The organism is Pontixanthobacter sp. (genome assembly GCF_049682855.1).
Taxonomy (GTDB): domain Bacteria; phylum Pseudomonadota; class Alphaproteobacteria; order Sphingomonadales; family Sphingomonadaceae; genus Pontixanthobacter.
Window position 1 is genome coordinate 57672 of sequence record NZ_JBAUIK010000008.1, and the last position, 57671, is coordinate 115342.

Consider the following 57671-nt stretch of genomic DNA (forward strand, 5'->3'; position numbering starts at 1 on the left):
AAAACCGCTGGCGGCATTATCATCCCTGACAGCGCGCAGGAAAAACCCAGCGAAGGGGAAATCGTTTCCGTTGGAAACGGTGCCAAAGCCGATGATGGCACGGTTACCCCGCTCGACGTTGCTGCGGGTGACCGCGTATTGTTCGGCAAATGGTCCGGCACCGAAGTGAAAGTCGACGGTGAAGATCTCATCATCATGAAAGAAAGCGACATTATGGGCGTGATCGGCTGATAGCCGCGCATCCCACATAGCCAGCACACTCTTTCACATTACCCAATTCAGGAGAAACAATTATGTCAGCTAAGGACGTAAAGTTCGGCCGTGACGCACGCGAAGGCATTCTTAAGGGCGTTGATACGCTTGCAAACGCAGTCAAAGTCACGCTCGGCCCCAAAGGCCGCAATGTCGTCATCGACAAAAGCTTTGGCGCACCGCGCATCACCAAGGATGGCGTGACTGTCGCCAAGGAAATCGAACTGTCAGACAAGTTCGAAAATATGGGCGCGCAAATGATCAAGGAAGTTGCGTCCAAGACCAACGACCTCGCCGGTGACGGCACCACCACTGCAACAGTTCTGGGCCAGGCGATCGTTCGCGAAGGCATGAAATCGGTTGCAGCGGGCATGAACCCGATGGACCTCAAGCGCGGCATCGATATGGCCGTTGCCAAGGTTGTCGAAAATCTCGTCAGCCGTTCCAAGGATGTCGATGGTACAGCCGAAATCGCTCAGGTCGGTGTAATTTCCGCTAATGGCGATAAGGAAGTCGGCGAAAAAATCGCAGAAGCGATGGAAAAAGTCGGCAAAGAAGGCGTCATCACGGTTGAAGAGGCCAAGGGCCTCGAATTTGAACTCGACGTGGTTGAAGGCATGCAGTTTGACCGTGGGTATCTCTCACCATACTTCATCACCAACCCGGACAAGATGACGGTCGAACTGGAAAACCCATATGTCTTGATCCACGAGAAGAAGCTTTCCAGCCTGAAAGACATGCTCCCCGTGCTCGAAGCGGCCATGCAATCGGGCCGTCCGCTGCTGATTATCGCAGAAGATATCGAAGGCGAAGCACTGGCGACGCTCGTGGTCAACAAGCTGCGCGGCGGCCTGAAAGTGGCTGCGGTCAAAGCGCCTGGATTCGGTGATCGCCGTAAAGCCATGCTGCAGGATATCGCGATCCTCACCAAAGGTGAAATGGTCAGCGAAGACCTCGGCATCAAGCTGGAGAACGTGACTTTGGGTATGCTGGGTGAAGCTAAGCGCGTCACCATCGACAAAGACAATACCGTGATCGTTGATGGCGCTGGTTCGGCTGACGATATCAAAGCCCGTGTCGGTGAAATCAAGGCGCAGATGGAAGCCACCACATCCGACTATGACAAGGAAAAACTGCAGGAACGCCTGGCGAAACTTGCTGGCGGTGTTGCGGTGATCAAAGTCGGCGGCGCTTCTGAAGTGGAAGTGAAGGAACGCAAGGACCGCGTTGATGACGCGCTCCACGCAACCCGGGCCGCTGTCGAAGAAGGCATCGTTCCTGGCGGCGGTACCGCGCTGCTTTACGCAACCAAGGCTCTTGACGGTTTCAAGGGTGATAATGATGACCAGACGCGCGGTATCGATATCGTGCGCCGCGCCATCGTTGCACCGGTTCGCCAGATTGCCACCAATGCCGGCCATGACGGCGCGGTGATTTCCGGCAATCTGCTGCGTGAAGATGATGAAACACAAGGCTTCAACGCGGCCACCGACACTTACGAAAATCTGGTCGCTGCTGGCGTTATCGACCCGACCAAAGTTGTCCGTGTCGCTCTGCAAGACGCGGCATCGGTCGCTGGTCTGCTGATCACAACCGAAGCGGCGATTACCGACGCTCCGGAAGACAAATCGGCTGCTCCTGCCATGCCCGATATGGGCGGCATGGGCGGAATGGGAGGAATGGGCGGCTTCTAAGCCTCACCCGCTTCTTACAAAGCCAGACAGAAAGGCCCGGTGGAGCGATCCGCCGGGCCCTTTTGTTTGCGCCCTTCACATTGCCCGCAAGCTGTCGCATGTAGCGGTAACGGAAATGTAACTTGAGGGACCATCCCATATGAAACGCTTCGCCGCTCTGCTTCTCGCCACCGTCGCTCTGTCTGCTTGCGGGCCAATGGCGCAGCCGGTTGTCGCCACTCTGGAATGTTCGGCCACCCAGACTGAATGTATCAATACATGGTTCGATGCGAAATTTGACGAGCTGCTTGCCTTCAGCCCGATGCAGCAAACCGCGCTGGGCATGAAAACCGATTATGACAAGATCGACGATATGAGCGTCGAGGCGGAGCAGAAACAGCTTTTATGGTGGCAGCAAACCACCGCTGAAATGGAAGCCAATTTTGACTATGACGCGCTGTCCGATGATGCCAAGCTGTCATGGGATATGTGGCAATTCCGCAAGGATACTGCCCAGGCCGCTGCGAAATTCCGCGACCAGCAATATATCCTGCATCAGATGGGGACGGCGCATTCGGGCCTGCCGACATTCCTGATGAACCAGCACACAGTCGATGATGAAAGCGATATGACCGCGTTTATCGCGCGGCTTGGCGGGATCGCCACTGCGCTCGATCAATTGCTGTCGCGCGCTCAGGCCAATGCAGAGGCTGGCACCCGCCCGCCCCAATTCGCCTATGATGCCGTGATTGCCGAATCGCAGAAAATCACCACGGGCGCGCCGTTTACAGGTGGCGCCCCTTCCGCATTGTGGACCGCCACGCAGGACCACCTGGCCGCTCTGGTCGAAAGCGGCGCGATCACTCAGGAACGCGCCGATGAATTGCGCGGCGAGGCGCGAACCGCGCTGACCCAGACACTCGCGCCGGCCTATGACCGTATTATCGCATGGTATGAAGAAGACCGCGCCAATGCCGATGCCGAAGCGCAAGGCGCGGGCACGCTGGCCGACGGTAGCGATTTTTACAATTACCGCCTGAACGCGATGACCACCACCGATCTGACGGCGGATGAAATCCACGACATTGGCCTGTCGGAAGTCGCGCGCATCCGCACCGAGATGGAAGCGATCAAGGATCAGGTCAATTTTGACGGCGATCTGCAGGCCTTCTTCACTTTCATGCGCGAGGACGACCAGTTCTATTTCAGCAATGATGATACAGGGGCACAGGATTATATCGATGCCGCCAAAGGCCATCTGGCGTTCATTGATACCAGACTGCCCGAATTTTTCGGCACTTTGCCCAAGGCCCCGCTGGAAGTGCGCCGCGTGGAACCATTCCGCGAACAGGATGGCGCGCCGCAGCATTACCAAACCGGCACGCCCGATGGATCACGCCCCGGCATTTATTATGCCCACCTGTCCGATATGCGCGCCATGTCGATCCCTTCGCTGGAAGTGATCGCCTATCATGAAGGCAATCCGGGCCATCACATGCAGCTGTCGATTGCGCAGGAACTGACGGGCATTCCCAAATTCCGCAGCCAAGGCTTCTATCTCCCCGCTTTCGGGGAAGGCTGGGCGCTTTATTCCGAATTGCTGGCGAAGGAAATGGGCGCGTATGACAATCCCTATTCAGATTTTGGCCGGCTGACGACAGAGATGTGGCGCGCGATCCGTCTGGTGGTTGATACCGGTATCCATGCAAAAGGGTGGAGCGAGCAGCAGGCGATTGATTATTTCCTCAACAACTCACCCATTCCCGAGGCCGCCGTCACCGCCGAAACGCGTCGCTATTTCGTGATGCCGGGGCAGGCCACCGCCTATAAAATCGGGATGATACGGATTCAGGAATTGCGCGCCAAGGCCGAGGATGCGCTGGGCGAGGATTTCGATATTCGCGGCTTTCATGATACGGTGCTGGGCGGCGGATCCGTGCCGCTTGATCTGCTGGAAAAACGCGTGGATCAATGGATCGCCGGGGTTCGCGCAGCAGCGGGTTAACCGGTCATGTCAGTGGCCGGTTGATCGATGAATGGAGCAGTCAGCGCGCGGCGCAGTTCCACATCCTGCTGCCGTGCATCATCCACACCGATGGTAATGCCGCCTTGCGAAACATCATCGCGGAATGTGCCATGCAGCCGGTCCCAGACACTCAGCCCGCTGGTGAAATTGCTATTCGCCTGATCGGGCACGCGGGAATGGTGGATGCCGTGCATTTTGGGGGTGGTGATGATAGCGGCGAGCAGATCATCCAGCCGCCCCGGCAGTTTCATGTTGGAATGGTGGAACAGGATCGAGAAATTGAAGAAGCTGCGCCACCAGCGCAGCCCCTGCGGCCCGGCACCGGAGACACGCACCTGGGCCAATCGCCAGGGCAGGGATACAAGCATATCGGCGGGATGAAACCGCACCGCAGTGCTCGCATCCATATCAGGGTCAATGTGATGGACACGGTGGAAACGCCATAGAAACGGCACACGGTGGGTGGCCACATGCCACCAGTAAAACCCGTAATCCATCGCGATAATACCAGCAATATCGCGCAGCGATTGGGGCAGTTTTTGTGCGATGCCGCGTCTATGCGCTGCGTTCTTCCGGGCAATCGCCTGCGTCAGCGGTTCTTCCACTGCGGCCACTATCACCGCACAGCCCGCGCCCAGGGCGGCATTGCGGATATTGCGCGGCATTGCCGGTTTTGTCTGGTCACGCAGCGGGCGTTTCCGCTCGGCCAGCATTATCCCGCCAACTACCGCGCCCGCCGCCAGCGCCAAAGCTATCTTACCAGGTTTCATGCCAGCACAATGCCTTATAGCGCGCGCCGCGTCGAGCGGTTAGAACGCAGCCCCATGACCCCTGCACTGATTTCCATTTTCTGCCGCTGGCCCGCACCCGGTGAAGCCAAGACGCGGTTGATCCCCGGTTTTGGCGCGGAAGGCGCAGCCGCAATCTATACCAAACTGCTTGCCCATACGGTGGACGTGGCACGGGCGTCAGGCATCGCATTTGAATTGCGCGTCAGCGGCGCACCGCCCGAACGCTTCCGCGAGGCGCTGGGCGCCGGATTGCAGGTCGTGGATCAGGGCGACGGCGACCTTACTGACAAGCTCTGCCGCGTACCGGCCCCTGCGATCGTCATCGGCAGCGATTGCCCCGGCCTTACCCCGGCGCTGCTGATCTCAGCGCGCGACAGGCTGCTGACCGAACGGGCGGTGATCGGCCCTGCCAGCGATGGCGGATATTATCTGCTCGGCTATAATGATCCCGCCCGCTTCGCCTTCACCGATATCGAATGGAGCACCGACAGCGTCTTTACCCAAACGCTGGAACGGTTCGCCGCGCGCGGCATCCGCCCCGCAATTCTGCCTGAGCTCAGCGATGTCGACACCGCTGCTGATCTGGAAGCGTGGCCGCAATTCCTGCCATGACCACCATTCCTGCCACGACCACCAGTCCTGCTACGACCACCAGTCCTGCTACGACCACCATTCCTGCCACGAAACGCGTCGGGATTGTCCTGCCGGTGCTGAATGAAGCCGCCGCGCTTCCGGCAATGTTCAGCCTATTGGCCGCGCTGGACCCGCAGCCTCACAGCATCCTGTTTGTCGATGGCGGCAGCGGCGATGGCACGTGCGATCTGATCCGTGCGGCGGGTTTTGACCTGCTGGAAACCGGCAAAGGCCGCGCGGTCCAGATCAATGCGGGGGTTGAACAGATTGCCGCTGACCATGTCTGCGTGCTGCATGCCGACACGGTTCCGCCCGGTGATATGGTGCAGGTCATTGGCGATACTCTGGTCGATCCCAACATCGCGCTGGCTAGCTTCACCCCGCTGATCAAGGGGCCGCAGAAAACCCGCTGGGTCACCACGTTCCATAATTGGATCAAAACTTGGTACGCGCCGATCATCACCCGCCCACACCTGTTTATCCGCGGCGTGCGGCTGTTATTCGGCGATCACGCGATGTTTTTCCGGCGTGCGCAGTTTCTTGAGATTGGCGGATGCACGCCGAGCGATGCCGTGATGGAGGAAGCCGATCTGTGTGTGAAATTCGCGCGGCTGGGGAAAACCAGAATGGTCCGCCGCTGGGTCGAGACATCCGACCGGCGGATTACCGCCTGGGGGCCGCTAAAAGCCAACTGGATCTATTTCAAAGTCGGCATTCTATGGGCGGTCGGCGCGCGCGGGCGGATGGCGAAGGATTATCCCGACGTGCGTTAGGGCGTCTCAGGTCTATTGGGCCGCCTTCAGAAACCCGACATCGATGCAATGGGTAATCAGCCGGTGCAGATAGTCAGCGCCGGTTGGCGGGCATACCAGCCCGGTCATTTCCTGCGCGCCGCGATCATCAAATTGCGGGTTCCGCTGGAAATAGCTGGCATAGAGCCCCGCGACCCGTTTGTAGAGGCGGCGTTCCAATGCGGGCAGCTCTGCCGGATCGAACGTATCGGGATCGACCAGCTTGGGCCGGTGGAATTGCGGAAATGCTGCGATTCCATCCGTAAATATTTGCACCGGGATCGGCCGGCCTGACACCAGATGATACGCCCCGCCCTGCGCCCGCCGCATATTCTGCGCCAAAGCCGCAATGCCTGCCGCAACATGATCAAGCGGGACAAAATCAAGCGTTGCATCGGCGCGCGCAGGCATATGGCCCACCCGCCCTTCAGCAATCAATTTGAACGCTGCATAGGTCGTGTCGAATTGCCGGATCAGGCCGGTTTCGCTCTCCCCCACGACGATGCTGGGGCGCGCAATGGCAAAGGGTACCCCGCTGGCCCGAACCAGTTTTTCAGCAGAGGCCTTGCTCGCCTCATACCCATTGGCAAACCCGCTTGCCGGTACCGGGTCAGCCTCCATAATCGGGCCATTATGCGTGCCGCAGACATAGGCGGTGCTGACATGCAGGATCGGCATATCGCCCGACCGCGCAAATTCCACCGCATTGGCCGCTCCGCCCGTATTGACCCGGCGATAGGTATCATCATCGAGATCAAAGCGCACCGTCGCCGCGCAATGGATCAGCAGATCGTGAGAACTGGTCAACCGGTCCCATTGCGCCATATCCCAACCGAATAAGGGTTCTGACACATCACCCGAAACAATCTCGGTCGGTTCGACTGCAACGCCATCATTCGCCAGTATCTCGCGATTATTATGGACGAGCGCAGTGACGCTGTGCCCGGCGGATAGCAGGCGCGCAGCAACCTCTCCGCCAATCAATCCGGCGGCTCCGGTGAGGAATATGTTCAACAGCAGGCAGCCGGTGCAGCGTCAGCCGAAGCGGCGGAATCACCGAACGGAATGGCGATCCCGCAATCGGGAAACACGCCATAATGCGTGCTGAAATCGCCAATAAATTCAAAATGTTCAGCAAAGCGGGTGTCGGCCAGCATTTTCCAGCTATTGCCGCAAATCGGGAACACTTTGCCCGCCTCGATATGGTGATGATCGTCGAGTTCGAACACGCGTTCCTGCCCCCGCACGGTGCCTTTATAGATCACCGCTTGGCCGTAATCTTCGCATTGCATTTCCAGATCGGGCAATTTGAACAGGCGGTATGTGGCGGAATGGAACGCGATCCCGTCCAGCTTGGCCGCAACGTCTGCATCGCCAATGCCCAGCGGGCGGCTGAACACCAGACGCGGATCAAGGAACCCCGCTTTCTTCGCATGATCGATGAAATCACCCCAATAGAGCGCGCCGGACAGGCATTCGCCATGCAGCACCGGATCATTCAGCAAATGCGCCGGAACGCGGCGGTCCGAATAGACATCGGAGAAATACAGCTCGCCGCCCGGTTTGAGCAGCCGGTATGCGGCGGAAAACACCGCCTGCTTGTCCGCCACCAGATTGATGACGCAGTTGGACACAATCACATCATAATGGTTTTCGGGCAGATCGAGCTGGTCAAGCTGTTCAATATCGCCCTCGACAAACATCACATTCGATTTGGCAAAGCCGAATTTTTCGCGGTGCCATTCCAGATGCTCATTGGCGACGGCGAGCTGTTCCGGCGTGGTATCCACGCCCGTCACACTGCCGCTTTCGCCGGTAATCTGCGCCAGAATATAGGCATCCTGGCCGCTGCCCGATCCCAGATCAAGAATATGCGCGCCGCCAATCGCCTGCGGACTGACCAGACCGCATCCGTAATAGCGCGCGCGGACTTCATCATGGACATTGCGCATCGCCTCCATAATCGCGGGCGGCGGCGCTTCGGTGGTGCAGCAGGCATCGGTTTTCAGATCATCCGATCCGCCCAGCACTTTGCCGTAATAATCGCGGCTATTTTCAATATTCATGTAACATATAATCCCATTGGGCCGAATGGCGAACGAAACGCCGTGCAATGCTTGGCACAAATCAGTTCGCCTTGCAGCATCAATTTGTTACAGGCGGGGCGAAACCGGGGAAGCCATGACATTTACACATGATGCAATCGTAATTGGCGGCGGCGCTGCGGGCCTCACTGCGGCGGGGGGATGCGCCCTGTTTGGCCTGAATGTCGCTTTGATCGAAAGCAACAAAATGGGCGGCGAGTGTCTCAATAATGGCTGCGTCCCCAGCAAAGCGATCATCACTGCGGCCAAGCGTGCACAGCAGGCGCGCGAGGAAAAACGCTACGGCGTGCAATTGGCCCCGCCGAAGGTGGAATGGGCGGGTGTCCACAAGCACATCCACGATGCCATCGCGCATATCGCCCCGCATGATTCCAGGGAAACCTTTGAGGAAATGGGCTGCGAGGTCATTATGGGCCGCGCCACCATTACCGGCAGGCAGACTGTGGATGTTGGTGGACGCACTCTGAAAGCGCCGCGCATCGTCATCGCGACCGGATCAGAACCATTCGTGCCGCCGATTGAGGGGCTCGGCAGTGTGCCGTACCTGACCAATGAAAACCTGTTCGATCTGACCGAGCAGCCAGAGCATCTGATGATCATTGGCGGCGGGGTTATCGGTATGGAAATGGCACAAAGTTTCTGCCGCCTGGGCAGCGAAGTGACTGTGATCGAGCCGGGCAAACCGATGGGCCGTGATGACCCGGAATCGGTGCAGATCGTGGTCGATACGATGAAGGGTGAAGGCGTCCGCTTTGTTGAGGGCAAAGCCGCCAAAGTTGGCGGCAAGGACGGCGCAATTACGGTGCACACCGATGGCGGCGAAGCCATCAGCGGATCGCATCTGCTGATCGCGGTGGGCCGTTCTGCCCGCGTATCGGGGTTTGGCCTCGAGGAACTAGGCATTGAACTTGGCCGCAACGGCATAAAAGTCGATGCCCGCCGCCGGACATCGGTCAAGAATATCTACGCCATCGGCGATTGCCGCGAGGGGCCGCGCCTGACTCACGTATCGGGTTATGAAGGCTCCAACGTCGCGCTCGAAATTACCACCGGCCTGCCTACCAAAGTCGATTGGAAAGCACTGCCCTGGTGCACCTATACCGAGCCGGAAGTCGCGCAGATCGGGCTGACCGAGCAGGACGCGCGCAAGCAATATGGCGACAAGGTGACGGTGATCAAAGAAGGCTTCGACCATAATGAGCGCGCCATCGCCGAAGACTCGACCAAGGGCCATTTGAAAGTCATTCTGAAAGGCAAGAAAGTGATCGGCGCCAGCATTTGCGGCAAAAACGCTGGCGAATTGCTGCTGCCGTTCACGCAGAGCATTACCGGCAAAAGCGACACGTTTTCGCTCGGGTCAGCCATTATCAGCTACCCCACACGCAGCGAGATTTCCAAAGCTGCCGCCTTCAGCGCATGGGAGCCGACCGTATTCGGATCGCTGCCCAAGAAATATGTGCGTCTCGTTGCCAAGTTGCGCCGTAGCTTTAACTAGGCCGCAACAGAAAGTTTTTCCGATTGACCCAAGCCATCCGCAAAAGCCGTGCCGCGCCCACCGGCGCATCTCCATTCCAGGTTCTGGCAGAGGCGCTGCCGCAGGAGAAATTCTCCGATCCTGTATGGACCGCCAAGGGGGAACGCCGCGCATCGGTGCCGATGACCAGTCTGGAAACGCTGTGGTTCAACACCGGCACATTGTGCAATCTGGCCTGCGTAAACTGCTATATCGAAAGCAGCCCGACCAACGATGCGCTGCTCTATATCAGCCGCGCGCATGTGACGCGTTTTCTGAACGAGATCGAGGCGGACCGGATTGGCACCACCGAAATCGGCTATACTGGCGGCGAGCCGTTCATGAATCCCGAATTCATCGCAATCCTGACCGATACACTGGAGCGCGGATTTGATGCGCTGGTACTGAGCAATGCGATGAAACCGCTGCGGCGGCATCAGGCGGCCTTGCTCGATCTGAAAGAGCGGTTTGGCGACAAGCTGACCATCCGCGTCAGCCTCGATCATTACACCCGCGAAGCCCACGAGGCCGAACGCGGACCGCGCAGCTGGGACCCGGGCACGAGCGGCCTGAAATGGCTGTCCGATAATGGTTTCTCCATCGCCGTCGCAGGCCGGATTTTGCCGAGCGAAACGATGGATGATGCGCGCCAAGGCTACGGCGCGTTATTTGCAGAAATGGGCATTCGCGTGGATGCGGCGGACCCGATGCAATTGGTCCTGTTCCCTGAAATGGATGACGCGAAAGATATAGCGGAAATCACCACCGAATGCTGGGGCATTCTGAACCAGAATCCCGCCGACATCATGTGCGCCACCAGCCGCATGGTCGTCCACCGCAAAGGCGAAGACGCCCCGCGCGTCGCAGCCTGCACGCTGATCCCCTATGATGACGGCTTCGATATGGGCGCGACCTTGGCCGAAGCATCACGCGACGTATCACTCAACCACCCGCATTGCGCACGGTTCTGTGTGCTGGGCGGAGCAAGTTGTTCGGGGTGAGTTTACGTTGATGTCTGGATTTGGGCTGGGGAGCGGAAGGTAGAGTTTTGGTCGGCCCGTTTGGAAAAACGGACTCCGCTCTCAATTTACCGCGTCTTTGCCTTCCCCTCATGGTGCTCAGCTGACTTTCGATACACTTCCACCACACGATCGCATGTCGGATCATTGGTTCGCCGATCGAAGTGCATGCCAAGCTTTACTATCACGTTTCGAGATGCCTCATTCTCGATCTGAAAGATACTGACGATATCAGGCAGGTCTAGATCCTTTAGACCAAATTCGAGCGCCTCCCGTGCTGCCTCCGTAGCGTACCCTTGCCCCCAGTGTTCGCGTGAAAGCCTCCAACCGATTTCTACGGCGGGCATAATCTCAGGCAGAAAGGAAGGTTCCGATAGGCCGGTAAACCCGATGAATGCGCTTTCGTCCAAAACTTCTATTGCGAATAGACCGAAGCCTTTCTCTTCCCATTGGCGCTCGAAGACCTCAATTGATTTCTCCGTCTGCTCAAGACTTCGCGTGGCCCCGGACCCAATGAATTGCATGACCTTGGGATCAGCGCACATCGCCGCGAATGGTTCAACATCCTCGGCACGCCACCTCCGTAGCAGCAAGCGTTCTGTTTTAAGCGAGATGCTGGTCATCGCCTCGACCTAAGCTCGAAGGAAGTTCGACTGCAACAGATTCTCATCAATTTACGGCTGATTTCGGGCGGTTCTGTGTGCTGGGCGGAGCAAGTTGTTCGGGGTGAGGCAGCACATATCCCACCCTGCATCGTCGCCCCGGACTTGATCCGGGGTCCCGCTTTAGGAACATCACACCAGCTTATCGAATAAGTCTGCCCATTCAGGATTGCCCCTTTCGATCAGGTCAAACTTCCAGCTCCGCCGCCACCGTTTGATGCGCTTTTCATGAACAATACAATCCTCAATCGTGCCGCCGCGTTCCGCACATACCAGTCGCGTCAGACCATATTGCTTGCAAAATTCCGAACCCTCTCCTTTGCGGTGCTGGAATATGCGCTGTGCAAGTGACGCCGTAACGCCGATATACATCGTACCGCGATAAGGTTCGCCATGATGTAGACCCATCCGCCTTTGCGTTCGCGGTCCATATTGTGACCGCCGCTGAGCGAGACCCCGGATCAAGTCCGGGGTGACGATAGTGTGGGAGGGGGCAAAGAATTCATAAAACCCGCCCTGCCACAGCATCCAATTTTGCCAGCATCGCCGGATCGCGCGCGTCGGGCGCGGTGATCATCGCGTAGTCGAGTACCGTATCGAGTGGACACGCCTCGCGCTGCGCCGGTAAGCCTGCGATAAATTCCTCGACCGTTTTTCGGGCGATTTCGCCATTGGCATTCATTTGCGCGATCACTTCGCTGACCTCCACGAAAGCGGCATCTTCGCGCCAGCAATCATAGTCTGTGACCATGCCGATCAGCGCATAAGGCAGCTCTGCCTCGCGCGCCAGTTTGGCCTCGGGCATGGCGGTCATCCCGATCACATGCGCGCCCCAGCTGCGATACATATGGCTTTCCGCACGGGTGGAGAATTGCGGCCCTTCCATCGCCAGATAGGTGCCGCCATGCGTCATATTGCCGCCCGCTTTGGTCACGGCGGCGGCGGCCATATCGCTGATGCGCGGGCACACCGGTTCGGCCATGCTGACATGCGCGACCATGCCGGTGCCGAAGAAGCTGGAGGCGCGCGTTTTTGTGCGGTCGATAAATTGATCGACCACCACGAAATGGCCCGGTGGCAATTCTTCCTGAAGCGAACCGACAGAAGAAATCGCCAGCAGATCGGTGCAGCCCGCGCGTTTCAGCGCATCGATATTGGCGCGCGCGTTTACTTCGGATGGCGGGATTTTGTGCCCACGTCCGTGGCGCGGTAAAAAGCGTACGTGTACATCACCAATGCGCCCGCACAGAATGTCGTCAGACACCGTGCCGAAAGGCGAGTCCACGCTGATCCATTGCGCATTGTCCAGCGCGTCGATTTGATAGAGGCCGCTGCCCCCGATAATGCCGATGGTCCATGTGCTCATCGCATGGGTTTAGCGAGGTATTGCAGCAAAGGCGAGCATGACCAGCAGGGCAAGCCGGGGATGATTTTCCTACATCGCCCGGCAATGATATGGCGCCCGGCAATGATATGGCGCCCGGCAATGATATTGCGCTTGCGAACGAGCCGGCGCTGGATGGAAAGGCCAGCCTTCAGAACGCCGCTCCGGGGGGGGGCTTAGCCCGATGTGTCAAGCAGGTGAAATCAGACAAAGTGTATTTTTTTCAGTGTTTTGGGTGCGGTTTTGGTGCTTGACACAGTGTCAATTGTGTCAAGTGGATTGCGTCAGTCATACAGCCCCTTTTTCAGGCCAAGATAGCCGAACAGATACGCGCCCACCTTGCGCATCTGGATTTCTTCCGCGCTTTCGGTGATGCGGTAGCGCCGGTCAGGCGGCGCAGCGGCGACGGGGCGACGGGGCGCGCCCAGGCCCGCACGTCGGCAGAGCCGCTTCAATCCGGCGATACCGTTTGGGGTGTCTGTGCGGGCCGCTCCATCGCCTGACTATGCACTCCCTGCTCCGGCACATAAGTGGCATTGCCGGGTCAGACATCGAGCCCAATGTCGCAGTGACGCGCAATATACAGATTGGTCGCGCGGCGGGGGCCTTTCGTCGCGAAAGGCGTTGCTGCAAAAATTTTACTGTCGTTAAGATAACGCACACTATCAATAGGCTACGGGATATTCATGCAACCCAACACCACATATTTTGGCCGGATGCTTCGCCAGATGGCTGGCCAGCGGACGGTGATCAGGCTGAGCGCGGCAATTTTTCCAGCTATGGCTTTGGCTTTCACTGCGGCCACACCGGCACAGGCCGATACGCAGGATTTCGAAAGTGCATTTGATGCCATGCTCGGCACGCAAAGCCGTGCACCGGAAAATTTTCAGGCCGTTTATGAAACCGGCTTTGAACAATATCTTGCCCGCGTGGCGGATGGCCAGAAGGGCCGGATCGGCGTGGCCGCGATTGACCTTAGCACTGGCGAGGAAATTTCGGTGCTGGGCGATCAGCGTTTTCCGATGGCCAGCACCAGCAAAGTCGCCATCGCAGCGACTTTTCTGGCAGGTGTCGATCAGGGCCGATGGAGCCTGACCAGCGAGTTTCCCGTCCTTATTCCGGTACGCTCGGCAAAATACTCAACGGTCAGCGCGCCTGTCCGCGAAGGCAATTATCTGCCTGCCCATAAGTTGATCAATTTGATGATCAGCAGAAGCAGCAACGTTTCGACCGATGCTCTGTTGCGGGTCGTTGGCGGACCGCGCGCGGTCAATGCTTTCATGCGCAGTGCCGGGATCACCGATTTCGAACTGACGCGCAATATCGCGACTCTGGTTCGCGATGATGGAGAGTTTGACCCAGCGACAACCATCGACAACCGCGATAGCGCATCGCCGCGTGCGATGGCGCAGTTGCTGGCCGGCATTTATCAAGGCCGGATATTAACCAGCCGGAGCCGTGACGTGCTGCTCCGCGCGATGGAAGCAACCACGACCGGCAAACGCCGCATCCGCTCCGCTTTGCCTTCCAGCGCGAATATCGCGCATAAAACCGGGACGCTGAACCGCACGGCCAGTGATATCGGGATTTTCCAGACACCCGATGGCCGCTCGATCGCGATAGCCATCTATGTGACCGGCCAAAGCCAGTCGAACCAGCATGAAAGGTCCAACAAATCCGCAGCGCGGGCCATGCGCGATGCGCGGATCGCGGATATTGCCCGCGTATTATATGACGGATTTTCTGGTCAGCGAAACAATGAACGCGTCTGGGCCGATTCGCAGTACCGGACGGGCGGATAGGAATTTTAGCGGTACATAGCCTTTAGAAGCGCGCCTGAAAGCCGGGATCAAACACTGGCTGGGGCCAAAACAAAAGGGCGGCACCTCGCGGTACCGCCCTTTCTGTTTGTTATGAAGCAAACGGCTTATTCAGCAGCCGCTTCGGCTTCTGATTCGCCTTCCATCGCGGCTTCTGCTTCAACAGCAGCACCTTCGGCAGCGCCTTCAACAGCAGCAGCGCCGTCTTCCATTGCTTCGCCGGTAGCTTCCATGCCGCTATCCATTGCTTCGCCAGCAGCTTCCATGTTGGCTTCTGTGTCAGCAGCCATCGCATCAGCGGTTTCGCCAGCGGAGTCAGCAGTTTCCGAGCAAGCAGCAAGGGTAAGAGCGGCGCCAGCAGCTGCGGCGGCAAGTACGAATTTACGCATAATTTTATTCCTTAAAACAGCGAGTGGAGTACACATGCCGCTATACGGTCATGTGCGAGGCCTGCCTTTCGACCGACTTCGTACCTGCTGAATAATGGCAAGAATGTGGCATGGCAAGGGGCTTGGATGAAATAATGCCTTTTTTCTGCCATATTCTCCGCTCCGCCGCGGAAATCTGCCTTTTTTCCTGTGCTATTGATGTGAATAAAGGAAGCTGACCGCGCCGCTATCCCCTGCTAACAGCCACATCATGGCAGAAAAACAGCACCTCTATCTCGTCGATGGCTCCGCCTATATCTTTCGTGCATACCATCGTTTGCCGCCTCTTACCGATCCTGAAGGCACGCCGGTTGGGGCGGTTTATGGTTATACAACAATGCTTTGGAAACTGGCAGAGGATCTAGACAAGGCGCAAGGACCGACTCACCTCGCCGTGATTCTCGACAAATCGAGTCGCTCGTTTCGCAACGATATCTACCCGGAATATAAGGCAAATCGCCCCCCGCCGCCCGAAGATCTGGTGCCGCAATTTCCTTTGATTCGTGATGCAACGCGCGCTTTCAGCCTGCCCTGTATAGAGGAGGAAGGACTGGAGGCGGATGATCTGATCGCATCCTATGCCCGTGCCGCGGCGGCCAAAAACTGGGATGTGACGATCGTATCATCGGATAAGGATCTGATGCAGCTGATTACCCAGGGCAATGATATGTCGGGCCATATCGACATGCTTGATACGATGAAGAACCAGCGCATTTCCATCCCTGAAGTCGCGGAAAAATTCGGGGTCGAGCCGGATTTGGTGGGTGACGTGCTCGCTTTGATGGGCGATTCGGTTGATAATATTCCGGGCATTTTTGGAATCGGCCCAAAAACCGCAACCAAATTGATACAGGAGCACGGTTCGCTCTCGGCAGCACTTGATTCTGCTGCGGATATGAAAAAATCAAAACTGAAAGAACGCCTGCTGGAGCACCGCGCTGATGCAGAGCTGAGCCGCATATTGGTTACGCTGAAAGAGGATTGCGACCTTCCTCTGCCGTTAGAAGATTTCAAGCTGGACGGCGTACCGGCCCAGCCGCTGGCAGATTTCCTGCAGAAACATGGCTTCACCAGCCTGCTGCGCCGTCTTGATGCTGGCAGCGGTAGCCCGGACCGCGCCAATGACCTCAACCCTGCCAAGCCCGGAGCGGCGGCAGATACTGGCGATAGCGGGGGTAACCGTCAGCCTGTTCCTGACATGCCTGCGATCGACCGGAGTGCCTATGAATGTGTGCAGGATATCGCCGCGCTGAAACGTTGGATAGACCGGTGCAGAGCAGCACGCATTATCGCTGTCGATACAGAAACCAGCGCGCTAGATGCCATGCAGGCCGATCTGACCGGGATAAGTCTGGCCGTGGGACCGAACGAGGCCTGCTATATTCCGCTTGCGCATGGCGGTACCGATCTGCTGGCTGATACCCCGAGGCAGATCGTGCCGGAAGACGCGCTTGGTCTGCTGCGCCCCATGCTGGCAGACGATGCGATCTTAAAAATCGGCCAGAACATCAAATATGATCTGAATGTGCTCGCCCGGTACGATGTCGATGTATCACCCATTGATGATACCATGATCATCAGCTTCGCGTTGGATGCGGGGCGCGGCGAAGCAGGAATTGGCGGCGGCCACGGGATGGATGAATTGTCTGTCCGCCATATTGGCCATACACCGCTTAGCTTTAAGGACATATGCGGCACCGGCAAAAAACAGATTCCGTTCGGCGACGTGCCGCTTGACCGCGCAACCGAATATGCCGCCGAGGATGCCGATGTGACATGGCGGCTGCACCAGCACCTCAAACCGCGCCTCGCGATCGAAGGCGGGACCCGTGTCTATGAGCGGGTGGATCGCCCGCTGGTACCCGTTGTCGCTCAGATGGAACGACACGGGATCAAGGTTGACCGCGCGGCTTTGTCCCGATTGTCAGAAGAGTTCGCCACGCAAATCGCGCGCCTTGAAGGGGAAATTCACAGCGAGGCCGGACAGGAATTTTCGATTGGCAGCCCGAAGCAACTGGGTGAAATCCTGTTTGACAAAATGGGCTATAAGGGTGGTCGCAAAGGCAAAAGCGGGCAATATTCGACTGACCTTACCGTGCTGGAGAAGCTGGCTGAGCAAGGCGCAACGATGGCCACCAAGGTTCTCGAATGGCGGCAGTTGAGCAAGCTGAAATCCACCTATACTGATGCTCTCCAGGCCGCGATCAATCCTGCGACCGGGCGCGTGCATACCAGCTATTCGCTGACCGGGGCCCAAACAGGGCGCCTTTCCTCGACCGATCCGAACTTGCAGAATATCCCCATCAGAACCGAGATCGGACGGCAAATCCGGACCGCCTTTGTCGCTGACGCGGGCAATGTTCTGCTTGCAGCGGATTATTCGCAAATTGAATTGCGGCTCGCGGCCCACATGGCTGACGTCCCGTCGCTCAAAGACGCTTTTGCGCAGGGCGAGGATATTCACGCGCGCACCGCGAAAGAGATGTATGGTGAAGTAAACCGCGACACGCGGGCGCAGGCAAAAACGATCAATTTCGCGATATTATACGGCATTTCGCGGTGGGGGCTTGCTGGACGGCTGGGCGTGGAGGCAGACGAGGCTCAGGCCATGATCGACCGCTATTTTGATCGGTTCCCTGGTATCCAGCGTTATATTGCAGAAACGCTGGAGCGCGTTCGCGAGCGCGGATATTCAGAAACATTGTTTGGCCGTAAAACGTGGTTCCCGCGGATCAATTCCAAAAACGGTAATGAACGCCAGGGCAGCGAACGTGCCGCGATCAACGCACCCATCCAGGGGACCAGCGCAGATATCATAAAGCGCGCGATGATCCGCATGATGCCCGCGCTGGCAGATGCTGGTCTTGGCCATATACGGATGCTGCTTCAGGTTCACGATGAACTGGTTTTCGAATTGCCCGAAAGCGACGTTGGCGCTGCCAAACCGGTGATCGAGCGGGTGATGGCCGATGCGGCTTTGCCTGCTGTCAAACTGGACGTGCCGCTGGGTATTGAAATCGGGACGGGCACCGATTGGGGCGCCGCGCATTGAACTGTTTCCCGTCAAACTGCTTCGCGATACCAAGGACATGCCATGCTCAAACACGTTGACCCAAGAACATGGCCCATAGAATGGGTCGATGTGAGTGTGGCCATGATCGCTGTTTTCGCAGCGGTAATTGTCGCCTATATTCTATATCGGATCAGCTTTGCCGTTTTAGGGCGGCTGACTGCGGCATCCGATAGCGAGACGGATGATCTGGTTCTCAACAGCATCCGGCGGCCGGTCAAATGGTCGCTGATTGCCATTGGGATTACCGTCGTCGCGCAGGGCAATGACTCGCTTGCATTTGTGTGGGAACCGGTGGCGCAATTCGTTCGCCCGGCTTTGCTGGGGTGGATCGCCTACACACTCGTGAAAGCCGCCACTGCTGCATTGGAAGTCAGGCTGGAGGCGTCGGAGGATCCGGTAACCGTACGCAGCCGACGCACCCGAATTTCCATATTATCGCGCACAGCCACTTTTGCCATCGTGTTTATCACCGTGGGTCTGATGCTGTTTGCGATACCAGCGGTACAATCCATCGGGACAACTCTGCTGGCGTCGGCCGGGCTTGCCGCATTGGCGGTTGGTGCTGCCGCGCAACCGGCGCTTAAATCCTTGATTGGCGGGCTGCAAATGGCTCTGACGGAGCCCTTGCGGATCGGTGATCTGGTGGTGATAGAAGGCCATACCGGACGGGTGGAAGAAATCCGCATGAGCTTCTTAACCTTGCGCACCTGGGATGAGCGGGCGATCATCGTGCCCACTGCGTCGGTGCTGGACCAGACGTTTGAAAACTGGACCCGGAAATGCGAAACTTTGACCGGTCCGGTTTTTCTTCACCTTGATCCAGCCACGCAGATTGATCCCATACGGACAGAATTTGAACGCTTCGTGCGCGGCCATGAGCTGTGGGATGGACGCAATCTGGCTTTGCTCATGACCGAAGCCTACCCGGAGAGTATCGAATTACGCCTGTCGATCAGCGCAACGACGATCGGCGATCTGTTCGCGTTACGGTGCGAAGCGCGCGAACATATGATCGAGTGGTTGCGCAAGGAAATGCCCGATGCGCTTATCCGCCACCGGCTGGAGGTCGAAAACGCCAATCAGCGCGCCACCGGCAAATAAGCCCTATTGCTCCGCGCCGTGCTTCTTGTCGCGGACAGGTTCAATCATTCCGTCATGCAGAAAACCGATGGCAGGTTTCACTTCTGCTGCGCGTTTTTTCAATTCGCCGCGCATTTTTTTATATTCATCTTCCATCTTTGACGTGACAGTAGCGCGCGATTCCTTGAGTGCATCGGCAAAATCGGCCGCGTTCACTTCCTTCACATCGCCGCCCGCACGGCGCAAAGCGGTGAGGCCGGCACGGCGGACAATGTCTTCCAGATCAGCGCCAGTGAACCGGTCCGTCTTGCTGGCAATTGATGCCAGATCGACATCATCGGCGAGCGGCATATCAGCAGCATGAATCGCTAGGATGTGCTCACGGCCGGTCTTATCCGGCGTGCCGACATAAACCAGCTCATCAAACCGCCCTGGCCTGAGCAAGGCAGGATCCACCAGAGTCGGGCGGTTGGTGGCACCAATTACAATCACTGATTGCAAGTCCTCCAGCCCGTCCATTTCAGCCAGTATAGTGTTGACCACGCGCCCGGTAACGGCCGGCTCCCCCTGCCCGCTGCCGCGCGCCGGTACCAGCGAATCGATCTCGTCGATAAAAATCACGCATGGCGCAACAGAACGCGCCCGCTGGAACATCTTGGCGATCTGCTGCTCGCTCTCACCGTACCATTTGGACAGCAGATCGCTGCTTTTCATCGAGATGAAATTGGCCTCGGCTTCTTTCGCGACCGCTTTTGCAAGCAAGGTTTTGCCAGTTCCGGGCGGGCCGTAGAGCAGAAAACCTTTCGCCGCACGAATGCCCAAACGCTCAAACGCTTCGGGGTTTTTCAGCGGCAATTCGATGCCTTCTTTGAGGTTATCGATCGCATCATCGACCCCGCCAATATCGCCCCAGCCGACATTGGGCACTTGCACCATCACTTCGCGCATGGCCGAGGGCTGGACGCGCTTAAGAGCGGAGAGAAAATCGTCCCGGGTCACGCATAATTCATCGAGCACATCCTGCGGCACAGTGCGCTCGTCCAAATCCAGCCTGGGCATGATCCGGCGTACTGCATCTATCGCCGCCTCACGCGCCAAGGCGGCTATATCCGCGCCGACAAAGCCATGCGTGGTCTTGGCCAGTTCACCCAGATTGACTTTATCGCCCAGCGGCATGCCGCGCGTGTGGATGGCCAGAATTTCACGGCGGCCCTTTTCATCGGGGACGCCGATAATAATCTCGCGGTCGAACCGGCCTGGACGGCGGAGCGCCTCGTCAATGGCATCGGGACGATTGGTGGCCGCGATAACGACCAGATTGGCCCGCGAATTCAAACCGTCCATCAATGTGAGCAGCTGCGCAACCAGCCGTTTTTCAGCCTCGCCCGGCACCCGGTCACGCTTTGGCGCAATAGAGTCTATTTCGTCGATAAAGATGATTGCGGGCGCTGCTTTGGTCGCGTCTTCAAAAACCTCGCGCAGCTTTTTTTCGCTCTCGCCATAGCCAGAACCCATAATTTCCGGGCCATTGATAACGAAAAACTCGGCATCGCTTTCACTCGCGACCGCCTGCGCCAGGCGGGTCTTCCCTGTTCCGGGCGGGCCGTGCAGCAATACGCCTTTTGGCGGATCAACGCCAAGACGGGTAAACAGTTCAGGATAGCGCAGCGGCAATTCGACCATTTCGCGCAGAGCCTGGATGGTGTCGTCGATCCCGCCAACATCATCATAATTTACCGACGCACGGCCATCGCGCGGTTCCTCAAACTCGGCGCGCAATTCCACTTCAGTGTTCTCGTCAATATGGACGATGCCCTTGGGCGAGGTTGACGCAACAGACAGTCTGATCTGGGTGAGAGCGTAAGCAGGCGTATTAAACATACGCTGAACTTGCGGCGGCATGTTCTGCACTGGCTGCTGGCCGGTGGTTGCAACCAGGTCGCCGGTGACAATCGGTTTGCGAAAAAAGTTGCGTTTGAGCGCCTGCGCCGGGCCCTGCAGCCGCATCTCACGTTGCGCCGGGGCAAATACGACCCGCTTGGCCGGACGCGATACAGCCCGGCGAATGGTGACATGTTCGCCCGACCCTGTTTCCGCATTGCCGCGCTGGAGCCCGTCCAACCGCACCACATCCAGCGTCTGATCCTCGTCATAGGCGGGCATCGCGACCGCAACGGTGGACCGTTTGCCAGCGATCTCAATCACATCGCCTTCTGTGATGCCAAGCGCCTGAAAAGCGGATCGCGGCATGCGCGCAATGCCCTGGCCGCTTTCCTCCTGACGGGCCGCAGCAACCTGAAGGCGTATCGTGCTCTCCGCTTGAGCGGTATCATCTTTGGCCATAATGCTGCGTAGTCCCGTCCATTTATCTGATAGGTGACCCTGTAGCTAGGAAGCGAAAGCACACTATGCAAACGGGTTCTTGGCCGGCCGCGCGGTAACCGCTGCGGATCGCAATCAGCCCACCGGGTCAGACCACCAGCCAGAAAAAAGGCCCGACCGCAAGCAGCCGGGCCTGAAAAGTTTTGGGAGAGGATGCCTAAAAAGGCACCGTCTAAATGCGCGCTACCGCCGTTTTGTGCAAGTGCGAAAAGGACATTCATGGTTGCATATTTTGCAAGAACCCGGAAAAGCGATTTATATGGTTGAAAATATGATGATTTTCGATACTCTTTTGGTTGCAACAAAAGCAATTCGTTAATCCGGCAGACATTAATTGTGCAGTGCGGCATACGCCGGGTGTTGCCGTAGGGGTGACTTTACGTCGAAGCCCAATTACACGGCGATTCGCAGCCCCCGCGCCGCTTGCCACACGCTCGGGCCGCTGCTGTGATATCATATGACCAAATTGGGAAGCCGATGAAAAAACTCTATCCTGACGCCGCCTCTGCTCTTGATGGCGTGATCCGCAATGATATGCTGATCGCTTCGGGCGGCTTTGGCCTTTGCGGGATTGCCGAACGGTTTATCGACGCAATCCGCGATAGCGGCGTCACTGGCCTCACTTTTGCCAGCAATAATGCCGGGATCGATAATGCCGGGATCGGAAAATTGCTCCGCTCCAAACAAGTCAGAAAAATGATCTCGTCCTATGTTGGCGAAAATAAGGAATTTGAACGGCAATTTCTGTCGGGCGAGCTTGAGGTTGAGTTTTGCCCGCAAGGCACCCTGGCCGAGCGGATGCGCGCGGGCGGGGCGGGTATTCCCGGTTTTTACACCAAAACCGGTGTCGGCACGCAAGTGGCCGAGGGCAAGGAAGTCAAAACTTTTGACGGGCGCGACGGGCCGGAGGATTACATTCTGGAGCGCGGTATATTTGCCGATCTTGCCATAGTTAAAGCATGGAAAGCGGACGAAACCGGTAATCTGGTATTCCGCAAGACCGCCCGCAATTTCAATATTCCGGCTGCCACATGCGGCAAAATTTGCGTTGTGGAGGTGGAGGAAATCGTCCCTGCCGGGTCGCTTGATCCCGATTCTATCCATCTGCCCGGTATTTACGTGCAGCGCATGATTGTGGGCGCGCCATACGACAAGCAAATCGAGTTTCTGACGACCAGAGAGCGAGAGCGCGCATGAACCAGCTTTATCGGGGGGTAATTCTGCCATCTGCCGCTCTGCTGCTATCCGGCTGTGTCGCTGCAGTAATCCCGCTGGCTGCGGGCGGAGCCATCCTTGGCAAGGATCGGCTTGATGCGGCCTCGGGCCGGGCGGCAAATGCTGGTGCGGACACCGCTCAGCCAGCAGCAGCGCAGCAGAAGCCAGCTGAACAGACAGAGCCTGTTCTAAAAAGAGAGAACGCCAAGGTGACCCCTCCGGGCCCCGCATATGTCGATCTGTTAGATGTCGCGCCGCGCAGTCCCAGGCCGCCGAAGGGGCTGGACGCACCGACAGAACCCGGCGCGCCGCTGTCCACTGCACCGCCTGCCCGCACGCCGCAAGCCAGGTTCAGCGCGCGGGCGTATGACGCGATGTACCGGTATGTCGAGACGGAAGCGAACCGGGATCCGGTCGAGCGCCCGCGTCAATCGGCAGTTCTCGCCGCGCCGGGCGCGCTCAGCCCATCGCGCGCAGATTGCAGTATCCGCCCGCCTGCTGTGCTGTTCGATCTTGATCCGGCAGATGGCCTGTTCGATGCCGCGACAATGCGGCAGGCCCAGCCACAATTGGCAGATATTACACGGGCACTGCGCAGCCAGGAAGTCGATATATTCTGGTTGTCAGGACAGACCGCGTTGAAAGCTGCGCCTGTTCGCCGTCTGCTTGCTGCATCGGGGTTGGACCCCGAGGGTGATGACGGGCTGTTGCTGATGCGGCGCGCGGAAGACCGCAAGCAACAACGCCGCGCAGATGTGCAGGACACCCATTGTTTGATCGCCATTGCTGGCGATACGCGCGCCGACTTTGATGAATTGTATGATTATTTGAAAAGCCCCGAATTGGCGCAGCCGCTGGAGGAACTGGTCGGTGCCGGCTGGTTTCTTGCACCCCTGCCGCTATCATCCGGGTCAGCGGCGCCCACCACCCCTACCTTTTCGTCTGAGGGACAATGAACATGTCTGAAGTTGCCACCGGTTGGACACGTGATCAAATGGCCGCGCGCGCCGCCCAGGAATTGCGCGATGGCTATTACGTCAATTTGGGCATCGGCATACCGACATTGGTCGCCAACCACATTCCTGCCGATATGGAAGTGACATTGCAGTCAGAAAACGGGATGCTTGGCATCGGCCCCTTCCCATATGAGGACGAGGTTGATCCAGACCTGATCAATGCGGGCAAGCAAACCATCAGCGAACTGCCGCAATCCGCCTATTTCGACAGTGCTGCCAGTTTTGCAATGATCCGCGGCGGACATATTGATCTGACTGTTCTGGGCGCAATGGAAGTCGCACAGAATGGCGATATCGCCAATTGGATGATCCCTGGCAAAATGATCAAAGGCATGGGCGGTGCGATTGATCTGGTCGCTGGCGTCAAGAAGATCATTGTCGTGATGGAGCATACCAGCAAAAGCGGTGCACCCAAATTCATCCCCGAATGCTCTTTACCGCTAACGGGTAAAAACGTGGTCGATATGATTATTTCGGATCTAGCGGTATTTCAGCGCCCCACCAAAGATGCCCCGTTTACATTGATCGAATGCGCCCCTGGTGTATCTGCGGACGAAATCGCCGCGAAAACAACGGCGCATTACGTTACTGGATAAGCATCAGCGCGGCCAGCAGCAGGTGACTGCCGGCCATTCCGAGATGCACAGAGCGGACGATCCGGAAGGCCCGCTTGCTCTTATGCGTGCCCGCTTTAGTAACCGGTTACGCCAACGCGGCTTTCAGCTTGTCGACCAGATCGGTCTTTTCCCACGGGAACAGTTCGCCTTCCGCCGTCCGGCCAAAGTGACCATAAGCCGCAGTACCGCGATAGATAGGCTTATTCAGGCCAAGATGCGTACGGATGCCTTTGGGCGTCAGTTTCACCAAAGCGGGTATGGCCGCCTCGATACGCCCTTCATCAATGCTGCCGGTGCCGTGCAAATCGACATAAATCGACAGCGGTTCCGCCACGCCGATGGCATAGGATAACTGCATGGTGCAGCGCCGGGCAAAGCCTGCCGCGACGATATTCTTCGCCAGATAACGAGTGATATATGCCGCCGACCGGTCAACTTTGGTCGGGTCCTTACCGCTAAATGCACCGCCCCCATGCGGCGCGGCACCGCCATAGGTATCGACAATGATCTTGCGTCCGGTCAGACCGGCATCTCCATCGGGGCCGCCAATCTCAAACTTTCCTGTGGGATTAATGTGATAGACGGTATTGTCGCTCAGCAATTCTGCAGGCAAAACTTCGGCAATGACGCCTTTTACGTAATCGCGCAGCTCATTATATTTCGCCTCGTCGCCCTCGCCATTGTGGAAGTAATATCCCGGCGCGTGCTGGGTCGACACGACAATCGCGGTTGCCTCAACCGGGCGTTCATTGGCATAGCGTAAGGTAACCTGGCTCTTGGTGTCCGGCTCCAAAAACGGTGCTGCGCCCGATTTCCGGTCCTGCGCCATCCGTTCGAGAATTTTGTGGCTGTAATCCAGCGTGGCGGGCATCAGATCGGGCGTTTCGTCGGACGCATAGCCAAACATGATGCCCTGGTCGCCCGCGCCTTCATCCTTGTCGGTACCAGCATCGACGCCTTGCGCAATATCAACCGACTGGCCGTGCAGATTGTTTTCAAATTTCAGCGTTTCCCAATGGAAGCCGTCTTGCTCGTAACCGATCGCGCGCACCGTATTGCGAACGGTTTCCTCAACGCGCTCCGGGATACCGGCTGCCCATTGGCCATTTTCGTAAATGCCCTGGCCGCGAATTTCACCTGCAAGCACCACCAATTGCGTTGTCGTCATGGTCTCGCACGCAATGCGCGCTTCGGGGTCAATGCTCAGAAAAAGATCGACGATGGCATCGGATATCTGGTCGGAAACCTTATCGGGGTGACCTTCGGAAACGCTTTCCGATGTGAAGAGAAATGAATTGCGCATGGAGCCTCATATAAAGAAATCTTTATGTCTGATTTTCCCTAGCTGTCACGCTTGCCACTGGCAAGATATGATCGCATTCCCGCCGCCAAAACTATCGCGAGTAGCGCCAGACCAAGCGGCAATATATTGCCCAGCTGCGCAAACAGCGTCGGCGGCTTCGCTGGCGGGACCAGGCCGTCAAGCCGCGATGCGCGGTGCATTGGGATAGTGTCGCGAACAACCCCGTCAGCATCAATAACTCCGCTGATTCCCGTAGTTGTGGATCGCAAAACTGGCAGACCCTCCTCAATGGCGCGCATACGCGCCTGCGCAAAGAACTGCGGCGGGCCCCACGATCCAAACCAGCCTTCATTGGACGGGTTGAAGATATAATCGGGCCGGTTGTCCGGATCGAATACATCGCCAGAAAAAATGATCTCGTAACAAATCTGGACGCTGACCCGGCCCCACTCACCCAAATCGAGCGTTTGCGGGCCGGGGCCGGGAATAAAATCTATTGTACCGGCCACAAGCCGCGTCGCGCCGAGCGGTTCCAGCAACCATCGCAGCGCCAGATATTCACCATATGGCACCAGATGGGCCTTATCATATCCGGCGACAATCTCGCCATTTTCGTTAATCGCGGTGACCGCATTGCGCGCCCCATACGCACGCCCGTTTTCAATTTCCAGATCGACTGCACCGGTCAGCAGCATCCCGCCTTCATCGACCACGCGCCCGATGCGGAAACGGGCAAAGGCGGGATCACCGCCTGCGGTCATTTGATTATAGTAACGCTGCGGGTAACCGTCGCGGAGATAGTCGGGAATGCCCGATTCCGGCCACAGGATCAGGCGCTTACCCACACCCTCCTGCTTGCGCGTAAGCATCGCTGTGCGTAGGAATTGCGCTTCAAACTTGGACGGATCGTTCAGATCATCCTGCCGCGTATCGGGCTGGACCAGAGTGAAAGCGAGCGTCCCTTCCGCTCGCTCACCAAACAGTGCCTGAAACGGTGCATGCATGCCAGCGGCGAGCATAAGCGCACAGGCCGCGCCGCTGAGCCATAGCCGCCTCGACACGCATAACGCCAATAATGTCGAGATCGCGATGACGATGCCAGAGAGGCCGTAAGTGCCCACCCAGGGCAGAATGGCTGCAATGCCCGGTTCTTGAAAGCCGCCCAGAAATGCCAGACCCAGCGGATCCCACGCAAAGCCGGTAAACACCCAGCTTCGAAGCCATTCGCTGATAATCCAGCACCCGGTGAAGGCCGCGCCAAACACACCGAAACCGGCACGGCGTCCGGCGATGAGTTTTGCACCCAGCGATGCCAATGCCGGATATATGGCGAGATAGAGCGCCAGCAACGGAACCGCCAACCAGCCAAGCAAATGCGGCATGGCCTCCTGATAGGTAAAAGCGGCAGCAATCCAGTTATTGGCAAGCGTAAAGTGACCGGCACCAAAGCACCAGCCAATCCATGATGCTTTGCGCCAGTCTGCTGCCGTGAACAGCAGCCATGCCAGCACGGCCACAGCAATAACCGTCAGCGGCCACAGCGATAAAGGCGGAAACCCGCATGCAGCGACTGCGCCAAGCAGGATCGCCGCCAGTCGCGGACGATGCAGCGCCGTATCTATGGCCTTACCGAGCAAGGCCGATATCTGCCCGCTCGCCACTGCGTCTTACTCGGCTGCTGCCACCGCCTCGTCATCGCTGGCTTTGCGGCGGCGGCGCGGGGCGCGCTTAGGCTTGTCGTCTTCTGCGCTGTCCCCGATCGCGGGCGGCAAAGCAGCAAGATCGAGCGCGCCTGTGTCTTCTACGGATTTACGGGCGCGCGGCTTGCGCGGTTTGGCCGTTTTGCGGACCGGCGCGTCATCGGCGTCACTGCCCGGACTGCCTTCGCTCTGGTGATCAGCATCAGATGCGCTGTCTGAGGTATCATCATTACGCGGACGTCTACTGCGGCCCCGTTCTTGGTTGCGACCGCTATCGCCTTGTTCGTCGCGGCGTCCGCGCGGGCGGCGGCTTGCTCTATTGTCATTGCGACCTTCGTTGCGGCTTTCGTCATCATCGCCATCATTCTGGTCATCACTGGAATCGCCCCGCTCATCCTGCCGTTTGGCGCGCGCTTCATCCTGGCGCGCTTTATTATCCGCAATCACACGGAAATAATGATCGGCAAATTGCAGATAATATTCCTGCTGCACGCGGTCGCCGTGATGCTGTGCATCCTGCGCCAGCTTTTTATACTTATCGAGCAATTGCGGCGCGTTTCCACGCGCTCTGCTATCAATCCGGTTTGCCTGGTTGGCACCGCCCTGATTGCGATTGTTATTGTTGCGGCCGCGGCGGCGATTGTTGTTATTATTACGATGGTTATTCAAGGAATGCTCTTCCCGTTAACGACCAATGGCAGTGCGTAAGACCGGCCTGGTCAAACAATGATCCCCGTTTGCAATTTGCCTGTGTCAGTCGCGTAAGCGCCGTGGCGCAAGCGGATCGCAGATGTTGGGGCTAGACCGGGTTGGAGGCAAAACACCAAAAACCGCTGGTCTGGGGTATGGCGTAATGACTCATTCGCGCTTTGCCAAGCTTTTATCGCAACATTAATGCGCGCGGCCTGTGGGCAAGATCACGGAACAGCTCCACCGCAAAGCCGCAATCCCCTGCCAGTGCGCTCACCGCATCTGCTTGCTGATACCCGATTTCAACAACACAGAATCCGCCGCAGGCCAGCAGACCGCGCAATTGCGGAACAATAATGCGGTAATCATCCAGCCCTTCGGCTCCGGCAAAAAGAGCCGCGGCTGGCTCAAAAGCCGCCACGGATGCTTCCAGTTTCACGGTCGTTTCAACATAAGGCGGGTTGGCTACAATCAGATCAAATTGCCCCAACCCCTCCTGCCACCCGGCACATGTCCAGTCGCGGTGGAGAATCTGCGCGCGGTCTGCAACCTCCAGATGGGCAGCATTGGAGGCCGCGATGGACGCAGCCGCCAGTGATGCATCAATCCCGATCCCGCTAGTACCGGCTTTCTCCGCGAGAAGAGTTAGCAGCAAAGCGCCCGATCCGGTACCCAGATCGAGAATACGCGCCGTCTTGCCGCACCGGGCCAGCGCAGCCGCGACAATCGTCTCGCTATCGCTGCGCGGGATCAGCACATCAGCCGACACACGAAACGCGCGGCCATAAAATTCTTGAACGCCCACTATATAGGCAACCGGCTCATGATGGCTTCGGCGCGCGACAAAGCCTGCGAAGCTATCAGGCGCGGCGAGTTCTGTACCGTGCAGCAACATATCGGAACGCGACATGCCCAGTGCATTGGCCATCAGCAGTTCTGCATCGAGCCGCGCTGTGTCCGACGTGCTGGCCAGGATCTCGGCTGCGCTGCGCAAAGCGGCGGCAACGCTGGTCACGAATCGAGTGCAGCCAGACGCTTCGCTTCGTCTTCTGCGATCAGCGCGTCGATCAGTTCGGTCAATCCGGTGCCTTCCAGGACTTCGGGCAATTTGTGCAGCGTCAGCCCAATTCGGTGATCGGTCACGCGCCCCTGCGGGAAATTGTAAGTGCGGATGCGCTCGGACCGGTCGCCGCTGCCGACCATCGCTTTGCGCGCTTCGGCTTCTTCGCCGTGCGCCTCTGCGCGTTTAAGGTCATATAGCCGCGTGCGCAGTACCTGCATTGCCTTGTCGCGGTTCTTGTGCTGGCTGCGCTGATCCTGCTGGATTACCACCAAACCGGTTGGCAAATGCGTGAGGCGGACGGCGGAATCGGTCGTGTTGACATGCTGACCGCCTGCGCCCGATGCCCGGTAAATGTCGATTTTCAGGTCATTCGCATCAATATGGACATCCACCTCATCCGGCTCCGGCAGCACCGCCACAGTGGCCGCAGAGGTATGGATACGCCCACCGCTCTCGGTCACCGGCACGCGCTGTACCCGGTGGACCCCGCTTTCAAATTTCATCTTGGCAAACACGCCCGTCCCGCGAATATTGGCGACGATTTCCTTAAATCCGCCAACATCGGCCGCGCTCATGCTGACTGGCTCGATTTTCCAGCCCATTTCCGCCGCGAATTTCTCGTACATCCGGTAAAGATCGCCTGCGAACAGCCCGGCCTCATCGCCGCCAGTACCCGCGCGGATTTCCAGCATGGCAGGGCGCGCATCGGCGCTGTCACGCGGCAGCATAGCCAGAGCCAGTGCACGTTCTTTCGCGGGAAGCGCCGCGTTGAGTTCTGCAAGCTCCTCCTGCGCCATCGCTTTCATTTCGGGATCGGCAAGCATTCCGGTGAGGCCAGCCATTTCATCGCGCATCGCGCTGACTTCGCTGGCAATATTGGCGACCGGCTCCAGCTCCGCATAATCGCGGCTCGCTTTGACGAACGCATCCCCCTCCAGCGTGCCCGACGCCATGCGCGCTTCGAGTTCAGCGAAGCGTCCGGTAATCTGGCGAAGGCGGTCAGCGGTGATGGTCATGATCGTTTCCGGGTGACACTTGCTTGACACAATTGACACCGTGTCAAGCGGTCAGTTTCTTTCTATCTATTTGAATTTATTGTACTAAACCGTGTTTATCATGATGGGCACTGTTTGGGGCGCCCCCGGGGGGATTTGGGTCAGCCGGTCGTATGCCAGAGGCAATAGCGAAGGATGCTGCCTGTAGGAAAGGTCAATCATCTTCCGCCCTCTCGCGGGAATGACGAACTTTATTTGGCAAGCCACTAATCATGAAATAGCGAGTCGATAGCTATCAAATATAGCGTTTGATTCTGATGCTCGACTGTAATCATGCTCAAGCAAAGAAACTGAGTGGCTCGGGATTCCATCTCTTACGTCCAGAGAAATTAAAACTGCGGGATTGCTTCTTCTCGCGCGATCATATCGCTTACGTGGACTACCTGTCGCAAACACTTCTGCAGAAAATCCCGCTTTCCGATAAGCAGAGACAAGCTCTACTGCTTCACTTTCCCTTTCAGGGTTCTCAGCAGCGATAGCCACCTCAAGCTTGTTATCCTCTACATCCCCCACCAGCATCGCCAGCCGCTCGATCCCCGCCGCCCAGCCCACAGCGGGTGTCGCAGCGCCGCCCAAATTCTCGATCAGCCCGTCATAGCGCCCGCCGCCCAGTACCGTACTTTGGCTACCCAGCTTGTCAGCCGACGCGCTGCCTTCATCGGGAATAAATTCAAACGCGGTATGCCGGTAATAATCGAGGCCGCGCACCAAGGCTTCGGCGCGTTTCCATTTTACGCCCGCCGCATCCAATCCGCTGGTTACCGCATCGAAAAACGCGCGCGCTTCATCCGATAGAAAATCATCAATCTTGGGCGCATCTGCTAGAAACGGTGTGTCGAGCCGGTCCTTGCTGTCGAGAATGCGCAGCGGATTTTTCTCCAGCCGTTCTTGCGAATCTTCGGATAGCTGGTCCTTCACGTCACGAAAATAGCCGATCAACGCCGCGCGCCATGCTTCGCGGCTTTCACCGTCTCCTAGCGTATTGAGATGCAGCGTCACATCATGAATGCCCAATTCCTTGAGCAATTGATCCGCCATTGCGAGCAGTTCAACATCGGCCTGCGGCTCGCCCGCGCCAATGATCTCGGCATCGATTTGGTGGAACTGGCGATAGCGACCCTTTTGCGGGCGTTCATACCGGAACAATGGCCCGTGCGTTGCCAGTTTCAGCGGCGCGTGTTGCTGCCAGCCATTGGTCAGAAATGCGCGCGCAATTCCGGCAGTGAACTCGGGCCGCAAAGTGAGCGATTCTCCGCCGCGATCATCGAAGCTGTACATTTCTTTCGACACAACATCGGTTGTCTCACCCAGCGAACGCGCGAAGACTTCAGTTTTTTCAAACACGGGCATTTCCGCGCGGCGGAAGCGGTAGAGTTTACGGACACGCTCGAATGTCCCGACCACATAGGCAAATGCTTCCGCATCGGGGCCGAAAATATCCTGCGTTCCGCGAATGGCCTGCGGTACTTTGGGTTTGGTGGTCTTACTCATATGCGCCGCTTAGGCGGTTGCCGCTACGCCCGCAATATGCGGCGGCCCGCAATTGTCCTGCCGCAGTGCAGCATTTCCCGCTTGGCGGAACACGCCGCCGCCGCTATTGAACGGGCATGGATATCAGCAAACTCAGCATTGGCGACAATCCGCCCGAAAGCCTCAATGTGATTATCGAGGTGCCCACCGGAGGCGAACCGGTGAAATACGAATTCGACAAAGCATCAGGCGCGCTGTTTGTTGACCGGATTCTGCACACACCGATGCGCTATCCCGCCAATTACGGATTTGTGCCGCACACATTGTCGCCCGATGGTGATCCGCTGGACGCGCTGGTGATTTCGCGCAGTCCGTTTATTGCTGGTTGCGTGGTGCGCGCGCGCCCGATTGGCGTGCTCAATCTGGAAGACGAGCATGGCGGCGATGAAAAGCTGATCTGTGTGCCGGTGGATACGACATTCCCGTATTATTCGGATGTTGGCGAGACCAAGGATTTGCCGTCGATCATCTTCCAGCAGATCGAGCATTTCTTTACCCATTACAAAGACCTGGAGCCTGAAAAGTGGGTACGGGTCGGCCAATGGGGTAACGCGGAAGAGGCCAGAAAAGTGGTCATGGAAGCCATCGAGCTGGCCAAACAGAGCTAAGCTGCGGCAAGCGTGCTATTCCGTGGGGCGCCGCTGGTCGAGTAAATCGTCATCGGCAACCGTGCTTTGCCGTTCGGTCAGAACCATTTTGGCAATATCATTTTCCGGCGTCACATCCTCTTCGTCTGCCACAGCGGGCCGGACCGGACGCGAACGGGACCCAGCTGTCGCAGCTGGTGTATCGGCTGTATTTGTCGGCTGCGCCAATCGTTGAAGAGGCAGCGGCCCCGTCCGTTCATCCAGCCGCACCCGGTAAATCGGTTCTGGCAGACCAAAACCTGCATCTTCAAGCGCGGTTTTCATCGCAGCCAGCGCCTGGCTACGCGCTTTGTTGAGATCAGTGTCCTGCTGATTGATCCAGGCCAGAAACTGGATCACGATGTTGGAATCGCCGACATTCACGATACGCGCTTCGGGGGCGGGCGCGCTCAGGACAAACGGCAAACCTGCAAAAACCGCGCGGCCCAGCCCCCGCGCCTGCGATGGATCATCATCGGCATCAATCCCCAGTTCAAAGGAGAACCGGCGCTGCGGATTGGTCGTGTAATTCAGGATCACCGCCTTGAATACTGTTGCGTTGGGGATCCGCAAATGATTGCCGTCCAATGTCATCATGATTGTTGCACGGCTGGTGAGGCGGATGATGCGCCCTTCCAGATCATCTATTACCACATGATCGTTGGCCCGGAATGGCTGACGCAGGCTCAACATCAAGGAAGCGACATAGTTTTCGATCGTTTCGCGCATTGCGAAACCCAGCCCGATACCGATGACGCCCGCTCCGCCCAGCACCGCACCTAGCAAGGCGGTCGCTCCGATCATATCGAGCGCGATCACCACCCCGCCGATGACAAACACGAAACGGATTGCGCTCGCGACCAATTCAGCCAAAAACACATTGGGCATTACGCGCCGCCAGAACGCCCCAAATCCGGCTATCAGATAGCCTGCCGCAGCAATCACCAATGCTGCCAACACCGCCACACCCAGCAAGGGCAGCAAAGCGATAAAGTCAGCGGCTTTGCCGGACAGGCTTTGCAATGCACCCAAATTCTTCCCGATGGAGACATCACGTTCCAAACGGTTCTGGACGGTCACGACACCGTCAATCTGCGATGCCAACTGCCCGGCTTTGCTGATTTCTTCCTCCGTGGGGACAACACCCGACAGCGTGACGACACCGTCCTGCACCGCGACTGTGACCGTATCCAAATTATCCAGCGCAGAAAATATTCCGGCAATCCGCTCAGCAATCCGCTGATCTTCACCGGCATCGGTTTCGGCATCAATGGTCTGTGCTGGTGGCGGCGCGGCTTCCTGGGTGGGTTCGCTGGGTGCAGGCAAAATCGCCTGAGCTGGCACGTGGGACAGGGCCAGAAATGCGGCAATGAAAACAGCGATACGCATCACGCAGTATCTCCGGCAATCGTCATTCCGTCCACCCGAATAGTTGGCGCGTTAACGGCGTTATGCATTTCCAGATCGTCGGCTGGTACCATTGCGGCGTACATTTCGAGCAGATTCCCCGCAATAGTGAAACCCGACACCGCCTCTGCCAGCTCACCGTCACGGATGCGGAAGCCGGACGCAGCGCGGCTGTAATCGCCGGTAACCGGATTGACCCCTTGGCCGACCAGTTCGGTTACCAATACGCCGTCCGCAATTTCCGCGATCATTGCTGCGCGCGAGAGTGTTCCGGGGTGCATATGCACATTGGCGGCAGACACGCCGGGCGCGCCGCTGCCGCCGCGTGAGGCATGGCCGGTGGGCGGCAAACCCAATTGCCGCGCAGATGCCGCATTCAGCAGCCAGCCAGTCACATGACCGCCCTCGACCAGATTGCTGCGCGATGTTGGCAGGCCTTCCCCGTCAAACAGGCGTGAACGCGGGCCGCGCGGCCGGTGCGGATCATCGGTGATGACAATATCGGTTGGAAACAGAATATCCCCCAGCCGATCAAGCAGAAAACTGGACCGGCGCGCAATTCCTGCACCGTTCATCGCGCCAAGCAGATGCCCGACCAGCGAATCGCTGACTCGCGGATCAAACATAATCGGCATGCTGCCGCTCGGCATGGTCTTGGGGTCCAGCCGCGCAACGGCGCGTTTTCCGGCCAGCTTGCCAATATCAGCGCAGGGCGGCAGATTGGCCGCGTGCCGGGCCATACGGTAGGCGTAATCGCGCTGCATGCTGGCGCCCTCTCCGGCAATAACGCTGGCGCTGATACCGTGACTGGTACCGCGATAGGCTCCGATGAAACCGTGACTGGTGCCCAGCGCAACCACGCTTTCGCCAAAACTGGCGCTGGCGCCCTGGCTGTTGGTAACCCCAGCGACCGCGCGCGCGGCATCTTCCATCATGAGCGCACGTTGTTTCAGCCGGTCCGGATCGGGGTCTTGCGGATCAACCAGATCAAGATCGCTTGTAACCGCGCCGTTTATCAGCGCGTCCGCTGGTGCGAGGCCGGCATGGGGATCCTCGGGCGCCAACCGCGCCATTGCCACCGCCCGCTCGGCCATGTCTTGCGCCGCAGCAGAGGTAAAATTTGCGGCGCTGACAGTGGCGGATCGTTGCCCGATAAACACACGCAGGCTGAGCGATTCGTCTTCTGACCGCTCGGCATCTTCCAGCGCGCCCAGCCGCACGGTCACACTTTCCGATGCGCTGCCGGTGATAACCGTATCGGCTGCATCCGCACCTGCCCGCCGGGCAAGTTCGATCATCTGCCCGCAGCGATCCTGCGCGGTTTCCGGATCAATCATTATCGCGTACCGTCTGGCTCATGCGGCGCAGTTAGGCAGCAATCTGCTGCTAGGCAAGCAGGAGTTACACGGGCAAATTTCAGCCCATCGTTCCGATCAGTTTGAACAGAACGGTGAGCGCAAATGGCAGGCCCAGCGCCATCAGCCAGACCAGAATCTGGTCACGCCGGAATGCGCCGGACAGTGCCGGGTCGCTCGCTTCGCTATCGTTCAGATCGCGCCAGCGTTTCTCAAACCGGCGGCAAGCGGGAATGATGCCGACCACCAGAACCACCAGCGCAAACAGCGCCATTGATTTGATCCCGGTTTCCTTCATCGCCCCAACGGTCAAAAAGATATGAAGCGCCGTATAGACAACCAGCGCATAGGCGACATTGTCGCTCATACTTTTGCGCCAGTCGCGGGCTCTATCCTGGAATTGTGTTGCCCCTGCACCGGTCTGGGTTGCAGCAGACGTCTGTTTTAACGCCTTAGCCATGCGCTCTCTCCCACATGTATGGTTCCTCATTATGCGTAAGCTATCTCAAACTCGGCGCATACAATCAAGGGCAGTAACCAAATTGCAAGGCAAATGGGGGAAGAGTGCGGCCATGCATGAATCCTGCCAAAATCTGACAAACAGGCCTTTTCATGAAATAGCCGCCTGCTACATAGTGTCACCATGACAACGATACACGCCGACAAGACCGCCCTCGCTGCCGATGCCGCACCCCTGGACGCGGCGGCTCCACTGCCCACGGGCGGGCTGGAAGTCATTTCGATTGCAAAATCATATGATAAACGCGCGATTCTATCGGATATTTCGCTGAGTGTTGGCAAGGGCGAGGTTCTGGGCCTGCTGGGGCCGAATGGCGCAGGCAAAACCACCTGTTTCTATTCGATTATGGGCCTGGTGCGGCCCGATGCAGGCCGCATTTTGATGGACGGGGATGATGTCACAAATCTGCCGATGTATCGGCGCGCGATCCTTGGCCTTGGCTATCTGCCGCAGGAAACCAGCATTTTTCGCGGGATGACGGTTGAACAAAACATCAATTGCGTCCTTGAGATGGTTGAACCCGACGCAGATACGCGCGGTGCCGAGCTAGAGCGTCTGCTTGACGAATTTGGCCTGACGCGGCTCCGGTCTTCTCCGGCGATGGCGCTATCGGGCGGTGAACGGCGGCGGTGCGAGATTGCCCGGGCGCTGGCCGCAAAACCCTCCATCATGCTGCTCGATGAACCCTTTGCCGGAATTGACCCTCTGTCAATCAGCGATATTCGCGATCTGGTGAAGGATTTGAAAACCCGCGGGATCGGCGTTTTGATTACCGATCATAATGTCCGCGAAACGCTGGAAATCGTTGACCGCGCATGCATCATCTATGGCGGGCAGGTGCTGTTTGCCGGTACGCCGCAGGATCTGGTGGCAGACGAGAATGTTAAGCGCCTCTATCTGGGTGAAGGCTTCACTCTGTAATGAGCGCCGCAGCGGACCTTTAAGCCTTGGCATTAAGCCCCCGCCTGGACCTTCGCCAGTCGCAGTCGCTGGTCATGACGCCGCAATTGCAGCAGGCGATCAAGCTGCTGGCGCTGTCCAATCTGGAAATTGAAAGCTTTATCGGCGATGCGCTGGAGGCAAATCCGTTGCTGGAAGCCGGTGACGTGCGCCGCGATGACGCCGCGCCTGCCGCAGACGAAGCACCCGCCGAACCGGCGACAGCCGATGCCCCCGATGCGGCAGAACCTGCTCTTGATATTGATCGTTCCGCGATTGATCAGGACCGCGATACTGGCGACGGCGAATGGGGTGCAGGGGGTGCGGGCGCGCCGCCCGATGATGCCCCCGGTATAGAGGAACGCAGCAGCGCCGCCCTCTCGCTGGCCGAACATCTCGGCGCGCAAATTGGCAGCGCGGCCAGCGACACGCGCGAGGAATTTCTCGCCCGCCATTTGATCGGGCAATTGGACGAAGCGGGTTACCTACGCAGCGATCTGCGCGAAATTAGTGACGATCTTGCGGTCCCGCTCGCAGAAGCCGAACGTGCGCTAAGATTGATACAGACGCTCGACCCCACCGGCGTTGGTGCGCGTGATTTAAGCGAATGCCTCGCTCTGCAAGCCACAGAAGCGGACCGTTATGATCCGTGCATGGCGCGGCTGATCGACAATCTCGATCTGGTAGCGCGCGGCGAATTTGCGCGCCTCAAACGCATGTGCGATGTCGATGATGAAGACTTTGCCGATATGCTGAGTGAATTGCGCGAATATGATCCCAAGCCGGGCCTCGCCTATGGATCGGATACTGATGCGGCCATTGTACCCGATATTCTGATCAGCGCGGCCAAAGGTGGCGGCTGGGATATCGCACTGAATGAGGCAACACTGCCCCGACTGATCGTCAATCGCGGGTATTATGTCGAATTGCGCGAAGGGTGCACCGACAAAGAATCGCAAAGCTGGCTGAATGAAAAACTTGGCGACGCAAACTGGTTAATCAAGGCGCTGGATCAACGCCAAAAGACTATTCTCAAAGTCGCCTCACAGATCGTGACCAAACAAGCAGGATTCTTCATTAACGGTGTGTCAGAACTGAAACCGCTGACTTTGCGCGAAGTTGCAGAGGAAATTGACATGCATGAAAGCACGGTCAGCCGCGTGACATCGAACAAATATCTCCATTGCGAGCGTGGTACGTTTGAACTTAAATATTTCTTCATGAGCGGCGTTGGCGGCGATGCCGACGGGGAAGGCGGCGCATCATCGCAAAGCGTCAAGGCGCGGATCAAGGCATTGACCGATGCGGAAGATCCGAAGAAAATCCTCTCTGATGACAAGCTGGTGGAGTTGCTGAAAGGCGAGGGTTTTGATCTGGCGCGGCGCACAGTCGCCAAATATCGCGAGGCGATGGGCATCGGTTCTAGCGTGCAGAGAAGACGGGCCAAAAAGATCGCTGGTATTTGAGTAAGCGACAGGAGTTTTCGTTTTTCGTTTTTAACCCTAAGCGCCGGCGGTCGCATCCGCTCCCTTAAGCCACCGCGCCAACCGCGCGCCGGGCAGTCGCGCTCTGGCTGCCGCGACCAAGAACAGGCATTACACCGGTAGCTTGGAATGGATCGGTTCACGACCAGTGAACCGCAAGGGCGCGCAATCTTTCAGGCGGCCGCGCGAGCTTATGCGAGGAAGCCAAACCTGCGGATGCAGGCGCCCGGCGCTTGAGGGACCAAACCAAAAACGCAAACAAAAACGCCCTGACTCAGAAACCCCACAACTCGCCTGATTCGCTGAATTTACGGCTTATTAACCTTTTTTGTTCATAAGTTTTGTGGTTATTCGAACGCAACACATCCTAGCAATGTGTTACCAGATTGAAAATTGGGCAAAGGGGAACCACCCATGCGAGTATTGTTGATTGAAGACGAGCCGACAACGGCGAAAGCAATTGAGCTGATGCTGACCACCGAAGGCTTCAATGTCTACTCAACCGATCTGGGTGAGGAAGGCCTCGATCTGGGTAAGCTGTATGATTACGACATCATCCTGCTCGATCTGAATTTGCCCGACATGCACGGCTATGACGTATTGAAAAAACTCCGCGTCGCCAAGGTGCAGACGCCGGTTCTGATCCTTTCCGGTATTGCCGAAATGGACAGCAAGATCCGCAGCTTCGGTTTCGGCGCTGATGATTATGTGACCAAGCCGTTCCACCGCGAGGAGCTGGTCGCCCGTATCCATGCCGTTGTGCGCCGCTCGAAAGGCCACAGCCAATCGGTTATCCGCACTGGCAAACTTGCGGTAAACCTTGATGCCAAAACAGTCGAAGTCGATGGCGCCCGCGTCCATCTGACCGGTAAAGAATATGCCATGCTGGAGCTTTTGAGTCTCCGCAAAGGCACAACGCTCACCAAGGAAATGTTCCTCAACCACCTCTATGGCGGCATGGACGAGCCTGAACTCAAGATCATCGACGTGTTTATCTGCAAGCTGCGCAAAAAACTCAGCCATGCATGCGACGGTGATAATTATATCGAAACCGTGTGGGGCCGTGGTTACGTCCTGCGCGACCCTGAAGCTGCTGCAGAGGCAGCGTAATAGACGTCCGACAGCATGGTATCTGGTCTCCTGTAATACAGCGAAACGCCCGGGGTGGAAACACTCCGGGCGTTTTTGTATGGCGCGCGCATGACAGCGCATAAACCGGGCGACCCGACCACTCTTAACCGTCTCTATGGCCGCTCTATCGGCAAGCCTTTGCGGGCCTATCAGCAAAGCCTGGTCGATGACTTCCTGCCGCAGATTGCGCCGCCCGCAGACGGGCCGGTAACGTCGGAAATACTGTTTGGCGATGCCCCGGGACATGGGCGCCCGCTCCATTTTGAAATCGGGTTCGGATCAGGCGAACATATGGCCGAGCGGGCCGATATGCTGCCCGATCACGGTTTTATCGGCGCCGAGCCTTTTCTAAACGGCGTTGCCGCTGCATTGGGCCATGCCAAAGAGCGCGGGCTTCCCAACATCCGCATCCATCACGGCGATGCGTTGGAGGTTCTATCGCGCATTCCCGATGGCGCGCTCAGCTTTGTTTATCTGCTCCACCCAGATCCGTGGCCCAAGGCACGCCACGCCAAACGGCGGATGATGAATGACGGCCCGGTCCAGATGATCGCAGATAAATTGAGGCCCGGCGGCGAGTTCCGCTTCGGCACCGATCACGACATTTATCTGCGCCACGCTTTGATGGTGATGCGTCGCCATACCGGCGCATTCGAATGGCTCGCCGAGTCTCCTCCAGACTGGCAAAACCGCCCCGGCGGCTGGAGCGAAACCCGTTACGAAAAAAAGGCTCGCGAAGTGTTCGGGCATGAAGTGTGGTATTTTAGGTATCGGCGGCGGTGAGATCAATCAGATTCGTGAAGCACAATGGTAGCACTTGCCCACTTGCCTCCGGTGAAGGCGCAGTCGTCAAGCTACGCTCTGGTTCTAAAGCTATCGTCACACCATCAACTGAAAAATATGATCTGCAGACACAAGTCATTTGGCATAGTTGCGGCGATGAGAACGATATCGTTTCTTACAGTGTAATTAGCTCAAGGTCAGCAGACCGAGTAGTAGAAGCGGTAACCAATTACTTGGACGCCTTGGAAGAGACTGCTGCAGATGGTCTATCTGAGCACTCTCTAACTAAGCATGTAATCCAGCTGAAGAGACGTGAGCTATCTGCTGCCATCGCAGCATATAAGAAAGCATGGCTTGATTGGCCTGAAACAACAAAACTTAAGCAGCTAAGAGGTTTTGAAACGGAGTAACGATCGACTAACCCACAACCCCCGCCGCAGCGAGCACCGCCAGTGTCAGCACGTCCGGCGCTATCGCTGTCATCGGCGCGATCTGCACTGGTTTCTCCATCCCGATCAGCATCGGGCCGATTGTGTCATCGCCGCCCAGCTCTTTGAGGATTTTGGCCGATAGATTCGCCGATTGCAGGCCCGGCATAATCAGCACATTTGCCGGGCCCGACAGGCGGCTGAACGGGTATAGCTCCATCACTTTTGTGTTGAGCGCGGCATCAGGGGCCATTTCGCCTTCATATTCAAAGCCGGGCTCTTCCTTGTCCAGGATCGCCACCGCGCCGCGAATATTGTCGAGCCATTTTCCGCTTGGATTGCCGAAGGTGGAATAGGACAGGAACGCCACGCGCGGCTCATGCCCCATACGGCGCGCCACAGCGGCGGTTTCCCGCGCAATATGGGCGAGTTCTTCCGCGCTCGGGCGCTCGTTAATGGTGGTATCGGCAAGGAACGTCGTGTGGTTTTTACCGATCATCATGTGGATACCGAAGGGCAACGCGCCGCCTTTGGAATCCAGCACCATATTCACCTCGCGCGCGGTCTGGGCGAATGTCCGCGTCAGACCGGATATCATGGCATCACCGTGGCCCAGCGCGACCAGCAAAGCGGCAAAAATATTGCGTTCCTGATTGACGATGCGGCGTACGTCACGCTCTGTATAGCCTTTGCGCTGCAGCCGTTTGTACAGATACTCGACCATAGCGGGTACATGCTCGCTATCGGCAGAGTTCTGGATTTCGAAATCGCGATAGTTTTCAACGCCCAGCATATGCATTTTGTCAGCGATGGCTTTGGTCCGGCCAACCAGAACCGGCGTACCATATCCAAAATCGCGGAACTGGATCGCGGCGCGCAGCACGACGTCCTCCTCCGCCTCGGCAAAGACCACCCGTTTGGGGTTCGCTTTGGCGATCTCATAGGTGTTGGTGAGCACCGAGGTGGTGGGGTTGAGGCGCGCTTTCAATGATTGGCGATAGACGTCAAAATCAGCAATCGGCGCCAATGCAACGCCTGAATCCATTGCGGCCTTCGCCACCGCGGAGGAAACCACCTCCATCAGGCGCGGATCAAACGGTGCCGGAATGATGTAATCGGTACCAAATTTATGGTTCTTGCCATAGGCCGCTGCCACTTCATCAGGCACACGTTTGCGCGCCAATTCGGCAATGGCGTGCGCTGCCGCAACTTTCATTTCCTCGTTAATTGCGGTCGCCTGCACATCCAGCGCGCCGCGGAAAATAAACGGGAAGCCCAGGACATTGTTGACTTGGTTGGGATAATCGGACCGGCCCGTGGCGATAATTGCGTCCGGGCGAACAGCTTTTGCCTCGTCAGGCAGAATCTCGGGATCGGGATTGGCCATTGCAAAGATGATCGGATCCTTGGCCATTTTCTCGACCCATTCGGGCTTGAGAGCGCCCGCTGCTGACAGACCGAGGAAAATATCTGCCCCGTCCAGCGCCTCTTCCAGACTGCGCGCCTCGGTCGGCACCGCATGCGCGCTTTTCCATTGGTCAACCCCGTCACGGCCCGGATAAATCGGCCCGCTGCGATCACAAACGGTAACATTCTCATGTGGTACACCGATGCTTTTAATCAGCGCGGTACAGGCCAGAGCAGAGGCGCCCGCCCCATTGACCACCATTTTCACATCCTTGAAATCGCGGCCGGTCAAATGGCATGCATTGATAAGCCCCGCCGCCGCGATAATTGCGGTGCCGTGCTGGTCATCATGCATGATCGGAATGTTCATCCTATCGCGCAGGGCCTGTTCGATAATAAAGCATTCGGGCGCAGCGATATCTTCCAGATTGATCCCGCCAAAGCTCGGCTCCATCAGCGCCACCGCATTGATGAACGCTTCGGGGTCTTCTGTGTCCAGCTCGATATCGATCGAGTCCACATCGGCGAAACGTTTGAACAGAACCGCCTTACCCTCCATCACCGGTTTGGAAGCGAGCGCGCCAAGATTACCCATGCCAAGGATCGCTGTTCCGTTGGAAATCACCGCGACCAGATTCGAACGGGCGGTGTATTTGGCTGCATTGGCCGGATCATCAGCGATAGCCTGAACCGGGGCCGCAACACCTGGCGAATAGGCAAGCGACAGATCGCGCTGCGTCGCCATCGGCTTGGATGCGACAATCTCGATCTTACCGGGCCGGATGGTTTCGTGATAAAACAACGCTTCACGCGTGGTAAAACCAGAATTCTTATCGTCAGCCACAGCCAGTTTTCCTCTTCAATGTGATGAAGCGCCCCATCTAACCGAGCGGCGGCGCAAGCGATAGGGGAAAGGCGACAAAGTGCTCTTCCCGAATCGGCTTAGGCGCGGTTACGCCGGATCATGGCCGCAAAATCGACACCCATGATGGAGCAATATCACGCTTTGAAGCAGCAAGCTGAGGGATGTTTGCTGTTCTACCGGATGGGCGATTTTTTTGAGCTGTTCTTTGACGATGCTAAAACAGCGGCCGGCATTCTCGACATCGCTCTTACCGCACGCGGAAAAGATAGCGGCGAACCCGTGCCAATGTGCGGCGTTCCGGTCCATGCCGCTGAGGGGTATCTGGCGCGGCTGATCAAAGCGGGGTGCCGCGTTGCCATCGCCGAACAGGTCGAAACACCCGAAGAAGCCAAGAAGCGCGGCGGGTATAAGGCACTGGTCACGCGTGATATTGTCCGTTTTGTGACGGCTGGCACGCTCACCGAGGACGCTTTGCTGGAGCCGCGCCGCGCCAATATGCTGGTCGCCATCTGCGAAGTGCGCGGGCAATTCGGGCTGGCTAGCTGCGATATCTCGACCGGTAAAATGGTACTGGAGAGCTGCGCAGAAAGTGATGTTCCAGCAGCTCTGGCGCGAATTAGCGCGAGCGAGATTATTTTCCCCGATAGCATGGCATCGCCCGCAGACGGTGCGATAGAGCGCCCCATAAGCGATTTCGGCAGTGATAACGGCGAACGCCGTCTGAAAACATTGCACAGCGTCAAAACGCTTGATGCTTTCGGGGATTTCTCGCGAGAGATGCTCGGAGCGGCGGGCGGCCTCATCGCCTATCTCGTGCATGTCGGACGCGGCACTTTGCCGCTGCTGCTTCCGCCACAATTACGCGCCGGTAAAGCGCAATTGGCAATGGACGAGGCCACACGCGCAAGCCTGGAAATTCTCGCATCGCAGCAGGGCGGCAGAACCGGCAGCCTTATCGCCGCGATTGATCGCTGTGTAACCGGTGCCGGGGCGCGGCAACTGGCCGAGGATCTGTCTGCGCCTTTATGCGACCATGCTGCCATTTCAGAACGGCTGGCGCTGGTGCACTATATCCACGGCGATCCTGTGTTACGTGCCGATCTGCGCGATGTATTGCGCGCTTTGCCCGATATCGGGCGCGCGCTTGGCCGCGTAGTCGCAGGACGGGGCAGCCCGCGCGATCTGGGCCAAATCCGCGACGGCCTGGCTGAAGCGCGCAGGATCCGTGATGTCCTATCCGCCAAGTCCGCTCGCCCCGCGCTGCTTTCCCAATTGCTGCCCGCATTGGGCGGGCACGGCGCGCTGGTCGATCTGATGCAGCGGGCATTGATCGCTGCTCCACCGACAGAGCGAGCGCAGGGCGGTTTTATTGCCGGGGGTTATGACGCGGCGCTGGATGAACTGCGCCAGGTATCGGGCAATGCCCGCCGCGCGATCGCCGCGCTGGAGGCAAAATACCGCGACGATACGGGTATAGCCGCTCTCAAGATCAAACATAACGGCGTATTGGGGTATTTCATCGAAGTGCCCGCCAAACATGCCGACGCACTGATGAAGCCCGATAGCGGCTTCACGCACCGGCAGACTATGGCGGGCGCTGTGCGGTTTAATTCGCTCAATCTGCACGAGGAAGCAGGCCGGATCACCGAAGCGGGCGGACGCGCACTCGCAGCTGAGGACGCACATTTTGAAGAGCTGTGCGTTCACATCACCGCGTCCAGAGAAGGCATTGCACATACAGCTGCGGCGCTGGCCCGGCTGGATGTTGCCGCCGGTCAGGCAGAGCGGGCGGCAGAGGGTGGCTGGTGCAAACCTGACATTGCAGATGATACCGGGCTGACCATTATCGGCGGGCGGCATCCGGTTGTCGAAAATGCGCTGAGTGCCGCTGGCAACCGGTTCATCGCCAATGACTGCATCCTCGACAATGCGGACCGGCTGTGGCTGATCGGCGGCCCCAATATGGGCGGCAAATCGACATTCTTGCGGCAGAACGCCTTGATCATACTGCTCGCACAAGCAGGCGGATATGTGCCTGCGGACAGCGCCCGGATTGGCTTGGTCGACCGGCTGTTCAGCCGCGTTGGCGCATCGGATAATCTTGCAAAAGGCCGTTCGACTTTCATGGTGGAAATGGTCGAGACTGCCGCCATTCTTGCGCAAGCGACAGAGCGTAGCTTTGTCATATTGGACGAGGTCGGACGCGGCACATCCACCTATGACGGGCTGGCGCTGGCATGGGCGGTGGTTGAGGCTGTGCATGAAACCAACCGGTGCCGGTGCCTGTTCGCGACCCATTATCACGAGCTCGCGCGATTGGCGGAAAGCTGCGACGCCCTATCGCTACACCATGTGCGGGCGCGTGAATGGAAAGGCGAACTGGTGCTGCTGCATGAACTGGCCGAGGGACCAGCAGACCGCAGCTATGGTCTGGCCGTGGCACGGCTCGCCGGTATTCCAAAACCGGTGGTCGCGCGCGCCAAGTCGGTTCTGCAGCGGCTTGAACAGGGCCGCCAGGAAACGGGGGGGCTGGCAGCCGGCCTTGGCGATTTGCCATTGTTTGCCGCGGCCATACCGGCACAGGATGATACGCCTGACCCGGTACTGGCACAGCTGGAAGGGCTGGATATTGATGCGCTGTCGCCGCGTGATGCGCTCGACATATTATACCGGCTGAAGCAGATCGCAGGCGCTACGAAACCTTAATATCTATCTGCTAGCCCGCAGCCCATGTTCGAATTTCTGTCTCAAAACCGCCTGGTGGCCACCGGTTTGCTGCTGATTGCGGGATACGGCATTTCCGCCTTTGCAGACTGGGATAGCGAGGACGATGCGTTCGCGCCCAATGGTGCAATTTCTGCAGCACCCAGCCCCGACGCAATCGCTGATGAAGAAGAACTGGCAGCGCATAGCCGCCGCGCTGCCGCGCCGCCTTCTCCTCCGGCAGAATTCTACGAGGAGCCAGCGGAAAACGCTGACGATATGTCCCTGATCGATGATGCGGCAGGCTTTGATCCCAGCCCCGAATTCGATGACTTTACAGCGACACCAGACCCCTCGTCGCCAGCCATATCCGCATCCAGCGGTGAAATGCGGTCGAATGCGGGTTCCGCAGATGGCGCAGATATGTCTATACTTGCAGGTGATGGCGAAATCGAAGCAGAATACAACTGACCTTGCAGAGCAGCGAACCGACTGGGCCGAGGACCGAACAGTTCAAGCCACAGAGCGAACCTATGCAGGCTGGCAGCGCACAGCCTTTGCTGCGATTGGGATCGGATTGGGGTTTCGTGCCTTGTTTGGTGAGTTTGATCCGCCTTGGCTGGCGAAAGGCATTGCCACCATATTCATTATATTGGGCGCCGCTGTTTCCTGGACGGCGCAGCGCAATGCATGCAAGACCCTGAACCGGTTGGATAGCCATGATGTGGACCGGCCCGCAGTTTTGCAGATGCGCTGGCTCAGTTATATCGTTACGGCAGCCGCTATTCTTCTGGCCGTCGCGCTCTGGTTCTTACGCAATAGTTCGGCAAGCTGACCCGGCGGTCAAGCGCAAGGCCACCTGCCTGGCCCGGTCAATACCGCCCGTTTTTATCGTCGTGGTCTGGCGAACCCGCAAACGCACCCTCGTCTATCTCACCCGATTCGCGCATCTCGGACATGGTATCGACCAAATCGGTTTCGGCTCCATCGAACACGCCTGGTGAAGCTACCGGTTTTTTGCCATCTGCCGGGCGATCGGTGGCTGGCGTGACCAATTGCGCATCGCGCGCAACTGCATCGGCTTGCGCGGCGCTATCGTTCTGTTCGGAATTATGCAGTTCCGGTGCCAACTGTGCCTGTACTGCTTTGGGGTTTTCAACTGCCTGTTTTTTCATGGTTTTTCTCCTTTGAAATACCAACGCTAACAGACCGCCTAGGTTCCGCCACTTACCGGGTGGGAACCGGAGCCTCACCCGAATAGTCGTAGAAACCGCGCCCTGTTTTGCGGCCCAGCCAGCCTGCTTCAACATATTTGACCAATAAGGGCGCTGGGCGATATTTGCTGTCGCCAGTTGTGTCATACAGCACTTTGATAATTTCAAAGCAGGTGTCGAGACCGACAAAATCCGCCAGCTGCAGCGGACCCATCGGATGATTGAGCCCAAGGCGGCAACCTTTATCAATGTCGGCAGTATTAGCGGTGCTCTGGCCCAGCACAAATATGGCTTCGTTAATCATTGGCAGCAGAATACGGTTGACCACAAAACCGGGTTCATCCTGTGACAGGACCACTTGCTTGCCCAGCCCCTCGGCAAAGGCAGTGATCCGGTCGGTTGTCTCTTGGGCGGTTGCCAAGCCGGGAATGACTTCGATCAGCCCCATCACAGGGACCGGATTAAAAAAATGCAGGCCAATGAAACGCGCAGGATCGGGCGCATAATTGGCCATGCGCGTGATCGGGATGGAGCTGGTATTGCTCGCCATGATGGCACCATCGCTCAGAAATTTTCCGGCCGCCTCGAATATCGCTTTTTTGATCGGCTCTTGCTCGGTTGCCGCTTCGATAATGAGCTCCGCATCGGCCAGCGCCGCATTGTCTGCAACCGGAGTGATTCTGGCCAGATACGCGTCGGCATCAGCGATCTCGATCTTCCCGCGACCCACCAATTTACCGAACGCAGCGTCAATGCCCGACTTGGCTTTTTCTGCTACCGCCAGGTCAATATCGGATAGCAGCACCTGCATACCGTTCTGCGCAACCGTCTGGGCAATGCCCGACCCCATTTGACCCGCACCGATAATGGCGACCTGACGCATATTAAATTCCTTCGCAATTGCAGCAAAGTGCGGCTGTTAGCGAGTGGTGCGGTTTAAAGCCAGTGAGGAATATCAGCGCGTGGCACCCGGCACCCATGTCACATCAGCGGCACCATTATCATTCAGAATGCGGGCGAGTACGAACAAATAATCCGACAGGCGGTTAATATAGACAAGCGCGTTTGGATTGACCGGTTCTGCCGATGCCAATGCCGTCATTGCCCGTTCTGCACGGCGCACGCTGGCGCGGGCAATATGCATCCGCGCGGCCGCTTCGGTGCCGCCGGGCAAGACGAAGCTGGTCAAAGGTTCCAGATTTTCATTCAGCGCATCAATCGACTGTTCCAGCCATTCGCCTTGCGCGGCGACGATGCGCAGCACCATTTCCGATGGCTCAAAATCGCTACCGCCAATCTCGCCCAGCGGCGTTGCCAGATCCGCGCCGAGATCGAACAGATCATTCTGGACCCGCTCCACCGCCGCAGCATGAGCCCCGCCCTGAAGCGAGATTGCAGCCAGCCCCAGCGCGCTGTTGGCCTCATCCACCGCCCCTATCGCTTCTATCCGCGCGGCATGTTTATCGGTGCGCGAGCCGTCAACCAGTCCGGTCGAGCCATCATCGCCGGTACGCGTGTAAATCTTGTTCAGCTTCACCATTTATCCGGCCCGCGCAATAACCAGCATGATGCCGACAACAACAATCGCCAGTGCCTGATATTTAATCCGCGCGAACATCGCCTTGTTCTGTTTCAACTGCATGTCGGTCGCGTCCTGGCTCTCGCCGGTTTCCAGATCGATTTTGGTGCTTTGCATGAACGCGACAATGCCGCGGATCAGCGAGACAAGGACCATAACGCACAGGCCGATCAAAAGAATTGTAAAGAGAGTATTCATAGCGATGCCTTCAGCTATTCCGGTAAGGTGTGTCGGGACTGACAGTATAACGCCCCGCGCGCAATTCGGTGCCCAACTGCTGGCCATCCAGTCCCGATTGACGCAGATCGGCGAGTGACTGCGACCCGCGCCGCTTGGCCAATTTGCGGCCTTGCTCATCCAGAATAAGCGGATGATGGTGCCAGCGCGGCACCGGCAAATCGAGCAGAGCCTGTAACAACCGGTGGATATGCGTTGCAGCAAACAAGTCTGCCCCGCGCGTAACCAGCGTGACGCCGTCAGCGGCATCATCCAGCGTTGCCGCCAGATGATAGCTGGCAGGCTCGTCTTTTCTGACTATCACAACATCGCCGAGCGCCAGCGGATCGGCATTTTGCCGCCCTGCGAGAGCGTCGTTCCATTGCAAATCACCGGTTCGGGATATCGCTTCCCTAACATCCAGCCGCCAAACTGCCGCTGTGTCCGCTGGCAGCATTTTTCCTTTGCAGGTTCCAGGATATACCGGACCTTCTGCTCCGATCCTGGAGGCCGCCGCAGCGATGTCAGCGCGCGAGCATACACATGGGTAAAGCAATCCTGCCTCCCTGAGCGTGTGTGCTGCCGCCGTATAGGTGTCTGTCCGTTTGGACTGGGCGGCTACCTCCTCCCAGCCAAGGCCCAGCCCCGCCAGATCTTCGCGGAATGCATCGGCCAGCTCCGGCTTGCTGCGGACACCGTCAATATCCTCGATCCGTAGCAGAAAACGTCCGCCGGCATTCACCGCCAGATCATGTGCCGTGATCGCCGAAAAGGCGTGCCCCATATGAAGCATTCCATTGGGGCTGGGGGCGAAGCGAGTGACAATCAAAGCGGGCGTGGTACCTTGCGAAACGAGAATCGGCGAAAACTGCCTGTGGATTGCGGGGTTGTAACAGGGTTGACGCTGTTTGGTGCAAATGCTCCTTTGCTGTCTATCAGGAGAGGACTCAAACGTGTTCAAAGCCGAACTGATTGAAAAAGCTGCGCGGTTCAGAAGCGCCAGCCACGATGCGGACAGCAGCCTGTCCGCCTGCCCCGCGCTTGTTTTGAATGCGGATTACACGCCGCTGTCCTATTACCCGCTCAGCATCTGGCCGTGGCAGACCGCGATCAAGGCGGTGTTTCTGGACCGGGTCGATATTGTCGCCAGCTATGATCGCGAAGTGCACTCGCCCTCGCTCGATATGCAGATCCCCTCGGTTATCGCGCTGCGCCAATATGTGAAGCCCAATGAATGGCCCGCTTTCACGCGGTTCAATCTGTTTTTGCGCGATAAATTTGCCTGCCAATATTGCGGCAGCGGGGACAATCTGACGTTTGACCACGTGCTGCCGCGCCGCCTCGGCGGGAAGACCACATGGGAAAATATCGCCAGCGCCTGCGCGCCCTGCAATATGAAAAAGGGTGGCCGCACCCCCAAGCAGGCGCGGATGAAATCGGTCAGCCCGATCCGCCCGACAACATGGCAATTGCAGGAATATGGCCGCGCCTATCCGCCGGGCTATCTGCACGAGACATGGCGCGACTGGCTGTATTGGGACATTGAACTGGAGGGGTGAGGCATCCGCTTTTCTGTTAAATAGGCTGTAGGAAAGGGACACATGGGACAGTGTCCTAAAGTTAAAAAGCTGCGCCGGGTTTCGTGATGATTTGAGCGGTGAATAGGAAGGGTTGGTCGCGCATATCACTGACGTAAGATGCCAGCTCGACAACCTTGTAGGACAGCGGAAAAGCAATGGCGGCGAGCGGCCTCAATGTCTGACATTTAGCCTCGGAAATCCGCGTTCCAATAGCGGACTTTAAATTCAGGCTAGCAGCCACGCGAGCACTTCATCCATTTGGACGGCGGTCTGCGCGAAGGCGTGGCCCGCATCGTAGACGCGGGTCTGTATATTACATCCTCGTTGCCACCCGAGGTTAGTCATGGCTTCGGCGATTGCCAATTGATGAGGCACCATCCCGGCATCCATCATCTGAGTTCCGTGATCCAGCCAAAACCTGCGTCCTTCGGGCGGGCCTAACAACGAAAAGTAGTCCCGCCAAAGTTCAGGGAGCGACGGATGATCGACAAACCGCTCATCGTATATGGCCCAATTCGGCGACATTGATGCGCCAAGACCAAAGGTCTCTTGCGCTTCGACGAAAATGGCGCCTGACATTACACCGGCCATGCTGGCGCCAAAAATTGCGGTGTCCAAGCGATTGGAAGAGGTCCGATAGTTTGTGTCGATATACGGCTTCAGCTGATACTTCAGGAACTCGATGAAGGTGGTCGATGAAAGCGACGTGGCGCCAACTCGTTCAATTTCCCGTTCAACAGTCGAGCGCACCTCCGGAGATGCCCGTTCGTAGATGCATTCCGGCATGTATTGAAGGAATCGATCACTACCCAGATTGTCGATTGCGACAATGATCGTCGGTTGGATCGTGCCGGCATCCACCAGACGCGTGAGACGGCGATCCGCCTCGAAACTAATTCCGTCACTATCGCCTTCAAAGGCATACTGGCCATCCAGCAGGTATAGCGTCTTATACCGCTGCTCATTTGTGTCGTAACCTGCAGGCAGGAAAACTCTGACGCGTGGAACAACGCTATCGGCATCTGAAAACTCAGTAAGAGCCTCAATGCGTCCATGACTTCTGCCGCCAAGCGCGAGTGCCGGGGATGCAATAGTCGCTGCGGTCAATACCAAGAAAGTTCTGCGGACGATGGTCATGAGTTTTGCCCTCTTCGTTAGCACTAGAACTAGGACAGAAAAATCGCCGTGTCATCGCAAACCAGACCTTCCGCTTTCCAACCCAATTTGCAGGCGTTGTAAGACTAAGGCACAAGCACTTACATGACCTGTATTGATTTGCATGTTTTGGCTCAACTTCCGCTGACAGGTGTGGCCAAAGTAACATTCTACAAACGTGACGAAGTGACGACCGATCTGGTCTGTTGTGACGTGGTGGTCGCTGATGAGGTTTGGAGTTTTCACGAGGAACTCGTCGGCTGGGATTTGTTGCTCGATCATCTGCAAAAGCTTCCGCGCTTTCGCGCTGACTGGTTTGCGAACGTGTCGCAGCCTCCATTCGCTACAGCCGAAACTGTTGCGTTTAGCCGTTAGTAGGAAGTCCGCTCCCTACCCAAAAAACGGCCATTATGTAACCGCAGCGCGCTGCTTGAATTCTGGCTTATCCCAAGCATTCGCTTCAAGAATATCCGCCAATTCGGCAACCGTCACAGCCGCATCCTCGAACGACACATAGGCGGGCGCGAAGCCGAACCGCAGCACATCGGGATCGCGGAAGTCGCCGATAATACCGCGCGCGATCAGGGCTTGGCAAATCGCGTAGGCCTCCGGATGATAATAGGACAATTGACTGCCGCGCTGGGCGGGATCGGCGGGACTGACCGGCTCCATTTGCGGGCAGTGCTGCGCCATTGCGGCGCGGAAAAATTCGGACAGAGCGCGGGACTTTGTCACCAGCGGTTCCATCCCGATTTCCGCGATCAACTCCACTCCGCTTTCCAGCGCGGCCATTGCCAGAATTGGGGGGGTACCGGCGAGCATACGGGTCACGCCCGCAGCAGGCTCATATTCATCCAAAAAGGCGAAAGGCCGTGCGTGGCCCATCCAGCCGGTGATCGGTTGCTGGAATGTCTGGTGGTGCCGCTGCGCAACATAGGCATAGGCAGGTGCGCCGGGGCCGCCATTCAAATATTTATAGCCGCAGCCAACCGCGAAATCGGCGCCGCATGCGTTCAGATCGACAGGCACCGCGCCGCCACTATGCGACAAATCCCACAGCACCAAAGCGCCTGCATCATGCGCCGCTTTGGTCAGTGCCTCCATATCGAACATCGCGCCGGTTTTGTAATGCACATGTGTCAGCATCAGCAGCGCAACGTCTTCATCCAGAGCACCCATAATCTGGTCGCGGTGGACCAGACGCTGCTCGGCCCCGCCCTGCCCAGCGCCGCCCTTTCCAGCGCCGCCCTGTCCAGCCAGACCCTGCCCGGCGAGCCCTTGAATCATGTACAAATCCGTCGGGAAATTGCCCGGCTCGGACAGTATGACTGTGCGCCCGGTACGCATTTTCAGCGCCGCGCCAATCAGCTTGGTCAAATTGACCGAGACGCTGTCGCACGCAATCACTTCATCGGGCTGCGCACCTATCAATGGGGCGATCTTGCCCCCGATACGCTGCGGTGCGCCAATCCAGTCCGCCGTATTCCAGCTACGGATCAGCCCTTCGCCCCATTCCTGATCGACCACATCTTTCAGCCGTTCCCGAGTCCGCTTGGGCAGTGCGCCGAGCGAGTTTCCATCAAGGTACACCACGCCATCAGGCAGGTCGAACTGCTCTCTATATCCGCGCAAAGGATCAGCCGCATCGCGCGCCTTGGCCTGGTCCAAAACGCTCATACCAGCTCCCGCAAGATGGCTCTCACCGGTGAGGCATCCGCGCCCGCAATCGGCAGCGGCAGCGCAATCAATTCATACCGCCCTGCCGGTACATCGTCGAGCACCAGCCCTTCCAATATCCGCATATCGGCTGCGAGAACAGCATGATGGGCATCCATCGTCTTGGAGTCCTGCGGATCAAGCGAAGGGGTATCGATACCGACCAATGTTACACCATGCCCAGACAGACATTGGATTGTTTCGGGAGCTATCGCGGTGAAATCCGTATCCCACGCATCATGGGGAAATCTGTCGTAAGTGCGGAACAGCACCCGGTCCGCAGAATGCAAATGCGGCAAATCACCCACCTCGATCGCCGCGCCGCTACCCCGCGCATCGACCACCAGACATTCGCCGCAATAGACCGCAAGATCGGCCGCTGCGCTATCCTCGCCAGCGGGATCGTAATGCAGCGGCGCATCAGCATGGGTACCGCTATGGGTCGAGAGCGTCAGTTTGGAGACATTGACCGGCGATCCATTATCCATCGCCCAGGTTTGCTGATGCGCAAACGCCGTATCACCCGGCCATACGGGCAAATCCGCGCGCAGACGCTGAGTGATGTCCCATATCCGTCTTCCGTTCATTCCCCCACTCATATCGCCGTCCTGACCGTGAGCAGCTCCGGAAAAAACGTCTTCTTCAAAACGGCCTCCAAATAGGGAGCGCCCGCCGTGCCGCCGGTCCCTTTCTTGAACCCGATCACCCGCTCCACCGTTTTCAGATGGCCGAACCGCCAACGCTGGAAATGATATTCGAGATCGACCAGCTTTTCAGCAAGTTCATACAGATCCCAATATGTGTTGGGGTGGCGATAGACTTCTGCCCAGGCCGCTTCCACTTCGCCAGAGGCCATCCACGGGGTTTGCACATCGCGTTCAAGCACCGATGCGGGAATATCAAATCCGCGCCGCGATAGTAGGCGAACAGCTTCATCATACAGGCTGGCGCGGTCTAGTTCCTCATGTAGTTTTGCCGCCACATCGGGCGTTGCTTCATGCATCGTGACCAAATCCGGATTGCGCCCGCCCAGCAGAAACTCCATCAGGCGGTACTGCGCCGATTGAAAACCCGACGAGCTGCCAAGATGCGGGCGTACCAGCGAATAATCATGCGGAGTCATGGTGGACAGGACATCCCAGCTGGAAATCAACTGGCCTTGCGCCCGTGCGACACGCGCCAGCATTTTGAAAGCAGGGCGCAACGTGTCGGCGGCGATATGGCTGCGCGCCTCTTCCAGCTCATGCAGGCACAGTTTCAGCCATAATTCGCTGGCCTGATGCACCACAATGAACAGCATTTCATCATGCGCCTGGGAGGCGGGATTTTGTGCGGACAAGATCCGCTCCAGATCGAGATAGCCGGAATAGGTAACGCTTTTCGCCATGAGAGGCCTATACGCATAATTTGGTATTATTTGAAACTATCCCGCCGCCGAAATTATCGCCGGGCTGCGTTAGCCATCGATAATCCGCGATTCTGGATGATGCGTATCCAAATGCTTCTTCACGATACGCAGGTTTCGTGTGTTGGACCGGAACAGGAAATCAGCGGCATCACCCACAACCGGCACTGCGCCCAGCACCGCATCGAAACCGACATTGCCTGCCATGCGCCACAATTTCCATTTTGGCATGCCGAGATTTTTGGCTTCCCATACGATATATGCGCCCAGCGCAGTCGTGATGATATCGCCCAGAACCGGCACCAATCCGACGATCGAGTCAATCCCGAAGGGAATTTTTGTGCCGGGCACGCTGAAACTGCGTTCCAGCAAATTCTCCATCGCCTCGATCCGCTTGCGCACGGAGACCGGATCGCTGCCGGTTGGCATTTCGATCCCCATTGGCCGCGCTGTTCCGGTGTGGCGGGTCCGTGAATGCCGGTCTTGCGGCGGGATGATCGTGGGCCGCGGTGGCTGGGCCATATTTTTCTCCTATGGCGTTTAGATGGGGCGTAATGCCATCGGGAACAAGGGATGGAGGCCCCACCGGTTTTCCTCAAATCCCTCTACACCGCCGCGGATAAGTGACCATCGGATCGGAGCACCGATGGGAATATAGCCGTTTTCAGACAGCAGGACCCGTTCCGCATCGGTGAGCAGGGCAAGCCGCGTCGCTGGATCATCTTCGCGCAAGGCCTGCGCGACCAGGCGGTCGGCTTCGGATGAACAGATGCCGCGCGCAACGGCGCAATTGAGCTGGTTTAAGAACCAGCGAACATCGCCGTATCGGGCGAGCTGATCAACCAGCACCAGCTCGCTGCGCTGGCCGTCTTCGGCCCGGACGAGTTCGATACCGACGACGGCATAATCTGCGCTCAGCTCGCGCATCATGATATCCGAGCCTGGACCATCTGGCAGCGCAAGCGACAATCGCGGCACCGTGCCGGCATTGGCATTTTTCCAGGCTGTAACCCGCGCCCGCGCCCGCTCCTGCCGGGTTTCCAGCGACAAGTCCGCCCAGCGTTCCCCCTGTGCCACGTTGGCATCGGGCAAATTGGGCGGAATGATCCGGGTGGTCGCAATCCAGCCGCCAATGTTGAACGGTTGCAGGATCGTCTCACGGTCAATCGCCAATGCCAGAGCTTCGCGGTTTTCAGCGTCTGCCAAAAACCCGTTTCGGCTGCGGACAGCTATACCATACAGGCCGAATACGGCATCAAGCCGTACAGTGCCCGCCGACAAGGGGCCGATATCGGCGAGCGGCAGATTGCTCAGCGTCCCATTGAATACGGCATCAGTTTCGCCGTCTTCAAAAGCCTGCGTTGCAGCTTCCGCCGATTGACTGGTCACGAAAATCGCCCGCTGGGCCTCTTGCCAGCCCTCAACTGGCGGCATGCCGCTATTTTCAGGCGGCAGAACCGACAGCCGCACCCCGGTTCCGGTTTGCTCGCTCATCATCGGACCGGTGCCTGCGCCGTCGCGCAGCAAACCGAGTTCGGGCTGAGCGAGCAATTGCAGAAATTGCGGCATCGGCTTGTTGAGGCGGATCTCGATTACGCGCCCGGTCATAGCGCGGATATCGTCGATAATTGCCAGATCAAGGCCGAGCGAAGTGCCCCGCAAATTACGGATATTGCGCTGCAAGGACGCCCGAACCGTATTGGCGGTCAAAGCTCTGCCATCGCTCCAGTCGGAATTGCGCAGCCGGAAGATATAACTTAAACCGTCTTCGGTCACGATCCACCGCTCTGCGATGGCGGGAACCACTTCGCCCGTTTCATTCAGGCGGACAATACCTTCTGCCTTCGCCGCTCTGATATGCTGCCCAGCAGGTGACAGCCGGACGCCGGTTTTCGTAAGGTCGTCAGGACTGCCGATGAAGGCAATTCGCGTAACATCATCATCGGCCGCATTGTTGCAGGCGGCAGCCATCGCAGTGGCCGCGATAATGGTACAGGTCCTGAAAAACGAGGTCATCACCCGGCACTGCTAGCAGAGGCAGAGCGCAGCGTCAGCGAACAAATCAGATATTTATAACCGATAGTGGCGGCTACATTGGCGGTTAAATGGTTCTCACGCGTGAGGGATCGCTGCCATGCCCGTATCGGCTTGGTGTTCGGGTGAAGCGGGGCGATGCCATCTCGCTTTTGGTGCCGACCGGCGCGCGGGCCAGTTTGGGTTCAATCTCAGTAGCAAATGCAATGCCGAAACGGCCATCCTGGACCCAGGCCACAACCCCATCGACCCAGCCAATATTGCGCAGCTCAACGGCCAGCTTGGCGCCGCGCGTTACATCGGGACCGCCTTCTGCCATCATTCCGCCCGCCGAAAGGTTACGGACTTTCACGCGGTGCGTCCCGGAAATCCCCTCAATGTTCAGATCCGCCATCAGGAACAGGCTGTCACGCTCGATATTGCGGGTATCTACTCCGGACATTTTTGCGATCACTCCGTGATTGGCAAGGTCATACATATACGCCTTTACGGGCACGGGCAGGTCTATACCCGGAAACTGCCTAATGAAGTTTTAATGTATAATCTTTTGCATAAAAGACGTTTCAGGGGGCGGGACCTAGTCGTCGCGGGATATTTTTTCGCGCCGTTCATGCGCTTCCTGTGCCTCGACAGTCATCGTGGCGACCGGCCGGGCGATCAGCCGTTTGAGACCGATAGGGTCGCCCGTAACCGAACAGTAGCCATATTCACCTGCGTCGATCAGGCGCAGCGCCGAATCAATTTTTGATATGAGTTTACGCTGGCGGTCGCGCGTGCGCAGTTCGATGCTCCAGTCAGTTTCGCTGGAGGCGCGGTCGTTGAGGTCAGCGTCGCGGATCGGGCCATTTTGCAAAGATTGCAGCGTGGCAGAAGATGCAGAATGGATCGACCGCTTCCATTCAAGCAACAGCACGCGAAAATAATCGAGCTGCTTTTCGCTCATATATTCTTCGTCATCAGTGGGCACATAATCTGCACCCAATGCGTCCCGGACGCGCTCGAGAATGTCGATGTCTTCGGACGATATTTTGGCCATGCTGCCTTGAGGCTCCCAAATGGTTTCCGCCCTCCTGATCGGCCGCAATGTCCTGAATATGTCCAGTAACACGGTACGACCGAATTTCGCGCCTATAGGCGGCGGTTTTTCCCGATACAAGGCGCAATTGAGATTGGCCCCCGATTGTATCTCCAGCCCGTTTTTCGCACGCATGGCTACGCTTTGGCGCATAATTTTACGCGGCGCGTTAACTATTTGTTGACCACGATCGGCGAATTCTTGGGGTGTAGCGGAAACCGTCTCCGC

General features: G+C 57.7%; 56 protein-coding genes and 1 pseudogene (1 of these 57 only partly in view). 25 read left to right on the forward strand and 32 right to left on the reverse strand.

What is annotated here, in order from left to right:
* From WA922_RS04030 to WA922_RS04040, 3 genes are all read left to right on the forward strand, one after another.
* Positions 1-231, forward strand: partial view of a co-chaperone GroES gene (locus tag WA922_RS04030; RefSeq protein ID WP_424770393.1) — the 3' portion only. 57 nt of this gene lie to the left of the window's left edge; only the last 231 of its 288 coding nucleotides appear in the window; its start codon lies beyond the left edge, outside the window; its stop codon occupies positions 229-231.
* A 62-nt stretch (positions 232-293) separates the two neighbouring features.
* Positions 294-1946, forward strand: coding sequence for a chaperonin GroEL (gene groL / locus WA922_RS04035; protein ID WP_424770394.1), 1653 nt, complete (start codon positions 294-296; stop codon positions 1944-1946).
* A gap of 139 nt (positions 1947-2085) precedes the next feature.
* Complete coding sequence (locus WA922_RS04040) at positions 2086-3930, forward strand: DUF885 domain-containing protein (RefSeq protein WP_424770395.1); 1845 nt, start codon at positions 2086-2088, stop codon at positions 3928-3930.
* On the opposite strand, the gene WA922_RS04045 is transcribed toward WA922_RS04040, so the two are convergent.
* Positions 3927-4721 carry a sterol desaturase family protein gene (locus WA922_RS04045; RefSeq protein ID WP_424770396.1) on the reverse strand — a complete coding sequence of 265 codons (795 nt, stop codon included), beginning with the start codon at positions 4719-4721 and terminating at the stop codon, positions 3927-3929. The genes WA922_RS04040 and WA922_RS04045 overlap by 4 nt on opposite strands.
* Positions 4722-4775: 54 nt before the next feature.
* Between WA922_RS04045 and WA922_RS04050 the strand changes: the two genes are divergently transcribed.
* Positions 4776-5354, forward strand: a complete 579-nt coding sequence (locus tag WA922_RS04050) for a TIGR04282 family arsenosugar biosynthesis glycosyltransferase (RefSeq protein ID WP_424770397.1) — start codon at positions 4776-4778, stop codon at positions 5352-5354.
* On the forward strand, positions 5351-6148 hold the full coding sequence (locus tag WA922_RS04055; RefSeq protein WP_424770398.1) for a glycosyltransferase: 798 nt from the start codon (positions 5351-5353) through the stop codon (positions 6146-6148). The genes WA922_RS04050 and WA922_RS04055 overlap by 4 nt, the downstream gene beginning before the upstream one ends.
* A gap of 12 nt (positions 6149-6160) precedes the next feature.
* Here WA922_RS04055 and WA922_RS04060 read toward each other — a convergent pair whose 3' ends face one another.
* Together WA922_RS04060 and WA922_RS04065 are read right to left on the reverse strand one after the other, a co-directional pair.
* Positions 6161-7180, reverse strand: coding sequence for an SDR family oxidoreductase (locus tag WA922_RS04060; protein ID WP_424770399.1), 1020 nt, complete (start codon positions 7178-7180; stop codon positions 6161-6163).
* Positions 7177-8232, reverse strand: coding sequence for a methyltransferase domain-containing protein (locus tag WA922_RS04065; protein ID WP_424770400.1), 1056 nt, complete (start codon positions 8230-8232; stop codon positions 7177-7179). Before WA922_RS04065 ends, WA922_RS04060 begins: the two co-directional genes overlap by 4 nt.
* 115 nt (positions 8233-8347) lie before the next feature.
* On the opposite strand from WA922_RS04065, the gene WA922_RS04070 reads away from it, so the two are divergent.
* Both WA922_RS04070 and WA922_RS04075 read left to right on the forward strand, forming a co-directional pair.
* Positions 8348-9766: a dihydrolipoyl dehydrogenase family protein gene (locus WA922_RS04070; RefSeq protein WP_424770401.1), complete on the forward strand. Its 1419-nt coding sequence runs from the start codon at positions 8348-8350 to the stop codon at positions 9764-9766.
* A gap of 23 nt (positions 9767-9789) precedes the next feature.
* Positions 9790-10785, forward strand: coding sequence for a radical SAM protein (locus WA922_RS04075; protein ID WP_424770402.1), 996 nt, complete (start codon positions 9790-9792; stop codon positions 10783-10785).
* 86 nt (positions 10786-10871) lie between these two features.
* On the opposite strand, the gene WA922_RS04080 is transcribed toward WA922_RS04075, so the two are convergent.
* From WA922_RS04080 to WA922_RS04095, 4 genes and pseudogenes are all read right to left on the reverse strand, one after another.
* Positions 10872-11426, reverse strand: a complete 555-nt coding sequence (locus tag WA922_RS04080) for a GNAT family N-acetyltransferase (RefSeq protein ID WP_424770403.1) — start codon at positions 11424-11426, stop codon at positions 10872-10874.
* A gap of 171 nt (positions 11427-11597) precedes the next feature.
* Positions 11598-11896 (reverse strand): annotated as a pseudogene (locus WA922_RS04085) (GIY-YIG nuclease family protein).
* Between the two features lie 71 nt (positions 11897-11967).
* A complete protein-coding gene (locus tag WA922_RS04090; RefSeq protein WP_424770404.1) occupies positions 11968-12831 on the reverse strand; it encodes an S-methyl-5'-thioadenosine phosphorylase in 864 nt (287 codons plus the stop codon).
* A 302-nt stretch (positions 12832-13133) separates the two neighbouring features.
* Positions 13134-13304 (reverse strand): hypothetical protein, encoded by a 171-nt coding sequence (locus WA922_RS04095; RefSeq protein ID WP_424770728.1) that lies wholly within the window; start codon positions 13302-13304, stop codon positions 13134-13136.
* Between the two features lie 231 nt (positions 13305-13535).
* Here WA922_RS04095 and bla point away from each other — a divergent pair, with 231 nt between their 5' ends.
* Positions 13536-14651 (forward strand): class A beta-lactamase, encoded by a 1116-nt coding sequence (gene bla, locus WA922_RS04100; RefSeq protein WP_424770405.1) that lies wholly within the window; start codon positions 13536-13538, stop codon positions 14649-14651.
* A 125-nt stretch (positions 14652-14776) separates the two neighbouring features.
* Here the strand turns inward: bla and WA922_RS04105 are convergent, their stop codons facing one another.
* Positions 14777-15058, reverse strand: coding sequence for a hypothetical protein (locus WA922_RS04105; RefSeq protein ID WP_424770406.1), 282 nt, complete (start codon positions 15056-15058; stop codon positions 14777-14779).
* Between the two features lie 250 nt (positions 15059-15308).
* Between WA922_RS04105 and polA the strand changes: the two genes are divergently transcribed.
* On the forward strand, positions 15309-18149 hold the full coding sequence (gene polA / locus WA922_RS04110; protein ID WP_424770407.1) for a DNA polymerase I: 2841 nt from the start codon (positions 15309-15311) through the stop codon (positions 18147-18149).
* A gap of 42 nt (positions 18150-18191) precedes the next feature.
* Entirely contained in the window at positions 18192-19271 is a 1080-nt protein-coding gene (locus tag WA922_RS04115) for a mechanosensitive ion channel family protein (protein WP_424770408.1), read from the forward strand.
* Positions 19272-19274: 3 nt separating this feature from the next.
* Here WA922_RS04115 and WA922_RS04120 read toward each other — a convergent pair whose 3' ends face one another.
* Positions 19275-21593, reverse strand: coding sequence for a CDC48 family AAA ATPase (locus WA922_RS04120; protein WP_424770409.1), 2319 nt, complete (start codon positions 21591-21593; stop codon positions 19275-19277).
* A gap of 79 nt (positions 21594-21672) precedes the next feature.
* On the opposite strand from WA922_RS04120, the gene WA922_RS04125 reads away from it, so the two are divergent.
* The 4 genes from WA922_RS04125 to WA922_RS04140 all read left to right on the forward strand — a co-directional run bounded on the left by WA922_RS04125 (position 21673) and on the right by WA922_RS04140 (position 24459).
* Positions 21673-21951: a hypothetical protein gene (locus WA922_RS04125; protein ID WP_424770410.1), complete on the forward strand. Its 279-nt coding sequence runs from the start codon at positions 21673-21675 to the stop codon at positions 21949-21951.
* Positions 21952-22109: 158 nt separating this feature from the next.
* Positions 22110-22829, forward strand: coding sequence for a CoA transferase subunit A (locus WA922_RS04130; RefSeq protein WP_424770411.1), 720 nt, complete (start codon positions 22110-22112; stop codon positions 22827-22829).
* Entirely contained in the window at positions 22826-23803 is a 978-nt protein-coding gene (locus WA922_RS04135; protein ID WP_424770412.1) for a hypothetical protein, read from the forward strand. The genes WA922_RS04130 and WA922_RS04135 overlap by 4 nt, the downstream gene beginning before the upstream one ends.
* A gap of 2 nt (positions 23804-23805) precedes the next feature.
* Entirely contained in the window at positions 23806-24459 is a 654-nt protein-coding gene (locus WA922_RS04140; RefSeq protein ID WP_424770413.1) for a CoA transferase subunit B, read from the forward strand.
* 106 nt (positions 24460-24565) lie between these two features.
* On the opposite strand, the gene metK is transcribed toward WA922_RS04140, so the two are convergent.
* From metK to hisS, 6 genes are all read right to left on the reverse strand, one after another.
* Positions 24566-25783, reverse strand: a complete 1218-nt coding sequence (gene metK / locus WA922_RS04145) for a methionine adenosyltransferase (RefSeq protein WP_424770414.1) — start codon at positions 25781-25783, stop codon at positions 24566-24568.
* A 38-nt stretch (positions 25784-25821) separates the two neighbouring features.
* The gene (gene lnt / locus WA922_RS04150; RefSeq protein WP_424770415.1) at positions 25822-27444 is read right to left on the reverse strand and encodes an apolipoprotein N-acyltransferase; all 1623 of its coding nucleotides are present in this window, start codon (positions 27442-27444) and stop codon (positions 25822-25824) included.
* A 6-nt stretch (positions 27445-27450) separates the two neighbouring features.
* Positions 27451-28152 carry a DUF4167 domain-containing protein gene (locus WA922_RS04155; RefSeq protein WP_424770416.1) on the reverse strand — a complete coding sequence of 234 codons (702 nt, stop codon included), beginning with the start codon at positions 28150-28152 and terminating at the stop codon, positions 27451-27453.
* Positions 28153-28363: 211 nt separating this feature from the next.
* Positions 28364-29188 (reverse strand): peptide chain release factor N(5)-glutamine methyltransferase, encoded by an 825-nt coding sequence (gene prmC / locus WA922_RS04160; protein ID WP_424770417.1) that lies wholly within the window; start codon positions 29186-29188, stop codon positions 28364-28366.
* A complete protein-coding gene (prfA, locus tag WA922_RS04165; RefSeq protein ID WP_424770418.1) occupies positions 29185-30252 on the reverse strand; it encodes a peptide chain release factor 1 in 1068 nt (355 codons plus the stop codon). Before prfA ends, prmC begins: the two co-directional genes overlap by 4 nt.
* Before the next feature lie 249 nt (positions 30253-30501).
* On the reverse strand, positions 30502-31782 hold the full coding sequence (hisS, locus tag WA922_RS04170; protein ID WP_424770419.1) for a histidine--tRNA ligase: 1281 nt from the start codon (positions 31780-31782) through the stop codon (positions 30502-30504).
* Positions 31783-31898: 116 nt separating this feature from the next.
* Between hisS and ppa the strand changes: the two genes are divergently transcribed.
* Positions 31899-32429, forward strand: a complete 531-nt coding sequence (gene ppa, locus WA922_RS04175) for an inorganic diphosphatase (RefSeq protein ID WP_424770420.1) — start codon at positions 31899-31901, stop codon at positions 32427-32429.
* Positions 32430-32444: 15 nt separating this feature from the next.
* Here ppa and WA922_RS04180 read toward each other — a convergent pair whose 3' ends face one another.
* From WA922_RS04180 to WA922_RS04190, 3 genes are all read right to left on the reverse strand, one after another.
* Positions 32445-33836 carry a mechanosensitive ion channel domain-containing protein gene (locus WA922_RS04180; protein ID WP_424770421.1) on the reverse strand — a complete coding sequence of 464 codons (1392 nt, stop codon included), beginning with the start codon at positions 33834-33836 and terminating at the stop codon, positions 32445-32447.
* Entirely contained in the window at positions 33836-35191 is a 1356-nt protein-coding gene (locus WA922_RS04185; protein ID WP_424770422.1) for a TldD/PmbA family protein, read from the reverse strand. Before WA922_RS04185 ends, WA922_RS04180 begins: the two co-directional genes overlap by 1 nt.
* Positions 35192-35270: 79 nt before the next feature.
* Positions 35271-35669, reverse strand: coding sequence for a hypothetical protein (locus tag WA922_RS04190; protein ID WP_424770423.1), 399 nt, complete (start codon positions 35667-35669; stop codon positions 35271-35273).
* 183 nt (positions 35670-35852) lie between these two features.
* Here WA922_RS04190 and lptB point away from each other — a divergent pair, with 183 nt between their 5' ends.
* From lptB to WA922_RS04215, 5 genes are all read left to right on the forward strand, one after another.
* The gene (gene lptB, locus WA922_RS04195; RefSeq protein ID WP_424770424.1) at positions 35853-36650 is read left to right on the forward strand and encodes an LPS export ABC transporter ATP-binding protein; all 798 of its coding nucleotides are present in this window, start codon (positions 35853-35855) and stop codon (positions 36648-36650) included.
* A 26-nt stretch (positions 36651-36676) separates the two neighbouring features.
* Positions 36677-38134 (forward strand): RNA polymerase factor sigma-54, encoded by a 1458-nt coding sequence (gene rpoN, locus WA922_RS04200; RefSeq protein WP_424770425.1) that lies wholly within the window; start codon positions 36677-36679, stop codon positions 38132-38134.
* Between the two features lie 432 nt (positions 38135-38566).
* On the forward strand, positions 38567-39262 hold the full coding sequence (gene ctrA, locus WA922_RS04205) for a response regulator transcription factor CtrA (RefSeq protein ID WP_424770426.1): 696 nt from the start codon (positions 38567-38569) through the stop codon (positions 39260-39262).
* Between the two features lie 90 nt (positions 39263-39352).
* Positions 39353-40066, forward strand: a complete 714-nt coding sequence (trmB, locus tag WA922_RS04210; RefSeq protein ID WP_424770427.1) for a tRNA (guanine(46)-N(7))-methyltransferase TrmB — start codon at positions 39353-39355, stop codon at positions 40064-40066.
* A gap of 14 nt (positions 40067-40080) precedes the next feature.
* Positions 40081-40476 (forward strand): hypothetical protein, encoded by a 396-nt coding sequence (locus WA922_RS04215; protein WP_424770428.1) that lies wholly within the window; start codon positions 40081-40083, stop codon positions 40474-40476.
* A gap of 7 nt (positions 40477-40483) precedes the next feature.
* Here WA922_RS04215 and WA922_RS04220 read toward each other — a convergent pair whose 3' ends face one another.
* Positions 40484-42745 (reverse strand): NADP-dependent malic enzyme, encoded by a 2262-nt coding sequence (locus WA922_RS04220; protein ID WP_424770429.1) that lies wholly within the window; start codon positions 42743-42745, stop codon positions 40484-40486.
* Positions 42746-42865: 120 nt separating this feature from the next.
* On the opposite strand from WA922_RS04220, the gene mutS reads away from it, so the two are divergent.
* The 3 genes from mutS to WA922_RS04235 are packed head-to-tail and all read left to right on the forward strand — an operon-like array spanning position 42866 to position 46304.
* Positions 42866-45472, forward strand: coding sequence for a DNA mismatch repair protein MutS (gene mutS / locus WA922_RS04225; protein ID WP_424770430.1), 2607 nt, complete (start codon positions 42866-42868; stop codon positions 45470-45472).
* 24 nt (positions 45473-45496) lie between these two features.
* Positions 45497-45940, forward strand: coding sequence for a hypothetical protein (locus WA922_RS04230; protein WP_424770431.1), 444 nt, complete (start codon positions 45497-45499; stop codon positions 45938-45940).
* Positions 45912-46304, forward strand: coding sequence for a YidH family protein (locus WA922_RS04235; protein ID WP_424770432.1), 393 nt, complete (start codon positions 45912-45914; stop codon positions 46302-46304). The genes WA922_RS04230 and WA922_RS04235 overlap by 29 nt, the downstream gene beginning before the upstream one ends.
* Before the next feature lie 37 nt (positions 46305-46341).
* Here WA922_RS04235 and WA922_RS04240 read toward each other — a convergent pair whose 3' ends face one another.
* From WA922_RS04240 to gluQRS, 5 genes are all read right to left on the reverse strand, one after another.
* The gene (locus WA922_RS04240) at positions 46342-46644 is read right to left on the reverse strand and encodes a hypothetical protein (protein WP_424770433.1); all 303 of its coding nucleotides are present in this window, start codon (positions 46642-46644) and stop codon (positions 46342-46344) included.
* A 52-nt stretch (positions 46645-46696) separates the two neighbouring features.
* Complete coding sequence (locus WA922_RS04245) at positions 46697-47566, reverse strand: 3-hydroxyacyl-CoA dehydrogenase family protein (RefSeq protein ID WP_424770434.1); 870 nt, start codon at positions 47564-47566, stop codon at positions 46697-46699.
* 72 nt (positions 47567-47638) lie between these two features.
* Complete coding sequence (locus WA922_RS04250) at positions 47639-48223, reverse strand: cob(I)yrinic acid a,c-diamide adenosyltransferase (protein WP_424770435.1); 585 nt, start codon at positions 48221-48223, stop codon at positions 47639-47641.
* Positions 48224-48460, reverse strand: a complete 237-nt coding sequence (locus WA922_RS04255; RefSeq protein ID WP_424770436.1) for a hypothetical protein — start codon at positions 48458-48460, stop codon at positions 48224-48226.
* Positions 48461-48470: 10 nt separating this feature from the next.
* The gene (gene gluQRS / locus WA922_RS04260; RefSeq protein WP_424770437.1) at positions 48471-49307 is read right to left on the reverse strand and encodes a tRNA glutamyl-Q(34) synthetase GluQRS; all 837 of its coding nucleotides are present in this window, start codon (positions 49305-49307) and stop codon (positions 48471-48473) included.
* A gap of 124 nt (positions 49308-49431) precedes the next feature.
* Between gluQRS and WA922_RS04265 the strand changes: the two genes are divergently transcribed.
* The gene (locus WA922_RS04265; RefSeq protein WP_424770438.1) at positions 49432-50037 is read left to right on the forward strand and encodes an HNH endonuclease; all 606 of its coding nucleotides are present in this window, start codon (positions 49432-49434) and stop codon (positions 50035-50037) included.
* Between the two features lie 246 nt (positions 50038-50283).
* On the opposite strand, the gene WA922_RS04270 is transcribed toward WA922_RS04265, so the two are convergent.
* The gene (locus tag WA922_RS04270) at positions 50284-51195 is read right to left on the reverse strand and encodes an alpha/beta hydrolase (RefSeq protein WP_424770439.1); all 912 of its coding nucleotides are present in this window, start codon (positions 51193-51195) and stop codon (positions 50284-50286) included.
* Positions 51196-51342: 147 nt separating this feature from the next.
* Between WA922_RS04270 and WA922_RS04275 the strand changes: the two genes are divergently transcribed.
* Positions 51343-51588 carry a hypothetical protein gene (locus WA922_RS04275; protein WP_424770440.1) on the forward strand — a complete coding sequence of 82 codons (246 nt, stop codon included), beginning with the start codon at positions 51343-51345 and terminating at the stop codon, positions 51586-51588.
* Between the two features lie 33 nt (positions 51589-51621).
* On the opposite strand, the gene kynU is transcribed toward WA922_RS04275, so the two are convergent.
* The 7 genes from kynU to dksA all read right to left on the reverse strand — a co-directional run bounded on the left by kynU (position 51622) and on the right by dksA (position 57404).
* A complete protein-coding gene (gene kynU / locus WA922_RS04280) occupies positions 51622-52890 on the reverse strand; it encodes a kynureninase (protein WP_424770441.1) in 1269 nt (422 codons plus the stop codon).
* Positions 52887-53516, reverse strand: coding sequence for an arylformamidase (gene kynB, locus WA922_RS04285; protein ID WP_424770442.1), 630 nt, complete (start codon positions 53514-53516; stop codon positions 52887-52889). Before kynB ends, kynU begins: the two co-directional genes overlap by 4 nt.
* Before the next feature lie 8 nt (positions 53517-53524).
* Complete coding sequence (locus WA922_RS04290) at positions 53525-54316, reverse strand: tryptophan 2,3-dioxygenase (protein WP_424770443.1); 792 nt, start codon at positions 54314-54316, stop codon at positions 53525-53527.
* 69 nt (positions 54317-54385) lie between these two features.
* Complete coding sequence (locus WA922_RS04295; RefSeq protein ID WP_424770710.1) at positions 54386-54775, reverse strand: DUF4112 domain-containing protein; 390 nt, start codon at positions 54773-54775, stop codon at positions 54386-54388.
* Between the two features lie 99 nt (positions 54776-54874).
* Complete coding sequence (locus tag WA922_RS04300) at positions 54875-56350, reverse strand: ABC transporter substrate-binding protein (protein WP_424770444.1); 1476 nt, start codon at positions 56348-56350, stop codon at positions 54875-54877.
* A gap of 85 nt (positions 56351-56435) precedes the next feature.
* A complete protein-coding gene (locus WA922_RS04305) occupies positions 56436-56864 on the reverse strand; it encodes a PilZ domain-containing protein (protein ID WP_424770445.1) in 429 nt (142 codons plus the stop codon).
* 81 nt (positions 56865-56945) lie between these two features.
* The gene (gene dksA, locus WA922_RS04310; protein WP_424770446.1) at positions 56946-57404 is read right to left on the reverse strand and encodes an RNA polymerase-binding protein DksA; all 459 of its coding nucleotides are present in this window, start codon (positions 57402-57404) and stop codon (positions 56946-56948) included.
* Positions 57405-57671 lie beyond the last annotated feature (267 nt).

What these genes read in the sequence shown, in the direction of transcription:
- WA922_RS04040 (WP_424770395.1), top strand. Translation starts at nt 2,086, where the DNA reads ATGAAACGCTTCGCCGCTCTGCTTCTCGCCACCGTCGCTCTGTCTGCT.
- WA922_RS04140 (WP_424770413.1), top strand. Translation starts at nt 23,806, where the DNA reads ATGTCTGAAGTTGCCACCGGTTGGACACGTGATCAAATGGCCGCGCGC.
- trmB (WP_424770427.1), top strand. Translation starts at nt 39,353, where the DNA reads ATGACAGCGCATAAACCGGGCGACCCGACCACTCTTAACCGTCTCTAT.
- WA922_RS04045 (WP_424770396.1), bottom strand. Translation starts at nt 4,721, where the DNA reads ATGAAACCTGGTAAGATAGCTTTGGCGCTGGCGGCGGGCGCGGTAGTT.
- WA922_RS04070 (WP_424770401.1), top strand. Translation starts at nt 8,348, where the DNA reads ATGACATTTACACATGATGCAATCGTAATTGGCGGCGGCGCTGCGGGC.
- WA922_RS04080 (WP_424770403.1), bottom strand. Translation starts at nt 11,426, where the DNA reads ATGACCAGCATCTCGCTTAAAACAGAACGCTTGCTGCTACGGAGGTGG.
- mutS (WP_424770430.1), top strand. Translation starts at nt 42,866, where the DNA reads ATGGCCGCAAAATCGACACCCATGATGGAGCAATATCACGCTTTGAAG.
- WA922_RS04270 (WP_424770439.1), bottom strand. Translation starts at nt 51,195, where the DNA reads ATGACCATCGTCCGCAGAACTTTCTTGGTATTGACCGCAGCGACTATT.
- kynU (WP_424770441.1), bottom strand. Translation starts at nt 52,890, where the DNA reads ATGAGCGTTTTGGACCAGGCCAAGGCGCGCGATGCGGCTGATCCTTTG.
- WA922_RS04290 (WP_424770443.1), bottom strand. Translation starts at nt 54,316, where the DNA reads ATGGCGAAAAGCGTTACCTATTCCGGCTATCTCGATCTGGAGCGGATC.
- dksA (WP_424770446.1), bottom strand. Translation starts at nt 57,404, where the DNA reads ATGGCCAAAATATCGTCCGAAGACATCGACATTCTCGAGCGCGTCCGG.
- hisS (WP_424770419.1), bottom strand. Translation starts at nt 31,782, where the DNA reads ATGAGTAAGACCACCAAACCCAAAGTACCGCAGGCCATTCGCGGAACG.
- WA922_RS04240 (WP_424770433.1), bottom strand. Translation starts at nt 46,644, where the DNA reads ATGAAAAAACAGGCAGTTGAAAACCCCAAAGCAGTACAGGCACAGTTG.
- ctrA (WP_424770426.1), top strand. Translation starts at nt 38,567, where the DNA reads ATGCGAGTATTGTTGATTGAAGACGAGCCGACAACGGCGAAAGCAATT.
- WA922_RS04300 (WP_424770444.1), bottom strand. Translation starts at nt 56,350, where the DNA reads ATGACCTCGTTTTTCAGGACCTGTACCATTATCGCGGCCACTGCGATG.
- WA922_RS04065 (WP_424770400.1), bottom strand. Translation starts at nt 8,232, where the DNA reads ATGAATATTGAAAATAGCCGCGATTATTACGGCAAAGTGCTGGGCGGA.
- WA922_RS04185 (WP_424770422.1), bottom strand. Translation starts at nt 35,191, where the DNA reads ATGATTGATCCGGAAACCGCGCAGGATCGCTGCGGGCAGATGATCGAA.
- WA922_RS04120 (WP_424770409.1), bottom strand. Translation starts at nt 21,593, where the DNA reads ATGGCCAAAGATGATACCGCTCAAGCGGAGAGCACGATACGCCTTCAG.
- WA922_RS04250 (WP_424770435.1), bottom strand. Translation starts at nt 48,223, where the DNA reads ATGGTGAAGCTGAACAAGATTTACACGCGTACCGGCGATGATGGCTCG.
- polA (WP_424770407.1), top strand. Translation starts at nt 15,309, where the DNA reads ATGGCAGAAAAACAGCACCTCTATCTCGTCGATGGCTCCGCCTATATC.
- WA922_RS04050 (WP_424770397.1), top strand. Translation starts at nt 4,776, where the DNA reads ATGACCCCTGCACTGATTTCCATTTTCTGCCGCTGGCCCGCACCCGGT.
- WA922_RS04295 (WP_424770710.1), bottom strand. Translation starts at nt 54,775, where the DNA reads ATGGGGATCGAAATGCCAACCGGCAGCGATCCGGTCTCCGTGCGCAAG.
- WA922_RS04190 (WP_424770423.1), bottom strand. Translation starts at nt 35,669, where the DNA reads ATGGCTAAGGCGTTAAAACAGACGTCTGCTGCAACCCAGACCGGTGCA.
- kynB (WP_424770442.1), bottom strand. Translation starts at nt 53,516, where the DNA reads ATGAACGGAAGACGGATATGGGACATCACTCAGCGTCTGCGCGCGGAT.
- groL (WP_424770394.1), top strand. Translation starts at nt 294, where the DNA reads ATGTCAGCTAAGGACGTAAAGTTCGGCCGTGACGCACGCGAAGGCATT.
- bla (WP_424770405.1), top strand. Translation starts at nt 13,536, where the DNA reads ATGCAACCCAACACCACATATTTTGGCCGGATGCTTCGCCAGATGGCT.
- WA922_RS04130 (WP_424770411.1), top strand. Translation starts at nt 22,110, where the DNA reads ATGAAAAAACTCTATCCTGACGCCGCCTCTGCTCTTGATGGCGTGATC.
- WA922_RS04135 (WP_424770412.1), top strand. Translation starts at nt 22,826, where the DNA reads ATGAACCAGCTTTATCGGGGGGTAATTCTGCCATCTGCCGCTCTGCTG.
- WA922_RS04180 (WP_424770421.1), bottom strand. Translation starts at nt 33,836, where the DNA reads ATGCGTATCGCTGTTTTCATTGCCGCATTTCTGGCCCTGTCCCACGTG.
- WA922_RS04105 (WP_424770406.1), bottom strand. Translation starts at nt 15,058, where the DNA reads ATGCGTAAATTCGTACTTGCCGCCGCAGCTGCTGGCGCCGCTCTTACC.
- WA922_RS04115 (WP_424770408.1), top strand. Translation starts at nt 18,192, where the DNA reads ATGCTCAAACACGTTGACCCAAGAACATGGCCCATAGAATGGGTCGAT.
- WA922_RS04245 (WP_424770434.1), bottom strand. Translation starts at nt 47,566, where the DNA reads ATGCGTCAGGTCGCCATTATCGGTGCGGGTCAAATGGGGTCGGGCATT.
- lptB (WP_424770424.1), top strand. Translation starts at nt 35,853, where the DNA reads ATGACAACGATACACGCCGACAAGACCGCCCTCGCTGCCGATGCCGCA.
- WA922_RS04055 (WP_424770398.1), top strand. Translation starts at nt 5,351, where the DNA reads ATGACCACCATTCCTGCCACGACCACCAGTCCTGCTACGACCACCAGT.
- ppa (WP_424770420.1), top strand. Translation starts at nt 31,899, where the DNA reads ATGGATATCAGCAAACTCAGCATTGGCGACAATCCGCCCGAAAGCCTC.
- WA922_RS04090 (WP_424770404.1), bottom strand. Translation starts at nt 12,831, where the DNA reads ATGAGCACATGGACCATCGGCATTATCGGGGGCAGCGGCCTCTATCAA.
- metK (WP_424770414.1), bottom strand. Translation starts at nt 25,783, where the DNA reads ATGCGCAATTCATTTCTCTTCACATCGGAAAGCGTTTCCGAAGGTCAC.
- WA922_RS04235 (WP_424770432.1), top strand. Translation starts at nt 45,912, where the DNA reads ATGGCGAAATCGAAGCAGAATACAACTGACCTTGCAGAGCAGCGAACC.
- WA922_RS04255 (WP_424770436.1), bottom strand. Translation starts at nt 48,460, where the DNA reads ATGAATACTCTCTTTACAATTCTTTTGATCGGCCTGTGCGTTATGGTC.
- prfA (WP_424770418.1), bottom strand. Translation starts at nt 30,252, where the DNA reads ATGACCATCACCGCTGACCGCCTTCGCCAGATTACCGGACGCTTCGCT.
- WA922_RS04230 (WP_424770431.1), top strand. Translation starts at nt 45,497, where the DNA reads ATGTTCGAATTTCTGTCTCAAAACCGCCTGGTGGCCACCGGTTTGCTG.